The sequence below is a fragment of the Pseudomonas sp. PAMC 29040 genome, from assembly GCF_003994535.1.
Taxonomy (GTDB): Bacteria; Pseudomonadota; Gammaproteobacteria; order Pseudomonadales; family Pseudomonadaceae; genus Aquipseudomonas; species Aquipseudomonas paraversuta.
Window position 1 is genome coordinate 57,173 of the sequence record NZ_RZAA01000015.1, and the last position, 41,260, is coordinate 98,432.

Sequence of the window (41,260 nt, forward strand, 5' to 3'; positions counted from 1 at the left end):
CGCCAGTCACGTCGCCAGTGGGCAACAGCGGCAGTGCTGTTAATCGCCGTGAGCATCGGCGGCGTCGGCGGCTGGCAAGCCCGGCAAATCACTCAGGGCTCCGCTGGCTTGCCCATGACCGATGCACTGGCAGCCCATCGCATGTTTGCGCTGCAGGGCTTTCTGCCGGCCGACTACAAGGTGCAGCAAAGCAATGACATGCAGGGCTGGATAGATGGTTATTTCAATCAGGCCGAACGCTTGCCGGACCTGAGCGGTGCGGGCTTCCGGCCGGTCAGCGGGCGATTGCTGACCACCGATCAGGGCGGTGCGGCGATGGTGTTGTACGAGAATGGCCAGGGCCAGCACATCAGCTTCTACATCCGCCCGCCCGGCCCGCAAAACAACCTGTTACCACGGGGCAGCCGGCGCGATGGCGATTTGCAGGCGGACTACTGGTCCGGGCCCGGCTACAACTACGCCATGGTCGGCCCGGCAGACGGCCCAACCACAGAATTGCTCGAGACAGGACACAACCTGTAGCCGCGAATAAAAGCTCAATATTTATTGAGCCCCTGCAGGAGCGAGCTTGCCTCGCGAGCTCTTCCCGGCAAAGCTGAAAAGCTCGCGAGGCAAGCTCGCTCCTACAAGGGGGAGCAGCTCATTTCAGGCTACAACTACGCCATGGTCGGCCCGGCAGACGGCCCAACCACAGAATTGCTCGAAACAGGACACAACCTGTAGCCGCGAATAAAAGCTCAATATTTATTGAGCCCTGCAGGAGCGAGCTCTTCCCGGCAAAGCTGAAAAGCTCGCGAGGCAAGCTCGCTCCTACAAGGGGGGGCAGGTCTTTTCAGGATTGGGTTTTATGGTCCAGGGCGGCGTAGAAGTTAGCGCTTTGCTGCAGGTACTTCTGGGTATAGCTGGGGGATTTTTTGTCGCTCATGAGCACGCTGGCACTGGCAGGCAGGGCCACGGTGGCAGAGATGGCGGAAGCAGCAATCACGGAGAAAAGATTGAAATTCATGGCGGTAACCCTCGACGATTCAGTTGGCTTGCTTGCCTTTTCAGGCCGTGGAACCAACTTAACGCCAAGGGTCATCCCGCAGAAATTCATTGCAGCACTAGCCTCTATCAGCAGGATTAATAGAGGGCTGCAAGCCCCTGATTACGGGCGTTTGATGAATTTCAGATCTGAAGGCGCATCCATGGCCAGGGTTTGCAGGGTTTTACCCAGCTTGCCGGTCTGCGGGTCGCGCTCCAGCACCACGATGGCATTGCTCATCTGATTGGCGATCAACAGGAACTTGCCGTTGGGGCTCAGGGCAAACTCCCGGGGATGGTCTCCCTCCACCGAACGGCGTTGAATCTCGCTCAGCTCACCGTTCGCCGGATTGATTGCAAATACCAGAATTTCATTGGCCTTGCCGCGGTTGCTCACGTAAAGAAACTTGCCATCCGGCGACGCATGCACCGCACCTGCGGCACGATTTTGCGCTGGCTGGCCGTGGGCCAGTTCCAGTGCCTGGCGCTGCTTGAGCTGACCGTCGGCATAGTCGAACACAAACACCTGGGCACTCATTTCAGTGGTCAGGTACGCGTGCTTGCCGTCCTTGGAGAATAACAAGTGACGCGGACCGCTACCCGCCGGCAACTCGACATAGGCCGGGTCGGCAGCCACCAAAGGATGCTCTGGGTTGGCCGCCGGATCGTACTTGTAGACAAAAACCTTGTCGGCCCCCAGGTCACTGGCGAATACAAACTTGCCGTCCGGTGAAGACACCACCGAATGCACGTGTGCCGACATCTGGCGCTCAGGGTTTACCCGGCTGGCCGGATGGCTGCTCATCTGGGTCACAGACTGCAACTCGCCCCGGGCGTTTATCGGCACCACCGCCAGGCTGCCGCCCGGATCGGCGTGCACACCGTAGTTGGCAACAAACAGGTAGCGCTCGTCGCCGCTAAGGCTGGAATGGGTCGGCTCTTCGCCCAGGGTCTTGACCTGGTTGATCAGGTTCAGCTCATTGGTTTTCGGATCGATCGACAAACTGCTGACACGCCCCACCACATCGGCCTGGCCCTGCCCGTTTTCATTGACCACAAACAGGCGGCTTTGATCCCGAGATAAAGTCAGCCACGAAGGGTTGGTGGCCTTGAACACTTGCAGCGGCTCGGGGGTGAGCCGCCCGCTCTGACTGTCGAACTGTAAACGGTAAATCCCCTGGCTCTTGCCCTGGGTATAGGACCCTACCAGCAGCTCGACCTCAGACCCGAAGGCCGCCTGCGCCGACATGGCGCCAATGCTTGAAGCCATCAACAAGGGTAACCATTTAAACTTCATCAACCACCTCAGTGTCATCGTCGTCATTGCTCGCGCTAAATGCGCTGAGGCAAACCAGGCGGTGCTCACCCGAGTCGCCGGTCAGGGTCCAGCTTTTCAATGCTTCGTCAAACACGGCTGCATCCAGCTGTGCGAGAGTGAAGCTCCAACGCTTTTCGGCACGACCATCCATGCACTTGATGAGCAACTGCACATCGTCCAGAGAAAAATCCCAGGCATGCAGCCCGTCAATTTCCAGCATGTCACTGGTTTCAAGGGCTGCACGCAAGGTCTGGTTTGAATCGCTCATTAATCTATCACCTGTTGGAAAGGCGTAATGATAGGTCAAACCTGCGTACTAACCCATGGATGAATAGCTCTGGCGGCTGATTAATGATCGCTAGCCGGACGGGCACTGGCGGCAAACTCATCGGGCTTGAGCGCATGTTTGCGCTCCAGGGTGCGATACACCACCACCGTCAGCAACAGCCCGAACACCATCACCCCCGAAAGGAAGTACAGGCCCGACGCCAGGTTGCCGGTGTGTTCCTTGAGCGCACCTATCACGAACGGTCCTATATAGCCGCCCAGGTTGCCCACCGAGTTGATCAGGGCTATCCCGGCGGCAGCACTGGCACCGGCAAAAAAGCGCCCGGGCAAGGTCCAGAAAATCGCCGTGCAGGAGAACAACGAGAAAGCCACCAGGCACAGAGCCCCCAGTTGCAGTGCCGGAACCGTCAGCCATGCACTCAGGAACAGACCGATCGCCCCCAGCACATACAGGCCGCCCAGGTGACCGTAACGGTCATTCAGGCGATCCGAACTGCGGGGAATGATCAGCAAGCCGATGATGCCGAAGATGTAGGGCACCGAGGACACGAAGCCGGTTGTCAGATCGCTGCCACCAAACTGCTTGATCAGCGTCGGCAGCCACAGGCCCAGGCCGTAGATGCTCAGGGTGACGGGTAGATAGAACAGCGCCAGCAGCAACACCCGCTTGTCTTTCAAAGCATGCAGCGGATTACCGTGGCGGGTCTGGCCGTATTGCTGCAGGTCTTTTTCCAGCTCCCCCAGCAGCCAGCTCTTCTCGTCCCGGGTCATCCAGTTGACCTGTTGCGGGCCGTCCGGCAGGTAGCGCAGTACCGGCCAGGTCAACAGGATGGCCGGCATGCCGATGACAATGAACAACCATTGCCAGCCATGCAGCCCCAGCACCCCGTCCATGCCCAGCAGGCCGCCGGACACCGGGCCGGTGATCATCATGGCGATGGGTTGCGAGAGGATGAACAGGCCCAGGATCTTGCCGCGATGGCGCACCGGGAACCACTGGGTGATGTAGTACAGCACGCCAGGAAAGAAGCCTGCCTCGGCGACACCGAGCAAAAAGCGCATCACGTAGAAACTCTGCGGCCCCTGGACAAAGGCCATGCCGATGGTGATCGCGCCCCAGGTCAGCATGATCCGGGCGAACCAGCGCCGGGCGCCAAAGCGCTCCAGCATCAGGTTGCTGGGGATCTCCATCAAGAAGTAACCGATAAAGAACAACCCGGCACCCAGGCCGTAGGCCGCATCGCCTATGCCGATGTCTGCGCCCATATGCAGCTTGGCGAAGCCCACGGCAGAGCGGTCCACATAGGCAATCAGGTACAGCAGGATCAGAAACGGAATGAGTTTTAGCGTGATGCGGCGGATAAGCCCGGATTCCTGGCTCATGTGACGGTCTCCCATTGTTTTTGTTATGGCACCTCTGGAGTGGCCTCAGGCGGGAAAATGCCAGGATCAGCTCTCAGTTGAATCGGACTATATAGTAATACTATTTACCCAACAACACTTCCAAACAGAGCCATTTAGCGCTAAGTTCTGCCACAGAAAATAAATTAGTCATACAATAAGAGAGGCCGCAATGTCTGACAAAACCCCTCCACTGCGTTCCGCCCAATGGTTTGGCAGCGCAGATAAAAACGGTTTCATGTACCGCAGCTGGATGAAGAACCAGGGCATTGCCGACCATCAGTTCCAGGGCAAGCCGATCATCGGCATCTGTAACACCTGGTCAGAGCTGACCCCGTGCAACGCCCACTTCCGCACCATTGCCGAACACGTAAAACGCGGTGTGATCGAGGCCGGAGGGTTTCCGGTGGAGTTTCCGGTGTTTTCCAACGGTGAGTCGAACCTGCGCCCTACTGCCATGCTCACCCGCAACCTGGCCAGCATGGACGTGGAAGAAGCGATTCGCGGCAATCCGATTGATGGCGTAGTGCTGCTGACCGGCTGCGACAAAACCACCCCGGCCCTGTTGATGGGCGCAGCCAGTTGCGATGTGCCGGCCATCGTGGTCACCGGCGGGCCGATGCTCAATGGCAAGCACAAGGGCAAAGATATCGGCGCCGGCACCATCGTCTGGCAAATGCACGAGTCCTATAAGGCCGGCAATATCAGCCTTGACGAGTTCCTGTCCGCTGAAGCCGGCATGTCACGCTCGGCAGGCACCTGCAACACCATGGGCACCGCCTCCACCATGGCCTGCATGGCCGAAGCCCTGGGCACTTCGTTACCGCACAACGCGGCGATCCCTGCGGTGGATTCACGGCGCTATGTCCTGGCGCACATGTCCGGCATGCGCGCCGTGGCAATGGTTCGCGAGGACTTGCGCCTGTCCAAGGTGCTGACCAGAGAAGCCTTTGAGAATGCGATTCGGGTCAACGCCGCCATTGGCGGCTCGACTAACGCGGTGATCCACCTTAAAGCCATCGCCGGACGCATCGGCGTCGATCTGGAGCTGGACGACTGGACCCGCATCGGCCGCGGCACCCCGACCCTGGTTGATCTGCAGCCTTCCGGGCGCTTCTTGATGGAAGAGTTCTACTATGCCGGCGGCCTGCCTGCGGTACTGCGCCGACTGGGGGAAAACAACCTGATCCCGCACCCGGACGCCCTGACCGTCAATGGCAAGAGTCTGTGGGAAAACGTCAAGAACTCGCCGATTTATGGTGACGACGAAGTCATCCGTGCCATCGAAAACCCGCTGGTGGCCGATGGCGGTATCTGCGTGCTGCGCGGCAATCTGGCACCACTGGGGGCCGTGCTCAAACCATCGGCGGCGACCCCGGCGCTGATGAAGCATCGTGGTCAGGCCGTGGTGTTCGAGAACTTCGACATGTACAAGCAGCGCATCAACGATCCGGATCTGCAAGTCACTGCCGACTCGATCCTGGTGATGAAAAACTGCGGGCCCAAGGGTTATCCGGGCATGGCCGAAGTCGGCAACATGGGCTTGCCTGCCAAGCTGCTGGCCCAGGGAGTGACCGATATGGTGCGCATCTCCGATGCCCGCATGAGCGGCACCGCCTACGGCACCGTGGTCTTGCATGTGGCACCGGAAGCGGCAGCCGGAGGGCCTCTGGCGGCGGTTCAGGAAGGTGACTGGATCGAACTGGACTGCGCCGGCGGGCGCCTGCATCTGGATATCCCGGATGCAGAACTGGCGGCCCGTCTGGCCGATATTCCACTGCCACAGAAACTGCTGATCGGTGGTTACCGCCAGCTCTATATCGACCACGTGATGCAAGCCGATCAAGGTTGTGATTTTGACTTCCTGGTGGGTTGCCGCGGCTCCGAAGTGCCGCGCCACTCCCACTAACCCCGGCCCTGCAGGAGCGAGCTTTTCTCCAGCCAGCTGAAGAGCTCGCTCCTGCAGCTTGTTCGACCTTTGCCCATCAGGTTTTGTGCCACCTGTAAAACCTGCGCCTGCTATGATCGGCGCTTTTCAGCCACAGGACCGACCCGCGCCCAATGGATTATCGTCAGCCCTCCGAACGCAAAAGCATGCACGCGCGCATCGTTCAGGAACTCGGCATGCAGATTGTTTCCGGCCGATTGAAACCCGATGACAAGCTGCCCGCCGAAGCCTTGCTGTGCGAAGAATATGCCGTCAGCCGCCCGGTATTGCGTGAAGCCACGCGGGTGCTGGTGGCCAAGGGCCTGGTGTATTCCAGGCCGCGGGTGGGCACCGTGGTCAAGCCGCGCCGTGAATGGCATATGCTCGACCCCGATGTGCTGCACTGGCTGATGCAAAGCTCACCGCAAAACGAGTTTTTTGCCTTGCTGACCAGTGTGCGCAGCATTATCGAGCCCGCTGTTGCCGCCCTCGCCGCCCAGCATGCCACCGAAGATGAGATAGCCTCGATCCGCGAGGCTTATGAGCGCATGGAGCATGCTCAAACCCCCGAAGCCTTGCTGCAACCTGATCTGGATTTTCACAGCCGGATCGCCGACGCGACCCATAACGACCTGTTGTCCAACCTGTGCAACATGCTGTCGCTGGCCTTGCGTGAAGCGTTGAAGCACTCCAATCGCCGGCCTAACCTGCACGAACTGGCGTTGCCCAGGCACAAGGCGATTCTGACCGCGATAGAAAACCACGACGCCCTCGGCGCCCGGCATGCCACCCTGGTGCAGCTGGACGATGCGCGCACCGCGCTGGATGTGGTGTTGGGACAGACGCACTGACGCATCTTTGAACCTGTAGGAGCGAGCTGTTTAAAAAGCTCGCTCCTACAACCGAAGGCCGGATCAGGCCAGGCTTTTGCTGACCACTTCAAACACGTCGCTGGAAAGCTCGCCCGAGCTGCGGATGCGCTCCAGTTCGGCTTTCATCAACGCCTGACGGGCGCTGTCGTATTTGCGCCAGCGGGTCAGTGGCGCCAGTTGCCGCGAAGCAATCTGCGGATTGAAGCCATTGAGCTCAATCACCAGGTCCGCCAGGAAGCGATACCCCGAACCATCCGCCGCATGGAAGTTGATCAGGTTCTGCCCGGCAAAGGCACCGACCAGAGCCCGTACCTTGTTCGGGTTCTTGATGTTGAAGGCCGGGTGCTCCATCAACTGTTTAACCCGCTGCAGACCACCTGGCAAACCGCTGCCCGCCTGCACACTGAACCATTGGTCCATGACCAGCGGATTGTCCTTGAACTGATCGGCAAAGCTGGCCAGCGCCGCGGCCTTTTCAGCCTCGAACGGCGAATTGACCAGTACTGCCAGAGCCGTCAGGCGCTCGGTCATGTTGTCGCTGTGTTCGAACTGCTCCTGTGCCGCGGCCAGCACCTGGGGTTTACCGCTGAGCATCAGGTACGACAGCGCGATGTTTTGCAACGCGCGACGGGCAAAATGTTCGGCTTCGGCCACATACGGCGTGACTTTCGACACTTCACGGTTGCTCTGATAGCGCGCCCACAGGCCGTCAAACAGGCTATCGGCCAGTTGCTTGCGGGCAAACTCACGGGCCACGTGGATGGCTTCTACATCGGCCACTTCGCTGATTTCGGTGAGATAGGCTTCGCCCGGCAGCGACAGCATTTCGCCAATCATCGCCTGATCCAGTTGCTGGTTGCCCAGCACGGTGCGCAAGGCTTCAACCAGACGCTGATCCATGACCAGCGCTGCGCCACGCTGATGCTGGCCAATCAATTCCTGGAGTACCAGCACGGCCAGTTGCTGACCGGCATCCCAACGGTTAAAACCATCGCTGTCATGCTGCATCAGGAACATCAACTGGTCACGGCTGTATGGAAATTGCAGTTTGACCGGCGCCGAAAACTCGCGCAGCAGCGAAGGCAATGGCTGCTCATTGATGCCAACGAAGGTGAAGCTTTGCTCAGCCTCGGTTACGCATAGCACGCGGCTGGTGCCGCAAGCCGCCGGTTCACCCTTGAGTTGCAGCGCGATTTCTGCGCCCCGGGCATCCAGCAGGCCCAACTGCACCGGAATCACAAACGGCAGTTTCTCAACCTTGTCCGGAGTCGCCGGGCAGCTTTGGGCGAACGTCAGGCTGTAGGTTTTCTGTGCTGCGTCATAGTGCTCGCTGACCGCCAGGCGCGGGGTGCCTGCCTGGCTGTACCAGCGCTTGAACTGGCTCAGGTCGGCGCCGTTGGCGTCTTCCATGGCCTTGATAAAGTCATCGCAGGTCACGGCCTGGCCATCATGGCGTTCGAAGTACAGGTCGCTGCCTTTGCGAAAGCCTGCTTCGCCGAGCAGGGTATGGATCATGCGCACCACTTCAGAACCCTTCTCATACACGGTCAAGGTGTAGAAGTTGGAGATTTCGATAAAGCTCTCGGGGCGCACGGCGTGGGCCATGGGGCCGGCGTCTTCGGCAAACTGGTGTGTGCGCAGATACGCCACGTCCTGAATGCGTTTGACCACCCGCGAGTTCATGTCGGCCGAGAACTCGGAGTCACGGAATACCGTGAAGCCTTCCTTGAGCGACAGCTGGAACCAGTCACGGCAGGTCACGCGGTTGCCCGACCAGTTGTGGAAGTATTCGTGGGCAACAATCGCCTCGACCCGCTGATGCGCGGCGTCAGTGGCGGTTTCGGCACGGGCCAGCACGGCGCTGGAGTTAAAGATGTTGAGGCCCTTGTTCTCCATCGCGCCCATGTTGAAATCATTGACGGCCACGATCATGAAAATATCCAGATCGTATTCGCGGCCGTAGGTTTTTTCGTCCCACAGCATGGACTTCTTCAGGCTGGTCATGGCGTGCTGGCATTTGTCGATGTTTTCCGGCTCGACATAGATACGCAGCGCCACAGTGCGGTCGGTCATGGTGATGAAGTTGTCTTCAACGCACCACAGATCTCCGGCCACCAGAGCAAACAGGTAGGCCGGTTTCATGAACGGGTCTTCCCAGGTTGCCCAGTGCCGGCCGTCTTCGTCGGGACCGCTGGCAATCGGGTTGCCGTTGGACAGCAGAACCGGGTAGCTGTGCTGGTCGGCCACCACGGTGGTGGTGAACTTGCTCATCACATCCGGGCGGTCGAGGTAGTAGGTGATTTTGCGAAAGCCTTCGGCCTCGCACTGGGTGCAGAACATCGTGCCGGACTTGTACAGGCCTTCCAGCGCGGTATTGGATTCGGGGTGGATCTTGACGCTGGTATCGACTACGAAATGTTCGGTGCTCGGGTGCAAAATCAGGTGGCTGTCGGTGAGCTGGTAATCAGCCGCCGTCAGCTCGGCGTCGTCGAGCTTGACCGACAACAGCTGCAGTTGCTGACCGTCCAGTTCCAGTGCCGGGAAACCCGCACCACGTGCAGGGTTGCGGCGCATCACCAGTTGCGCATGGACCAGGCTGTGGTCCTCGAACAACTCGAAGGTCAGGTGCGTCTCGTCGATCAGATACTCGGGCGCCTGATAGTCCTTCAGGTAGATCATCTGCGGTTGTTCGGTGCGCATGCTGGAGTCCTTTTACTGATGCACGGCCAGCTGATAGGCCGTGTATTTGCGAATATTGATAACGCCGGTGTCGAAGATCAGGTACTGACCCTTGATCCCCATCAGCGTGCCTTCAACGATCGGATCTTTGTCCAGGTTGAAACTGACGATCTTGCTCGGATACTGCTCCACCGGGTAACGGATCTCAACGGGTTCTGCAGTCGCCAGGGGTTGGACCGCCTGTAACCCGAAACGCTCCTGCAAGGCCTGTATGCCTTCGGCGCAACTCTCGAATAACTGTTCGCGCACCGCCACCAGGTCCACCGGCTCGGCATCGCCCTTGAGCAGTGCGCGCCAGTTGGTACGGTCGCCCACTTGCGAGCGAAACAGGTCCTCGACAAAACCCGATTGCTGACGGGTGGCCACTCGCACAATCGGCAGCGCCTGGCTGGCGCCCTGATCGAGCCAGCGGGTCGGCAACTGGGTGGCACGGGTGATGCCGACCTTGATCCCCGAAGAATTGGCCAGATACACCACGTGGTCGGTCATGCAGAACTGCTCGCCCCACGACGGATCACGGCAGGTGCCTGCATCGTAATGGCAACGCTCCGGGCTCATGATGCACATGTCGCACTGCGCCAGCTTGGTCATGCACGGGTAGCAATAGCCCTGGCTGAAGCTCTTCTTGGTTTTGCGCCCGCAGTGAGTGCAGTTGATCTCACCCAGGTATTCCAGACGCAACCGGGTGCCGATCAAAGGATTGACCGGCAGCTCGGTATCGCCCAGACGAAACGCATATTGAACGGTCGGCGTCTCTAAACTTGCCGACATCTTGCTGATTGCACCGCGACCAATTTCAATCAATGGATAGCATCCGACTTGAACAGGATGTTGGGTACGGGTGCCGATTTCGAGCTGCACTCTTGCGGGCCCATGTAGCCGGTGCGCTGCTCTTCGGGCAGGTTGTTGACTTCCCAGGCGATCATCGCCTGCAGCGACAGCTCGCGCTGCTCGGCAGTGAGCTTGTTGCCGTCGGCCCATTTACCGATTTCAACGGCCAGTTTCAGGCTCTGATAGATCTCGGGAGTGATGTTTTGAATCATTTCGTTGAAAGAGGACATGGTTCTGTTTCCGCTCTTTGAAAATTAACTTTTAGCCGCAGGGCCAGCTTGCTCGCGAGCAAGCTTGCTCCTACAGGGTTTGAACAGCTTTGCGCCGGGCCCAAAGGCCGCCCAGCAGGCCGGTCAGGCAACCGATCAACAGGCCGCCGACATGGGCCGCGTTGGCGATCTGGCCAAAACCTATCATCGACACCAGCCCCGACATGCACAGCGCCAGCCACACCAGCATCATTACCAGCACTCCGCGAGGCAGGTGATACATCGGGTTGGGCGCCATCAACTGGTAAATCCAGACATGCCCCAGCAGGCCGTACAACACCCCCGACAACCCGCCAAACAGGCTCGGGCCGCCAAACAGGTATTGGGCGAAGTTGGAGACCAGGCTGAACAGCAGGCTCAGGCCGATCAGGTTGATGCTGCCCTGGCGCATTTCAATCCGTCGCCCCAGCTCCCAGTACCACATGCCGTTCATGGCAATGTGCAGAAAACCGAAGTGGATCAGCATCGGCGTGAACAATCTCCACCACTGCCCCGCTGCCAGGCTATCGGACAAAGGTGTGAACTGGATGTACTGCCCGTGAATGCTGAAATCGACAAACGTCAGCGCGCTCAGGGTCGACAGGTTGTCCCCCAGTTGCGTCACGGCAGCCACTATCACGCACAGCAAGAGAACGATGGCCGTTGCCGGGCTGTCGCGCACCTGCTGGACGAACCCCGGGCGGGCCATGGCCGGCGGACGCTCGACTATGGGCAGTTCATGCTCGGGGTCACCTGCCGGAAAACGCTGATACAGGCTGCGCACATCATCGGCAATGGTTTCGGGGGCCCACAACACCAGTTCCCCCGCCTCCTCACTGACCCTATGCGGCACTTGCATGCGCTTGAGCAAATGCACAAAACCGCTGAGATCGGTAGACAGCGGCAAACGTAAAACAGCAACAGCACTCATTGAATCGCCTCCGGGCGTTCCACATCTACCCACACGAACTTGTTCGGATCGAGCCGGGTTTCCTGATCAAGGCGATAAGCCACCAGCTTGCCGTATAGCACCGCGCTGTAATCCAGGCAGGCCAGGTTGGGGCGGATCGGTGCCGGATTACCACTGCGCCAGTAATGACCGACAAACAACAGCGGTTCATCGCTGCCGTAACGCAACAACGTATCCTTCTCAAGGCTGGACAGCGGCTTTTGCGCCACGCGCTCGGGCAGTGCATCAGGCTGGAACACAATGTCTCCGTAGGTTTTAGGGTCGTCTTCCCAGAACTTGGTGCGAAAGAACGCCCGCGTCAGACCATCGCCGCCAGTCAGCGTCATGCCGTCCGGCAAGCGCATGTCGGTACCGCGCAACAGCCGGTTGAAACTCAGGTTGGCGAAACTTTCAGGCATGGCTGCGGCCTGCAGAAACGGCTGGTCAATGCAGCCATCGGGAAATTCCCCGCGCAGGGTTGCAATCACCCGGGCATCCCAACAGGCATGCACTACCCGGAAACGACCGGCGTCGACAAACAGCGGCATGTCGTAAAACCACTGCACGAACTCGCGCCACTCGTCTGGATACGGGGCGAATTGTTCGAGGGTTTCGTGAATTAACCGGGCATGGCGCGGGGTATGTTCGCGCACATACAGCTTGCCACTGCCCGCAGGTGCCGGGGTACACCAGCCCAGCGCGTTGAATTCATGGTTGCCCATCAGGCACAGCGCCTGACCGGTCCTGACCATGTCATGCACAATATGCAGCGACTCGCGAATGCGCGGGCCGCGGTCAATGATGTCACCGAGAAACACCGCCATCCGTTGCGGGTGTCGCCAGATACCGGCGAGTTTGCGATAGCCCAGACGCTCCAGCAGGTGCTCAAGGGTATGAGCACAGCCATGCACGTCACCGATCAAATCGTAACTGCGCGCTGGATCTAGCATCAGTCAGCCCTGCCGCCCAAACGGCTGCCCCAGCCGAGTTTGGTCCTGCACACTTCGTAGTAGTTGTGGTCCAGCGGATGAATCAGGCGCAGTTTCTGCGCTTTTTTACTGACGGTGATGGTGTCACCCGGCGCGCAGGTGAAATGGTTCTGGCCGTCGCAGGACACTTGCGGGTAGATCTGCATGTCCTTGGCCACCACGATTTTCAACTCGCTGTTGCCGTCCACCACAATCGGACGGCTGCTGAGGGTGTGCGGGTACATCGGAACTATGACGATGGCATCCAGCTTGGGATGCATGATCGGGCCACCGGCCGACATGGCGTAGGCGGTTGAACCGGTGGGAGTGGCCACAATCAGGCCGTCGGCCTTCTGGCTGCAGACGAACTGGCCGTCGATATGCAGTTCGAATTCGATCATGCGCGTTGATTTGCCGGGGTGCAGTACCACGTCGTTCAGGGCATCGCCCTGGCCAATGGCTTCGCCGTGGCGGCGGACTTCAGCTTGCAGCAGAAAACGGTTTTCAACCAGATAGTGGCCATCGAGCACTTCGGCGACCTTGATTTCCAGCTCGTCGGGACGGATGTCGGTCAGGAAGCCCAGGCTGCCACGGTTGATCCCCAGTACCGGGACATTGTGCCGGGCCAGCGCCCGGGCCGCGCCCAGCAAACTGCCATCACCACCGACCACTATCACCATGTCGCACACTTCACCGAGCATTTTGCGCGATGAGGTTTGCAGGCCATGGCCGGGTAAAACCTCACCAATGGTGTCTTCGAGGATCACGTGCATGTGCCGCTCAAGCAGGAATTTTTTCAGTCGGCGAACCGTATCGAGCACCTGTGAACTGCCCAAACGACCAATGATGCCGATATTACGAAATTGCTCCATGAGGCTCCTGCAAGGTTCTAGGCGTGCGAAAACAGCGATTATGGGCGAAACGGGACGATAGACAAAACCCTTTCAGTCAGTGTGCAAACAGCTATGCTCGCACAATGATCCTCTTCCCCGACTTGCTCAACCTGCCCCGCCAATTGCGTCACCCCGAGGTGCGTGATCTGGCGTGGGTGATTCTCGCTCCGCCCATGCTTGAACAGACCCCCTGGCCACAGCGCCACCCCCTGGCCGGCAGCGCCTGGGTCCAGGCCCCCGAGCAGCTGGAACGCTGGCTGCGGGCTCTGGACAGCAACAGCGAGCCCTTGCAGCAATGGCTGGCACTGGCCACCACCCGCCGACTGGGCCGTTATTATGAGCGGCTGTGGCAGTTTGCCGTACAGCACGCGCCGGGAGTCGAACTGATCGCCGCCAACCTGCCGATCCGCCTGGGTGGGCATACCCTGGGCGAGCTGGACATGGTGCTGCGTGATCGCGACGGCGTACATCACCTGGAACTGGCGATCAAGCTCTACCTCGGTCCACAGCAAGGTGATGGCAGTGATCCTGCCCAGTGGCTGGGCCCCGGCAGCAATGACCGGCTGGACCGCAAGCTCAGGCATTTCAGCCAGCATCAATTACCCATGTCACAGCGCCCTGAAAGCCGCGAAATTCTCGCCGGGCTGGATGTACAGACCTTCAGCGCCCACATGTGGCTGGGGGGCTACCTGCTGTACCCGTGGCCGGGCCAGTCTCGGCCACCACTGGGCGCCAACCCGCAGCACTTGCGTGGCAGGTGGCTGCATCAAAGTGACTGGCCTGCGTTTATCGGGCAAAGCGCTGCCGGTTGCTGGCAGCCCTTGCCCCGGCATGCCTGGCTCGCCCCGGCGCACTATGGCCCGGAGGGCATCTGGAGCGGGCAACAGCTGCAGGTCTGGCTCGACGAACTGCACCCCCAGGCCCCGGCCCAGCTGCTGGTACGCCTCACAGAAAGCCCCCAAGGTGACTGGGAAGAAGCTGAGCGGCTGTTTCTGGTGGCCGATCTATGGCCAAATTTGCCCGGAACCCCTGAAAACTGACACATCTCAGGTGCAACCTGACACAACCCGTTTAAAGTGAAGCTACTCCGTCGAACAAGAGCGGAGGTTTTAGACCTGAATCGAGAGGAAACAGCATGTCCTGGAAAAGCACCGCCGATCAATACAGTCGAATGTCCATCGCCCTGCACTGGCTCATGGTGCTGTTGTTTGTACTGATTTATGCGGCCATCGAGTTTCGCGGGATATTCCCGAAGGACAGCGATGGGCGCAATCTGATGAAAGACGCGCACTTCATGCTCGGCCTGACGGTGTTTGTGCTGGTCTGGCTGCGGTTGCTGGCGCGAACCCTGGGCGCGGCACCAAAAATCACCCCGACCCCGCCGGCCTGGCAAACAGCCCTCGCCACCTTGATGCACTGGGCGCTGTACCTGTTCATGATCGCCATGCCGGTGCTGGGCTACCTGATCCTCAGCAACAATGACAAATCGGTGTTTTTCTATGGTTTCGACCTGCCGCCGCTCACCGCCAAGGACGTGGACTTCGCCAAGCAGATCAAAGGCTGGCACGAACTGGGGGGCACCATCGGTTACTGGCTGATAGGTTTGCACGCCGTGGCGGGCCTGGCGCATCACTACCTGATCAAGGACAACACCCTGTTGCGCATGCTGCCCCGCCGCCGATAAACCAGCGGTGAAATGTAGGAGCGAGCTTGCCTCGCGATCTATTCTCGCGATCCATTAATGACGAAGAGCTCGCGAGACAAGCTCGCTCCTACAGCAGGGCCTCAAACCCCCGGCGGCCCTGCAAACCGCCGGTGTGCACAAACACCAGGCGCTGACCGGCGGTAAACCGCCCCGCCTCGACCGCCTGTTTGAGCGCCATTAACGCCTTGCCGGTGTACAAGGGCTCCAGCGGCAAGTCGCTGGCCGCTTCACTGTCGCGAATAAAGTCCAGCAACGCCCCGTCGACTTTGGCAAAACCACCGCGACTGGCATCAATCAGTTCATGATTGCCCGGCCCCCACCCTGCCTCCAGCAAAATCTGCTCCACCTGGGCCGCCACGCCATGGTCATCCGGCACCGCCAGCGCGCCATAAACCCTTCGCTGCGGGTCTTCGCCCAGTATCAGCCCGGCCAGCGTAGTCCCGGTGCCGGCTGCCAGCCACCAGCCGTGGTAATCGTCCCAGCCCAGGGTGCTCAACTGCTCACGTACCTGAACCACCAGCGGCATGCAGCCTGCAGCGCCCACCAGCCCGCCGCCGCCTTCAGGTACGTTATGCAACAGTGGATAGCGCTCCTGCCAGGGCTCCCAGAAACCCGGAGCATGGCGCGCCCGATACCCGGCAAAACCCAGCCAGTGCAACTGCATGCCGAACCGCTCCAGATCGAGGGTGGTCGGGGTTTGCTGTGGGTGCCCGCGCAGCAGGCCCACTGTCGCAAAGCCAAAGCGCTTGCCGGCCGCCGCCAGGGCATGCAAATGGTTGGAGTGGGCGCCGCCCAGACTGATCAGCCCATGGGCCCCGGCAGCGTGCGCCGCCTGCAAATGCCCGGTGAGCTTGAACCACTTGTTGCCGCTGATCAGCGGGTCAATCCGGTCCAGGCGCAGCACCGCCACTTCAACCCCGGCCCGCTGCAGCCAGGCAAAGTGCAGCGGCTGCAACGTGGCTCGGGGATGCCAGTCAATCAAGGGCAACATCATGGCGGCTTCCATTTAAAAGGAAGCCAGTTTAGCGCACCCGACAACAGGCGCAGCCTGTCGGTTTTCACACGCCAGTCGACCAATAAACCGACTCGATCACCGGCTTCTTGGTAAGGTGTGCGCCGACTTTCGTAGCCAGCTAACGACCTGCTGGCCGCTGCTTTGTGTTTACTGACGTGAGACGCCCCAGAAATGCCCGAGCCGATCCCTCTTAAAGATCACGAAACCGAGAAGCGTCTGGTCAATAAACGCCTGATTGCCTGCGCCCTGCTGGTGCTGACGGTCAGTTGCACCCTGATCGGCCGAATGTACTTTTTGCAAGTCACCGAATTTGACTACAACTCGACGGTGTCCGAGAACAACCGGGTGCATGTGTTGCCGATCCCGCCGGAACGCGGCTTCATTTACGACCGCAACGGCGTGCTGCTGGCCGACAACCAGCCCAGCTTCAACATGACCATCACCCGCGAACGTGCCGGTGATACCGCCAAAGTGCTGGATTCGGTCATGAGCATCCTGCACTTGCCGGAAGAAGACCGCGCCGTCTTCGCCAAATCAATGAAGCAGGCCCGCCACCCGTTTGACCCCTCGACCCTGCTGTATGAGCTGAGCGAAGAGCAGATCGCGCTGCTGGCGGTCAATCAGTTCCGTCTGCCGGGAATCGATGTAGAAGCCCAGTTTGTACGCCACTATCCCCAGGGCGATCATTTCGCCCACTCGGTGGGATACGTTGGCCGCATCAACGAGAAAGAAGCCAAACAGCTGGACCCCACTCAGTACCGGGGCACGCAATCGATCGGTAAAACCGGTATCGAACGCTTCTACGAGCCCGAACTGCACGGCAAGGTCGGCTTTGAAGAGGTCGAGACCAACGCCCAGGGCCGGGTGATGCGGGTGCTGCGCCACACCGACGCGGTGGCAGGCAAAAACATTGTGTTGAGCCTCGATATCAAACTCCAGGAAGCCGCTGAAGAAGCCCTGGGTGACCGTCGTGGCTCAATCATTGCCCTGGACCCGAAAACCGGCGAAGTGCTGGCGATGGTCAGCAAACCCAGCTTCGATCCGAACCTGTTCGTGACCGGTATCAGCTCCAGAGACTACTCGGCCCTGCGCGATTCCATCGACAAGCCGCTGTTCAACCGGGCCTTGCGTGGCCTGTATGCGCCGGGCTCGACCATCAAGCCTGAAGTGGCGATTGCCGGGCTCGACAGCGGCGTCATCTCGGCTTCGACCCGGGTGTTCGACCCCGGCTATTTCCAGTTGCCCAACGTCGACCACAAGTACCGCAACTGGAACCACAGCGGTGATGGCTGGGTGGACTTGAACGCGGCAATCATGCGCTCCAACGACACCTATTTTTATGACCTGGCATCCAAGCTGGGCATCGACCGCATGCACGACTACATGGCGATGTTCGGGCTGGGACAGAAGGTCTCGCTGGACATGTTTGAAGAGTCCTCGGGCCTGATGCCCTCCCGCGAATGGAAGCGCAGCACCCGTCGCCAGGCATGGTTCCCCGGCGAAACGGTGATTTTGGGGATTGGCCAGGGCTACATGCAGGTCACGCCGTTGCAACTGGCGCAAGCCACTGCACTGATTGCCAACAAGGGCGTGTGGAACCGTCCGCACCTGGCCAAAACCATCGACGGCACGCCGCCGGCTGACGACAACCCGATCGCCAATATCGTGCTGCGCGACCCCAGGGACTGGGAGCAGGTCAACCATGCGATGCAGCTGGTCATGCACGACCCTCGCGGCATTGCCCGGGCAGCTGCCCAGGGTGCGCAGTACCGGATTGCCGGCAAAAGCGGTACTGCACAGGTGGTGGCGATCAAGCAGGGCGAGCGCTACAACCGCTTGAAGACAGCCGAGCGCAACCGCGACAACGCCTTGTTTGTCGGATTCGCCCCGGCCGAAGACCCGCAGATCGTCATCTCGGTAATGATCGAAAACGGCGAAGCCGGCGGCCGCGTGGCAGGGCCGGTGGTGCGCAAGGTGATGGACGCCTGGTTGCTTGATAATCAGGGCGTGCTGAAACCCCAGTATGCCAGCCCGCAGGTCAAGGCCCATCCAAACCCGCATGTGTAATTGATTCATCTGCAGGAGCGAGCTTTTAAACAGCTTGCTCCTGCAGATAATCATTGGCTTCAGTAGCGGGCGTCCGCCGGTTTGCCGCCCTTTGGCCAGTCCCCGGCCTTGTCGGCAAAGTCCGGACGAGGCTGGTGCGAGAAGTACTCGGCCACGTCCACTGCATCCTGATCCGACAACCCGCCCTGCCCCAACGGGAATTTCTGGTGAAAGCCAATCGGCATATTGCGTTTGACGAATGCCGCCGCGGTATAGGTGCGTGCCATGCCCGCCCCGATATTGAACGACTCATCGCCCCACAACGGCGGGAACACAAAGCTGCCATCGGCATGCTTCAAGCCTTGCCCGTTATCACCGTGGCACACCGCACATTGCTGCACATACACCACCTTGCCGTTCTGTGAATCGGGCTTGATGCCCGGGTCCACCTTGCCCACACCACGACCCGCCACTTTATCGCCCGGGGCCGTGTTCATTTTCATCCAGTCGAAATACGCCACCATCGCCTGCATGTCAGCTGATGCCACAGGCAACGGCTGGCCATTCATCGAGCGCCGGAAACAGCCGTTGATCCGTTCCTCCAGCGTCACTTCCTTGCCCGCCCGGGGTGCATAGCCAGGGAAAAACGCCGACACCCCCACAAACGGCGAACCGTCGGCCACGGTGCCCGCGTTCAGGTGGCAACTGGTGCAATTAAGCGCATTCCCGACGTTGTCCGGCAGCAAAGCCTTGGTTTGCAGGTGCAACCGCATGCCGCGCAGCACCTGGTCAGCATTGGATGCGGACAACAGACCGGCCAGGCGCGGCGTCTCAAACGCCGTAGCGTCGATGGTTTGCGGGTTGAGCTGTTTACGCATTGCCGCCACTTGCGCAGGACTGATCGCTGACGCCTGGTTGCCCCAGCTGCTACGGACAAAACTGAGGATCTCGGCAATTTCCCCGTCACTCAACCGGGCAAAGCCGGGCATTCTGTAGACCCGCGGATGAGCCTCGGTCTGCGGGGTTGCCCAGCCCGTAAGGGTGATATGCAGCAAAGAGGCCGGGTTGGCAGCAATGATGCCCGGGTTGCCATTCAATGGCGGGAACATACCTTTGACTCCGCCACCGTCCGGGCGATGGCAATCGGCACAGAACTGGGTGTAGCCCAGACCGCCACGACTGCTGAACAGGGAGTCCGGGGCAATGGCTGGCTCACTGGCAACCATCGGCATTGGCAAGTCGTCCTTGCCCGCCGGCAACGACTTCAGATAGCTGGCGATCGCCGTCAGGTCCCCATCGGTGAAATGCTGGGTACTGTGATGAATCACTTCGGCCATGTTGCCCGAGACCGTGGCAAAGCGGTTTTGCCCGGTTTTAAGCAACTGCACCGTGTCTTCGACGGTCCACAGGTTGCGCAGGCCAATTGCCCGCCAGTCTTCCACGGTTTCCCCGGCCAGATAGTATTTACCGCTACTGCCCGCATCGCTCATGGCCTTTTCCTGAAAGGCTATCCCGCGGGGTGTGTGACACGACCCGCAATGCCCCAGGCCCTGTACCAGATAAGCACCGCGGTTCAGCTGCTCGCTGCGGCCCGGCTCGGGAACGAACCGCTGGTCATCGACAAACAGCAGATTCCACAGCGCCAGTCCCCAGCGCTGGTTAAACGGAAATCCCATGTCGGCTTCCAGGTTTGCCTGCCTGACCGGAGTCACACCCTGCATCAGATAAACGTACAGGGCGCGCATGTCCTCTTCACTCATCTTCGCGTAGGAAGGATACGGCATGGCCGGGTATAGATTCTGGCCGGTACGCGTAATGCCTTTACGCATCACCAGGTCAAACTCATCCAGGCTGTACTGACCAATCCCGGTATCGCGCTCAGGGGTGATGTTGCTGGAGTAAATCGTACCCATGGGTGTTTTCAGTTCCAGCCCGCCCGCCATCACCGCCCCGCCTTTGGCGGTATGACAGGCAATGCAGTCGCCGAGCCGGGCCACATACAGGCCGCGTTCGATCAAGGCATTCTGATGCAGCGGATCGGCGTCAGCGGCCGTTATCGACTCGCTGGCCTGGGCCTGAACCGTGCAAAACAGCGTCAGGCCCGCGAGCACCAGACGTGGAAGGGTAAAAAGCATGGGCTATTCCTTTAAAGCAACGGCCTGGGGTGATCCCCTCGGCCATGCTGTTTTTGTTATTGACTCCTCACAATCTGTTGTAGCCGGTTTTAAACAGACAGTGCTTGACCCGGGTCAGGCATGGGCCACGTTGCCCCTTGCAGCAACGCTCTAAGCTAGTTCCAAAACGGTATTTTCCCCTTTTATTTAAAGCACTTAGATTCAGCCCACCGGACCACCGGCCCTTTGCTTGAACCTCTCTTTCAGTCCATTACAACAAGGTCCGGTCCATGTCCCTGCGCACCCTTCTCGTTGCCCTTTCACTGGCAGGCCTGAGCCTTGGCGCCCAGGCCGCCGACCTGACCATCGGCTACATCACCGGTATCGATCCGACCAAACTGGCCCAGGCGGAAGGCAGCTACGACAAAGCCATTGGCCAGAAAATCGACTGGCGACGCTTCGACTCGGGCCCTTCGGTGGTCGCCGCGCTGGCCTCGGGCGACCTGCAGATCGGTAATCTGGGCTCAAGCCCGCTGGCAGCCGCCGCCTCGCGCAACGTACCGCTGGTGACCTTTATCGTCACCGCCCGGATCAAAGGCTCAGAAGCCCTGGTGGTACGTGATGGCAGCGGGATCAAGGAGCCCAGGGACCTGATCGGCAAAACCATTGCCACCCCCTTTGTCTCCACCTCCCACTACAGCCTGCTGGGGGCGCTGAAACACTGGGGGCTCACGCCGCAACAGGTGAAAGTGGTCAACCTCAGTCCGGCACAAATTACCGCAGCCTGGAAACGTGGCGATATCGACGGCGCCTTCACCTGGTCACCTGCACTGGGGGAAATCCGCAAAACCGGAACCATACTGACCGACGCGGGCCAGGTCAGCGAATGGGGCGCGCCAACCTTTGAAGTATGGGTAGCACGCAAGGACTTTGCCGAAAAACACCCGGAAATCGTCGCTGAATTCGCCAAAGTCAGCCTGGATGCCATTGCCGATTACAACGCCCATCAGGCCGCCTGGACGGCAGATTCGCAGCAGGTGCAGAAAATTGCCAAACTCACCGGGGCCAATGCAGCCGATATTCCGCAACTGCTGCAGGGCGCGCACTTCCCTTCGACTGCCGAGCAGAAATCCCCGCAACTGCTGGGCGGCGGCACCGCCAAAGACATCGCCCGGACGGCCCTGTTCCTCAAGGAGCAAGGCAAGATTGAAAGCGTTCTGCCGGACTATTCAGGCTATGTCAGCGATAAATATCTGCCTCAATAGCAAGCAGTGACTCACTGGCATAACAAATGCTTCCTTAGCCTCCAAGAGTACGGGTCATTGCAGGGGCTCAATGCGCTTGCCCTGAGCTAGACACGTCCCGGATCATAAGGAGGAATCTGAAGATGGCAACACCAGTAACAGCGTCACCGAGCAATCAGCCCACAGTGAAAACCGTGGGCTTTTTGGTGATACCAAACTTCACCACCATCGGTTTTGCCTCGGCCATCGAGACCCTGCGCATGGCCAATATGGCAGCCCGGCGCGAGCTGTTTCGCAGCGTGATCATTGCCCCCAACATGGACCCGGTCATTGCCAGCAACGGTATGCGCATCCTCCCCGACCATGCCGTTGGCGATGCACCAAAGCTGGATATTCTGCTGGTGGTGGGCTCCAACCCCATCGTCTCCCACCTCAGCAGCCGGCCCGTACTCAACTGGCTGCGCAAACTGGCCCATGAACAGGTGGCACTGGGGGGCATTTGCACCGGCAGTTACTGGCTGGCCCGTGCGGGTCTGCTCAAGGGGTATCGCTGCACCATCCACTGGGAAGACATCGAAACCCTCAAGGACCACTTTCCGGGGATCATCATTTCCAACCAGCTGTTCGAACTGGATCGTGATCGCTACACCTGCTCCGGCGGCGTGGCGTCCATGGACATGACCCTGCAGCTGATTGCCCGCGAACCGGGTGGCCGGGAGATTGCGGCCCATGCCGCCGAACTGCTGCTGTGTGATCGCGCCCGCGGAGCCCAGGAGCAGCAGCGTGTACCGCTGCGGCAAAAGCTCGGCACCTCGCAGCCCAAGCTCAGCCAGGTGGTGGCCATCATGGAAGCCAATCTCGAAGAGCCGGTGAGCCTTGAAGACCTGGCGCGCTTGAACGAAGTCTCGGTGCGCCAGCTGGAGCGCCTGTTTCACAAGCATCTGCAGCGCACCCCGAGCCAGTACTACCTCGAACTGCGTCTGGCCCGCGCCCGCAGCCTGTTGCTGCGCAGTGAATCCCAGGTCAGGGATATTGCCCTGGCTTGCGGCTTTGTCTCGGCGGCGCATTTTTCCAAGTGCTACAGCCGCCTGTTCGGGGTATCACCCATTGGCGAACGCAAGCAGGTGGCGGTGCATTAAAACGAAAACGAGCTTGCGGGCCATGGCCGCAAGCTCGCTGTTACAGCGCGCAGATGTCAGTCCGGCAGCGCCTTGTGCGCAGTCTCCCGGCTGGCCAGCATCGCCACCAGCGCCACCCCGGCCGCCGCCAGCAAGTACCAGGCCGGTGCCATCTTGTTGCCGGTCAGCTGAATCAGCCAGGTGGCAATGAACGGGGCAGTACCGCCGAACAAGGCATTGGCCAGGTTAAAACTGAAAGCAAAACCGCTGAACCGTACCCGGGTCGGGAAGATCTCGGCCAGGAAGCACGGCAAGGTACCGTCGTTCATTGCCAGGATGGCGCCAAAGGCAATCTGGATCATCAGAATTACCACCAGCGACGGGTTACCGAGCATACCGAACAGCGGAAAGGTCAGCAGCAAAAACAGCACCGATGCGCTCACCAGCATGGTCTTGCGGCCAAAGCGGTCAGACAGCTTGCCCATCAAAAAAATCAGACCGATATAGGTCGCCAGTGACACAGTGGACGCGATAAATGAATCGCTCTCATCCATGCCCATTTCCGTCGACAAGTAGGTGGGCATGTAACTGAGCAACAGATAAAAGGCCACGGCATTGAGACAGGTCACGCCGATTCCGATCATCACTGCCCGGCGGTGCACCGTCAGCAATTCACGAATCGGTGCATGGGTCGCGCACTCCTTGGCCTCCAGGCGTTGTTCCATCTCCAGGAATTTGGGCGAATCCTGCAAGCTCATGCGGATATAGCGCCCCACCAGACCAAAGGGTGCCGCCAGTAAAAACGGCAGGCGCCAGCCCCAGTCATGCAGGTTCTCGACGCTCATCAGGCTGTGCATGGCGGCAACGAACACTGCGCCAAACAGCAACCCGGCAGCCGTGCTCGCCGGTACGATGCTGGTATAAAACCCGCGCTTGCCGTCGGGGGCATATTCCGCCAGAAACGCCGAAGCCCCGGCATATTCACCGGAGGCCGAAAAACCCTGGACCAGACGAATCAACAGCAACAACGCCGGGGCCCACAGACCGATATGGTTGTAGCCCGGCAGCAGGCCGATGCAAAAGGTCGAGACGGTCATGATCAGGATCGACCACGACAAAGCGCTGCGACGCCCGTATTTGTCGCCGAAATGCCCCCAGACCAGGCCACCGACCGGCCGCACCAGAAACGACAGGGCGAACACCGCGAAAGTTGCCAGCAGGCCGGTTGCCGAATCGGTCTGGGGGAAGAACGTCAGCGCGATCACGGTCGCAAGATAGCCATAGGCGGCGTAGTCAAACCACTCCACAAAGTTGCCCATGAAGCTGGCTACGGCGGCGCGGCGCAGGGCCTTGCGCTCGCTCAGACGCTCAGTGTGTTGTGCTGCCGTCAGGGTAAGAGTTGCGCTCGGAGTACTCACAGGACACCTCCGAAGGCACAGGTGCAGGGATGAAAAACAGACAGCAAAGCCGGGACATGGGACATGACAAATACCCTCATTGTGTAGTTCTTGGCAGGGGTAATGGGTCAGAAAACGCTGCGTGTCTGGGTACGCATGCGTGGGTTCGTAGCAAAGGAGTCAGCGACTACACGTGGGGCAATCTGTAGTCGCTGGCGAAGGCTGCGAGCGGCTATTTCTTGATGATGTTGTGCTCCGGGCCATAGGGGAAACGGGTGATGTTTTCCCCGCCGTGTTCATTGACGATCAAGATATCGTGCTCACGATATCCACCCGCCCCCGGCCGGCCCTGGGGGATCATGATCATCGGTTCGATGGAAATCACCATGCCCGGTTCCAGCACGGTGTCGATGTCTTCACGCAACTCCAGCCCGGCTTCGCGGCCATAGTAGTGACTCAAGGTGCCAAATGAATGGCCATAACCAAAGGTCCGGTACTGCAGCAAGTCGTGCTCCAGGAAAATCTCGTTGAGTTGCAGGGCAATCTCGGAGCAGCGCATTCCCGGCTTGATCAGCTTTAACCCGGCCTCGTGCACCTTGACGTTGACCTCCCACAAGCGCAGGTGCTCGTCGGAGCAGTGATCCAGAAACAGCGTACGTTCAAGCGCCGTGTAATAACCGGCAATCATCGGGAAGCAATTGAGGCTCAGAATGTCGCCCTTGTTCACTTTGCGCGTGGTCACCGGGTTGTGTGCGCCGTCGGTATTGATCCCCGACTGGAACCAGGTCCAGGTGTCCATCAGCTCGGAGTCCGGAAAGGTGCGGGCAATTTCGCGCACCATCGCCCGGGTTGCATGCAGGGCCACTTCGTATTCCGGCACCTGGTCGCCCAAGGCTTCAATGACAGCAGCGCCGCCGATGTCTGCAATTCGCGCACCATGACGAATAATCGCGTGTTCCTCTGCTGACTTGATCATGCGCATACGCATGCACGGCGCGGCAATATCCACCAGTTCGGCCTGGGGGTAACGGCTGGCGAGCTTGTCGCGGTTGAGCAGGTTCAGATGGTCGAACTCGATGCCGATGCGCCCTGCTTTTGGTAGCGCTTGCTGGATCGCAACAAAGTAGTTATCGCGCTGCCAGTCGGTATACACAATATTGTCGGTACCCATGGTCCGGCGCCATGGCTGGCCACCGTCGATATTGGCACTGATGGTGACTGCACTGTCCTGGGTCACGACCAGCGCGTAATGCCTGCCGAACGAGCAGTACAGGAAATCACTGTAATAGTTGATGTTGTGATAAGAGGTAAACACCGCCGCATCAATATTGTTCTGTGCCATGTAGGCGCGCAGCCTGGACTGGCGATTGGCATATTCCCGGGCCGAGAAGGTTGGAGTGACTTTCTCACCGTTCTTGATCTCGATGGTTTTCGGCATTTGCATGTCAGTTACCCTGTTCTGTGATCGATCTTCGGAAGCCGCCGGCAGGCGGGTCGTTGAGGATCATTCGAACAGATAAAAAGCTGACTTTTTTGTGTGAATCCGACCTGTAGTTGGTCATACCCGCTGCCGGATCAGCGCTCCCTGCCTGTTGCCTATGGAAGGGATGTAGTCGCTGACCAGGGACGAGGCTGCGATGGGCTGCGCAGCAGGCTCTGATGGCTCTTATGCGTTAGCCCGGCAGTTGCCATTCGATATTTTCCTCGTTGACGGCAATTCTGTCGGCAAGCAAAAAGCGCGGCTCGCGGTGCTGCACCTTCAGGGTGGGCATGGTCTGGCTCTGCTCGAAACGGTGGATAACGCCTTTGCTCAAACTCGTGCCAGCATGGCGACTCAGGCGGACGGCAGCAGGTAAGACCCCTCCTGAAACAGCGGCATAATCCGCCTCTATGTGCTGCAAAATATTGCCAGCCCGCAACAAACTCCGGCATCCCTCCCAAGGATGATGTTAAAAAGCCAACCGGCGCAGCAGCCTCGCAAAGATTGCTGCAGTAAGTGCGTGCAGCTCCCCTCACCCCTGGACCCCACAGTGTTTGAAATCACCAGCTATCTCGGGCTGTTTCTGGCCGCCTTCGGTGCCGCGTCATTGCTGCCGATGCAATCTGAAGCCGTACTGGTGGCCATGCTGCTTTCCGGAAAATACCTGGCAAGCACCCTGCTGCTCGTTGCTACTTTGGGCAATGTACTGGGCTCGGTCCTGAACTGGCTGCTGGGGCGTTCGGTCGAGCGCTTGCGGCATAAACCCTGGTTCCCGGTCAGTGAGCAAAAGCTCGACAAGGCCCGGCAGTTCTATCTGCGCTACGGCCGCTGGTCATTGCTGCTGAGCTGGGTGCCGATCATCGGCGATCCACTGACCATGATCGCTGGCGTGATGGGCGAACCGCTGTGGCGCTTTGTGCTGATTGTCACATTGGCCAAAGGCGCACGTTATCTGGCACTGGCTGCGCTGACTCTGGGGTGGACCTAAACATCCCATAGGTAAAAATCCAATTGCCTACACAAGCTTCACGCAATTCCTAAAATCTCAGAGACACGCCCTACAGCCAACTTGAACACCGCCTTGCACACTTGCGTGACCAAAAATCCCTGACGTTCAATTGCGTCAGAACGACCGCAGCGCAAGGAAACGCGGATGTCACGTTCACTGCCCCGACATCGCTTCAACCTGTTATCCGCAGGCATCGGCGATGATCTTCAAGCCCCTCCTTTCAACAGTGCGCCCTGCGCGTTCGACCGGGAGCCGGCCGGTTGGCCCTCGGTATCGATGGCTACCGGCGAAGTCCTGCTGCGGCTCAGCGATGGTGTGCTCGACGGCCCGCTGGCCTTTGAGTGGACACGCCGGTATTGCAGTGGCGCCGTGGAAACCGCCAGTGAACTGGGATTTGGCTGGACCCACGCCCTGTGCCATCGCCTGCACTGCGACGGGCAAAGCCTGCTATGGACCGATCCTGAAAACCGTGAGACGCGTTTTCCCCGGCCTGTCGGGCAACGCCCGGACATCAGCGCCTGTGTGACCGGCCCGGCCATTTACCGCGGCGACAGCGACGGCGAACTGATCCTCGCCCCGGCCGCCAGGCCCCGGCATTTCTATCACTTTCAAGACCTCGAACTGTCAGGCATCAGCGATGCCTACGGCAATCGTCTGAGCATTACCTGGCACACCGCAAACCTTCGGCGCATCGACAACGGCGCAGGACGCGCCTTGTTGCTGCGCCATGCACATGGCCGGCTCTGCGCGGTGGACTATCAGCAATATGATGACAGTGGTGAACCCGGCGACACCCTGACCGGACACAATGCCGGCTGCCGCCCCGAGCGCTGGAGCACCCTGTTCACCCTCATGACTTATCAGTACAACGACAGCGGTCAACTGATCAGCGCCAGTAATGCCCTGCAAGAAACCGAGCACTATCGCTACGACGCCCGGCACGTGATCCAGGAGCGGCAACTGGCCGGCGGCGCAGTGTTGTTCTGGGAGTGGCAACACTGTGGCAAACACTCGCGCTGCATCCGCCACAGCACCAATTTCGGGCAGATGCAGATCCACTACGAACGGGATGGCCAGGGCGCTGTGACGGCCAAAAGCCAGGACGGCAGCCAACAAACCTGGGTGTACGACAACAACGGACGCCTCGTCAGTCAAACCGGCCCGGACGGTGCCCAACATCAGAAATCCTACGATGAGCAAGGCCGTTTGATTGCCGAAATTGACCCTCTGGGCGCCGTCATCCAATACCGTTACAACCCGGCCGGGCAGCTCTCGGCACTGATCCCGCCCCACGACGAACCTACGTTTTACAGTTACTGCAACGGCTACCTGCACTCAGTCCGGCAGGGACCGGCCTGCTGGAGATACGAGCGCAACGCCCAGGGTGATATAACCCGCCAAACCGACCCCGACGGCTGCGTCACCACCTGCAGCTACACCCCCAAGGGGCAAATCAGCAGCATTGTGCAAGCGGACGGCAGCGCTCACCGGCTCATCTGGAACGCCCTCGGCCAGTTGCTGGAGCACTCCCTGCCCGATGGCTCGCAACAGCGTTACAGCTATGATCTGCGGGGTCGAAAAACAGCCCGCCAGAATGCTCGCGGCGTCATCACCCGCTACCACTGGGACGCCGTGGGGCGCATGAGTCAGATCATCCAGCCCGACGGCAAAACCCGCGCCTGGAGCTATAACGCCTACGGCAAAGTGACCGCCGTGCGCGACGAGCGAGGGCACATTACCCGCTACGAATACCTCGACAACCTGCCCCTGCCCCGCCGCCGTATCAACCCCGACGCCAGCCAGGTCAATTACCGCTATGACAATGGCCGCCTGTTGCTCACCGGCATCGAAAACCAGCGCAACGAACACTACCAGCTCGACTATTACCCCAACGGCCTGCTCCGTCTGGAAATCGGCTTTGACGGCGGTACGACTGGCTATAAATACGATCTCAACGGCCAGTTGCTGGAAATAACCCAGTACCCGACACCCGATTACCCTGACCAGCCACGGCTGATCACTGCTTATCAGCGTGACAGCGCCGGGCGCCTGCTTCTGAAAACCCTGCCCGACGGCAGCCAGATCCGCTACAGCTACGACAGCCTGGGCCGCCTCACCCGGGTCCATGACGGCGACCGGCCCCTGATTTTCCAGTACGACCTGCAGGACCGCCTGATCACCGAACATCAGGGCCAGGCCACCCTGCGCTATCAATATGACGCTCAGGGCCGGCTCAGGGCCTGCCAGCTACCGGACGGCAACCGGCTGACCTACTACTATCGGCAAGGGGCCGGCCTGACAGCCATCGACCTCAACGGTGAATGCCTTACCAGCCACTGCTTCGACGACGGCCGCGAAACTGACCGTCAGCAGGGCGACTTGCTCAGCCACTACCAATACGACCGACAAGGACGAATGCAAGAGCATGTCGTCACCCCGATCAGCCACCACCATGGCTTCGCCGCCCAGGCGCTTTACCGGCGCACTTACCAGTACGACCCCGGCGGCAATCTGCGGCTGCTCAGCGACAGCCGCAAAGGCCAGCACAGTTTTGCCTACGACCCGCTGAACCGGCTGATCGCAATAAGGGGTCATGCTGAAGAGTATTTCGATCACGACCCGGCGGGTAACCTGCTACGCCAGAGCGCCAGTGGCAGAGGGCGCAGCAGCCTGGCCAACGTCAAGGCAAACCGCCTTCTGATACAGGGCGACTGCCATTTCGTGTACGACGCCTACGGCAACCTGATCCAGGAACGACGCGGCGCGGGCCAGCGCCTGGTGCGCCAATACCGCTACGACTGCCAGCACCGCCTGAGCGCCCTCACCCTGCCTGACGGCAATGAAATCAAATACCGTTATGATCCCTTCGGCCGCCGCATCGCCAAGCAGCTCAAGCACCAGAGCACAGAATTTATCTGGCAAGGGCAGCGCCTGATCGCCGAATGCACCCGGGTCTCAGACACCGCAGAAAGCTCCCGCTACCGCAGCTACCTCTACGAGCCAGGCACCGGCAAACCGCTGGCCATGCTCCAGGGCAAAGGCCTCCGCGGCGAAATTTTTTACTACCAGCTCGACCCGCTGGGTATGCCCCTGGAGCTCACCGGCCGCAAGGCTGATATCGTCTGGTCGGCGCACTACCGTGCCTACGGCAAGGTGCAGCAACTCGACATCGCCGACATCAGCAATCCCCTGCGTGTTCAGGGCCAGTATCACGACGAGGAAAGCGGCCTGCATTACCACCGCCATCGCTACTACAACCCCCATACGGGGCGCTACCTGACCCCCGACCCGGACAAACTGGCCGGGGGGCTCAACAGTTACCGCTATAAGCCCGACCCGAGACAAGACTGCAGCAGGGCAGATTCCCCGTGGGAACCGGGCCGCGCCAAGGCATCAACCGCGAGCATCAGCGACCCTGCGCTGCCTGTGCCGGGCACCGGGCCCGGGCAAAACCCCTAGCCGATGCCATCAAGGCCGCTGCGCCCCCGCCACCGCGACATGAATCATGTACAGCGAGGTATTGGCGGTGATGAACAACTGGTTACGCCGTGGCCCGCCGAAGGTCAGGTTGGCCACGGTTTCCGGCAGCAGGATTTTGCCCAGCATCACCCCGTTGGCATCAAAGCATTGCACGCCATCCCCGGCGCTGGTCCAGATGTTGCCCTGCACATCAACCCGCAAGCCGTCCGGGATGCCCGGTTCAATATGGGTCAGCACCCTTGATTCACCCAGGCGGCAGTTGTCGATGACGGTCATGGCGCGGATGTGGTGGGCCGCATCCGGGTCGTGGGAGCGGGCGGAGTCGGCGATGTAAAGGGTCTTGCCGTCCGGGGAAAAGGCCAGGCCGTTGGGTTGTTCAAAATCATCGGCAACACAGGTGATATGCAGCGTATCGGGGTCGATGCGAAACACGTTGCGCCCGCTCTGCTCGGGCTCGGCCTGGTAGCCCTCATAATCGCTGAGGATGCCGTAGGTGGGATCGGTGAACCAGATACTGCCATCGCGGTGCACCACTACGTCGTTGGGCGAGTTCAGGCGTTTGCCTTCAAACTGATCGGCCAGGGTGGTGATGCTGCCATCTGCTTCGGTGCGGGTGACGCTGCGCGTGCCGTGTTGGCAAGTGACAAGTCGCCCCTGCAGGTCGCGGGTGTTGCCATTGGCGAAATTGGACGCCGGACGAAATACCGAAACCCCCTGCTCCGGAGTCCAGCGCAGGATGCGCTGGTTGGGAATATCACTCCACAACAGGTAGCCGCCGTCGTTGAACCACACCGGGCCTTCTGCCCAGCGGCACTTGTCGTACAGACGTTCCAGCTGGGTATTGGGCAGGGTCAGGCGACGAAAACGCTGGTCGTGAAACTGGTAAATATCATCGTTCATGGTTCTGTCCTTTAAAGGCTGCGCAGCGTCTTGCGCCCGCTGACGGCGGCAATCACCGCGATTATGATGACGCCGGTGAGAATCAGCCGCACACCGGCGCTGGCGCCAAAGGTGTTGAGCATGCTCACCAGCAAGTAAAGAAACAGTGCCGCCCCCCACAGCCCCGGCACATTGGAAAACCCGCCCGCCACCGAAGTGCCGCCAATCACCACCACCGCAATCGATGCCAGCAGGTATTCCTCGCCCATGCTCAGGGACGCGCCGCCGGAAAACCCGGCCAGCAGTACCCCGCAGACACTGGCAAACACCGCACTCAACACATAGGTGGCCCAGCGCACCCGCTCCACCCGCACTCCGGCAAGCTCGGCAGCACGCATATTCTGGCCGATGGCCAGGGTCCAGCGCCCATAGCGGGTGCGCGTCAACAGGTAGCCGGCCAGAACCGTAAACAAGGCAACGGCCAGCGCCAGGTAAGGAATGCCCAGCCACCTGCCGGTAGAGAACTGATAGAACAGCTCCGGCGGCGCGATTCGCACGCTGCGGCCGTAGGCAATGGCCATGGACTGCAACAGAAAGCTCGCCGACAAGGTGGCGATAATCGGCGGGATGCGCAGCAGACGGATCAGCCCATAGTTGGCACACCCCACCAGCACGCCAATCCCCAGCACCCCGGCCAGCCCCAAAGCGATCAGGCTGTTCTGGCTGTCCATCAACTTCATGCCGACCGCTGCGCTGAGGGCGATATTGGCCGGAATCGACAGATCGATATTGCCGGGGCCGGTGGTGATGACGAACATCTGCCCCACGCCGACGATGACAAAAAATGCCGAGAACGACAGCGCACTGGACGTCAGTGCAGCGGCACCCTCACCGCCGGTAAACCCCAGGGTCGCCAGCCACACCAGCAACGCCGCCAGAAACGACCACAACCAGGGTTTGCTGCGAATACGGTTCAGAGCAATGGGCAGATTCATACCGGACGTACCTCCAGACGATTGACGGCAGTGCGCAGGGCCAGCACCAGGATCAAGATCGCGCCCTGGGCACCGATCTGCCAGTCGGGGGAAATGCGGATAAACGACAGTAGCGAGCCGGCCAGCACCAGGGTCAAAGCCCCCAGCACCGCACCGATGGGGGACACCCGGCCGCCGGTAAACTCACCACCGCCCAGAATCACTCCGGCGATCGACAGCAAGGTGTAACGCAGCGCCATATTGGCGTCGGCCGAGGTGGTCAGGCCCACCAGAAACAATCCGGACAGCACTCCGAAGCCACCCGCCAGGGCATACAGCGTGACCTTGATCCGCAACAGCGACCAGCCGGCCTTGGCCATCGCCAGCGGGTTCCCGCCAGCGCCACGCAAGACCACACCAAACCTGGAGCGCATCAAAAACAGATGCACCGCCACGGCCAGTACCACGCACACCACAATGGCAAACGGCAGCACCGGGGTCTTGATTTTGACCAGCGCCTGCAACCATTGCGGCGCACTGCCGCCGGGGGCGGGCAGCAACAGCACTGCGCCGCCGACCCAGATGAACGACATGCCCAGGGTCACCACAATCGCCGGTAACCGGCGACTGTGAATCAGCGCCCCGAGCAACGCGTAAACACCGATGCAGCCCAACAGCACCAGGCATCCCAGCAGCGGGTGATCGTTGAGCAAGGTAGCTGCCACACAGGCCACAAAGCTGATAAAGCTGCCCAGCGATAGATCAAGGTCGTTGACCGTGATGATCAGCATCTGCGCAATGGTGGCCAGGGCGATCGGCACCGCCAGGTTGAGCATCAGATTCATGCCCATGTAGCTCATGGCTCGCGGCTGCATGATAAAAATCGTCGCCAGCAGCACCACCAGGGAAATCCCAGGCAAGGCGTTACGCAACCAGCGGGCGCGGTTCACCCCCCCGGCTGCGCGGTCCACGGTGTTGGCCGCGGGCGGTTTTTTTAATGTCATGGGTTGAGGCGCGTTCATGCCACCTCCTCCTGAAAGGAACTGCGCAGGATTTGCGCTTCACTCAGTTCATTGCGCGGCAGATCCGCCACTGCCTGGCCGTTGCGGAACACGTAGATGTGATCGCAGTGATTGAGCTCTTCAAGCTCGGTGGAGTACCAGATAAAAGTCCGGCCGCGGGCCGCCTCTTCCTTGATGATGGCGTAGACCTCGCGCTTGGTGCCGACATCGACCCCGCGCATGGGGTCATCCATCAGAATCAGCTCGCTGTCACTGGCCAGGGCCCGGGCAAACAGGGCCTTTTGCTGGTTACCGCCGGAGAGCGACAGAATCGGATTATTCATGTCCGGGGTGCGGATGTTCATCCGCTGCTGCCACTTGGCCGCCATGGCCTGCTCTGCCTGCGGATCAATCAACAGGCCGTGCCTGAGTGCCGCCAGGGAGCTGATGCTGATGTTCTCGGCAATCGACCACAGGCTGAACACCCCGTCGGTCTGCCGGTCGCCGGCGACCATGGCTACTCGCTTCCCGCTGGCAATCCGTTCGCGCAGCAACTGCACCAGCAACTGGCTCTGGCCCTGCCCGGCCAGCCCCGCCAGACCGACGATTTCACCCGGCCAGGCGGCCACTGCCTGCCCGTTCTGCTGGCGTGCCGGCAACTGTTCGACTACCGGTGGCTGCCCGTCGCGTCTGGACACAAACACCCGGTCCTGATCCTGTGGCTTGCTCACCGTGCCCATGCACTCCACCAGCGAAGCATGGGTAAAAGCACTGGCACCCCGTACCTCCACCACACAGCCATCGCTCATCACCGCAATCCGGTCACAGGTGGCGAGCATCTCCCCCAGAATGTGGCTGATCAGCACCACGCAGCCGCCGCTTTCGACATAGCGCCGCACATGGTGCAGCAATTGCCCGGCGACCCGGGCGTCCAGCGACGAGGTGGGCTCATCGAGAATCACCAGCGCCAGATGCTCATCCACACAGGTAAAAGCACGGGCGATTTCCACCATCTGCCGCTGGGCGATCGGCAAGTCCGCCACCACCTCCCCGGGGCTGATCCTGTGGTCCGGGAAGATGCTGTCCAGGGTTGCCACAATCAATGCGCCGGCCTTGCGCCGCCAGCCAAAACCGCGCAGGCCGGGGCATGTCAGCCGGGTATTCTCGGCAACGGTCAGGTTGGGGCACAGCGACAGTTCCTGAAACACGCAGCGAATCCCGTGTTGCCGGGCCACCTGTACCGAGTAGCCGTTGCGCACATCGGCACCGCCCATCAGCACCGTGCCGCTGTCGGCACTCAGGGTCCCCGCCAGAATATGCATCAGGGTCGACTTGCCCGCGCCGTTGTGACCGATCAGCCCCAGACACTCACCGGGACGAAACGTCAGATCTACGTCATTAAGTGCGCGCACGGCGCCAAAACGCTTGCCGACCCCCTTGAGGTCAACCAGCGCTGCTTGAGTAACTGTCATTGCGCTCTCCTTCCCCGGCCAGGCTTATTGAGGTGCAGGGCTCTTCAGTTGGGCAACGTCGTCGACGCTGTACACCTGACTCACGATCCCGCCCTTCTCCAGGCCTTTGAGCGAGCTTTCGAGGGTGTCCTGGGTGACGCTGATCGCGGGCGACAGCAGGTCATGGGGCAACTGTTTGCCATCGAGCAACTGCTGGGCAACCCAGAACGACAGGCTGGAGATGCTCGGCGCGCTGGAGATCGAGAACGACTGGTAGCCGTTGGCGTCTTTCTGTTTTTTCCACCACGTCAGTTCTTCTTCGCGGTTACCGAAAATGATCACCGGCAATGGCCGGCCCGCTGCGGTAAAGGCCTGGGCCACCCCGAAGCCGTCATCGCCCTGGGTCACCACCGCATCGATTTTCGGCAAGCTGGGCAAGATCCCCGCCACGGCTTTTTGCGCCGCGGTCTGCGACCAGTTGCCATTGACCGAGCCTACGACCTTTAACTGCGGATGCTTGCTCGCGCCGGCGACGACCCCGGAGTGGATCATCCCGTCCACCGAGACCCCGGCCAGGCCGCGCACTTCCAGCACATTAGCCCCGTCCGGGAAGCGCTTGGCCAGATAGTCCATGCCATCCAGACCGCTTTGCTTGAAGTCCATGGAAATTCTGTAGGCACAGGGTTCAGTGACGATGCCGTCGAAAGACACCACGACAATTCCCGCATCGCAGGCCTGCTTGACTGCGCCGTTCAGTGCGGTGGGCGAAGCCGCATTGATCACGATGGCGTTGTAGCCCTGCAGGATCAGGTTCTGGATCTGCGCCGCCTGTTCAGTGGCCTGGTTCTCCGCTGTGGTGAACGAGTCCGCCCCGGCAATGATCCCGTCCTTGACCGCCTGCTCAGTGGTCTGTTGCCAACTGTTGAGCATGCTCTGGCGCCAGGAGTTGCCGGCATAGTTATTGGACAGCGCGATGGTTTTGTCGGCCGTGTCGGCCTGGGCGTGCATGAAGGGGGTAATCAGCAATGCAGTGGACAGCAAGGCGCAACGCAGCGTGTGACGTTCCATGACATGACCCTTATTATTTTTGTGGGCTAATTGACACCCTCAGTCTGATCGGGCCACGGGGCTCTGTCTGGGGCGTTGATGCACACTTGATACCCTTTGCGCGCAAATAACCTGCGGGATCCCGCAAAAGAAACGCGCAAATATGCAGGGTTTTTGCCCCTGACCGCTGAGCGCTTTGGGTCATACTCGGATATCGGGCCGCCAGCGGGTGCGCCTCTGACGGATTGCAGGCCATGACCCAAAGAGTCCCCATCGCGGCAGAAAACGTGTTGCATCATTTTCTCGGGATTTCCCGCGCACTGGCCGGGCGCCTGGACTTTCAGTCGATGATCGAGGCGGTATCCGAAGAGATCCGTTTTATCCTGCCCCACGATCATCTTGACGTCAGCCTGCTGCTGGATGACGACAGTCACCTGTCGGCCTACGAAACGGGTCTGCACACTTCCTGGAGCGATTTTGCCTTTCATCCGCTGGCCATTACCCGAAGTCCGATTCGCGCGCTGTTGCTGGGGATGGAGCCCTATATCCTCAGCGACGATGCGATGAACGACCAGCGCTTCCAGTTCCCCGGCGCCCTCAACCACCCGATTTTCGATGCCAATTTACGCAGTCGCCTGCACGTCCCGCTGCGCGCCCGGGGTGAAGTGATCGGCGCCCTGAGTTGCTCCACCCACGCCGCCAACTTCTATACCCTGGATGATGTACGCCACACCCAGCATGTGGCTGATCTGCTGGCGTCCTATCTGTATGCCCTGCGCCAGACCGAACAGGCCAAACATATGGCAATCGCCGAGGCGCAGATCCGTGCCCGCGAAGAAGGCCTGCGCCTGGGGGCACTGCGCCTGACCGAAGAGCTGGAAAACGAGCGCCAGCGCATCGGCATGGACCTGCACGACCAGACACTGGCCGATATGACCCGTCTGCACCGGCGTATCGCCCGCCTGCAACTGCTGGAGCAGATCCCGGCAGCAGAACTGGCCCCGGTCGGCCAGGCCCTGCAAGAAAGCATGCAGGAATTGAGACTGATCATTGATGCGGTCAAACCCACCGTGTTGCAGCTGTTCGGGTTTGTCGAGGGGCTGGAGGACCTGCTGCTGCGCAGCGTGCGCAACAGTGGTCTGGAGATTGTCACCCGCCTGCGGGACAACACCGGCGGGCGGGCCAACGACCTGGCCGAACCCCAGCAGATCGCGCTGTTCCGCATCATTCAGGAAGCGGTCAATAATGCGATAAAGCACGCGGCACCCAATGTGATAATTGTCGAGATCACCGTCTCTGGCAGCCACTTGCAACTGACCATTGTCGACGACGGCCCCGGGCTGGACAGCCTCAATCGACTGGAAACCGGCGGTATCAAAAACATGCGCATACGCGCACAGCTGCTTGGCGCGCAGGTGCAGATCGAGAAAGGTCCCGACAACAAAGGCACCTGCGTCCAGGTCAGCCTGCCATTGCCGGACCGGGCCCAATAGGTAGAGAGAACACCATGCAAATCCTGTTGATCGAAGACGACCCGGTGCACCGTGCCTTTTTCAGGGAGGTGATCGAGGGGGCGCTGCCAGAATGCGAGCGCCTGCATGAAGCCGAGGATGGCCTGGTGGGCGAGCGGCTGGCCCATGAATTTGCCATCACCTCGGTGGTCATGGATCTGCAGATGCCAAAACGCACCGGGGTCGAAGCTGCACGGGCGATCTGGCGCGAGCGTCCCCACACCTCAATCATGTTCTGGTCCAACTACGCCGACGAAGCCTATGTGCGGGGTATCTCACGCATCGTTCCCGAGGGTGCGGCGTATGGTTATATCCTCAAGACAGCCTCCGAGGATCGCCTGCGGCTGGCACTGCGCAGCCTGTTTATCGAGCAGCAGTGCGTGATCGATCGTGAAGTGCGCGGAGTGCAGCAAAAGAGCCAGAATCACCTGCTTGGTCTGACCGATACCGAATACGAAGTATTGCAGGATATCGCCCTGGGCCTGACAGACCGGATCATCGCCCAACGTCGCAACCTGTCGTTGCGCAGCGTGCAAAACCGCCTGCAACAACTGTATGAAAAGCTCGGCGTGCGCCAGCCCGGCACCGACAGTGACAGCAGCCCGGCCTTTAACCTGCGTTCGAGGGCGGTCAACGTGGCACTGTTGCGCAAACTGCTGAACCGCACAGCCCTGGAACAGGCCGAACTTGAATTGCAGGAATGGCTCAAAGACCCGCGCTTCAACCCCCTGCGGCATTGAAACAGGCCTGGATCAAGCCACAGTAATGCCTCCAGCGAACCGCAACCTGTAGGGGCGAGCTTTTGATCTTGAAAAGCTCGCGAGACAAGCTCGCTCCTACAGAGGTAATCAGCCTGACGCGGCCACACAAAATCCTGCACCGCACGGTCCTGAAACAGGTCTGCATCAAATTACAGAAATGCCTCCTGCGACCCCCAACCTGTAGGAGCGAGCTTGCCTCGCGAGCTTTTGATCTTGAAAAATCTCGCGAGGCAAGCTCGCTCCTACAGGGGTAATCAGCCTGACGCGGCCACACAAAATCCTGCACCGCACGGCATTGAAACAGGTCTGCATCAAATTACAAAAATACTGCCTGCAAACCCCAACCTGTAGGAGCGAGCTTGTCTCGCGAGCTTTTGATCTTGAAAAAGCTCGCGAGGCAAGCTCGCTCCTACAGAGGTAATCAGCCTGGCGCGGCCACACAAAATCCTGCACCGCACGGTCCTGAAACAGGTCTGCATCAAATTACAGAAATGCCTCCTGCGAACCTCAACCTGTAGGAGCGAGCTTGTCTCGCGAGCTTTTGATCTTGAAAAAGCTCGCGAGGCAAGCTCGCTCCTACAGAGGCAATCAGCCTGGCGCGGCCGCGCAAAATCCTGCACCGCACGGCATTGAAACAGGTCTGCATCAAATTACAGAAATGCCTCCTGCGCCCCCCAACCTCGCTCCTGCAGAAGGCAAGGGCAATCAAGGATTTCACCTTTTTTTCACATGCAGCTGCTATCCTGCGCGCCTCTTTGGGGAGTAGCTGGCCGTCACGCTTGTGGCGGCGCTCTGGTCAACATTCTCGGCAACCTGCCGTGGCCATGGCATCCGTCTGGATTTGCGAGACCAACGACATACCTGTGCTGAAGTCGGGCGCACAGTGTTATGCCGTTGTCTTGAGCCCGACTGGATAACAAACATGAACCCGATTGCCCTGATTCTCCTCGCTTTCGCCATGTCGACAGATGCCTTCGCGGCAGCCATCGGCAAAGGCTCCAGTCTGCACAAACCGCGTTTCACAGAAGCCCTGCGCACCGGCCTTATCTTCGGCGTGATTGAAGCCATCACCCCCGTAATCGGCTGGGCCATCGGCAACGCCGCCAGCAGCTATGTCACCCAATGGGATCACTGGATCGCCTTCACCCTGTTGCTGGGTCTGGGTCTGTACATGATCTACAACGGGGTCAAGCCCGATGAGGAAGAAGCCGAAGAGAAACCGTCGCAGCACTCATTCTGGATTCTGGTGATCACCGCCATCGCCACCAGCATTGACGCGCTGGCGGTCGGGGTTGGCCTGGCATTTGTCGACGTGAATATCTGGATGGCCGCCGCGGCCATTGGTCTGGCCACCATGACCATGGTGATCATCGGCACCATGTTGGGGCGAGCACTCGGCAGTCTGGTGGGCAAGCGTGCGGAAATCGTCGGTGGCGTGGTGCTGATTATCGTGGGTGCAACGATCCTCTATGAACACCTGAGCGCCGTTTAAACCCTCACCGGTATCTGACGCAGGGGCTGCGTCAGATACCGGCATTGCTCAGCCCGGCGTGACCGAGCGGCTGATCCGATACAGTGACCAGCTGTACAACGCCAGCGCCAGGCCTGCCAGCGCACCGCCCACCAGGCCGATCCAGGCAAAGCCCAGATGGCCACCGACATAACTGCCCAGCAGCGCACCGCCACCGATACCGATGTTGTAAATTCCCGAAAACATCGCCATCGCCACGTCTGTCGCATCTGGCGCCAGGGTCAGCACCTTGGACTGCAACGCCAGACCGAAGCCCATGATCGCCATGCCCCAGAAAATGCTCAGCACTCCCAGGGACTCAATCCAGCCGCTGGCAGGCAGCAGCAGCAACAGGCAAAGCGTCAGTAAAGCCACAGCACCGAGCAAGAATCGCTGCGGGTTGTGCTTGTGGAACCAGCTGAAACACAGGGAGCCAATGATCCCTGCGCCACCGAACAGCAACAGGACCAACGTCACCATGCTGCCACTCATGCCCGCTACGCCCTGAACAAAGGGTTCGATGTAGCTATAGGCCGTGAACTGCGCAGTCACCACCACTGCCGTCAGCACATAGATCGCCACCAGCGCCGGACGCTTGAACAGAATCGGCAGGCTTCTGAGCGAGCCCGAGTTCTGGCTTGGCAGCAGGGGCAATGTGCGGGTCAACCACAACACCAGCAACCCGGCCAGCCCGGCAATCACGATAAACGTGGTGCGCCAGCCCATGGCCTCACCCAGCAAACGACCGAGGGGCACACCCAGCACCATTGCCAGCGAGGTACCGGTGGCCAGCAAACCCAGGGCCTGAACCTGCTTGCCCTCGGGTGCCAGACGAACGGCCAGGGAGGCGGTAATTGACCAGAACAGGGCGTGAGACAACGCTACCCCTATTCGGCTGAGTAATAAAATGCCGAAGTTGGTGGCCAGGCTCGACAGCACATGACTGAGGATAAACAGCCCGAACAGCACCAGCAGCAACTTGCGGCGTTCCACGTTGCGGGTCAGCAGCATGATCGGCAGCGAAGCCAGGGACACCACCCAGGCATAAATGGTAAGCATCAGCCCGACGCTGGCGGTGGTCATGTCGAAGCTGGCGCCAATTGCGCTCAGCAGCCCGACCGGGACAAATTCGGTGGTATTGAACACGAACGCGGCCAGAGCCAGTGCGATGACCGGTTGCCAGTTTGCGCGGGATGCAGAAGTGGGGTTGCTCATTTAAGGGGTGAACTACTCGCTAGCGATGGTATGACAGGTTCAGGATCCGGTCTTGCTGATGCTCCATGTTGTATGCACAACAGGTGCCATCTGAAAGCGTCGGGGCTGAACCAACAGGGCGGCATTCTATAGACTTCTGTGATGCCGGTTGGAGCACATTGAAATACCCCCCCGGGACATTTGGCCGCACCCCTAGGGGTGCGGCCACGTTCAAGATCAAGGTTAGGTGCTGGGGCCAGTTTTTGCTTTTTGCTTTTTGCTTTTTGCTTTTTGCTTTTAAAGCAGATGCCTCTGCCGCCACTCGATAGTCGGTGCAACGCAGACGCCCATCACAGAAGGCCGAACGCAGGTGCTGTTTTGGGGGTGGCGAGGCAGGACGCCGAGCCAGCCGTGCCGGGCCATGGATGGCCCGTCACGGCGTGCCCCCACAACAGCGCCGGAGTGAGGGCACCGGGCGAGCCTGGGCGAGCTCGGCCGTATGGTAGGGCGCAGACTTTTTGGGTATTTTTGGGATGGTCCGACACTCGGCGTTTGCCAAAAGTGCCTCGCCGTAAGGGCGAAACCGGTAAATCGCCGTTGCGCATTGAACGGATATGTACCTGGTTCAAGCAACTGGAGTACCGCGTACATATCCGTTTGATGTATCACGGCTCTCTACGGGTTCCGCCCTTACGGCGGCTCACTTTTGTCAAACAGCCACAAAAGTAAGCAAAAAGGCCTTGCCCCAGCGTACGGCCTTCGCTGCGCTCAGGTTCCCTCGCTCCGGTCCCGCTCCGTGGCCACGCCGTGACGGGCCATCCATGGCCCAACACGGCTCTCCCGGCATCCATGCCGGGAGGACCACTA

The 41,260-nt window shown here is 60.1% G+C and carries 34 protein-coding genes (1 of these 34 only partly in view); 13 read left to right on the forward strand and 21 right to left on the reverse strand.

Annotated elements, in window-relative coordinates:
• On the forward strand, window positions 1-522 hold the 3' portion of the coding sequence (locus WG29040_RS22560; protein WP_127196907.1) for an anti-sigma factor. The gene continues 231 nt to the left of window position 1, outside the view; only the last 522 of its 753 coding nucleotides appear in the window; its start codon lies beyond the left edge, outside the window; it ends in the stop codon at window positions 520-522.
• Window positions 523-832: 310 nt separating this feature from the next.
• Here WG29040_RS22560 and WG29040_RS24390 read toward each other — a convergent pair whose 3' ends face one another.
• The 4 genes from WG29040_RS24390 to WG29040_RS22575 all read right to left on the reverse strand — a co-directional run bounded on the left by WG29040_RS24390 (window position 833) and on the right by WG29040_RS22575 (window position 4,012).
• The gene (locus WG29040_RS24390) at window positions 833-1,006 is read right to left on the reverse strand and encodes a hypothetical protein (protein WP_165878381.1); all 174 of its coding nucleotides are present in this window, start codon (window positions 1,004-1,006) and stop codon (window positions 833-835) included.
• A gap of 141 nt (window positions 1,007-1,147) precedes the next feature.
• A complete protein-coding gene (locus WG29040_RS22565; RefSeq protein WP_127196908.1) occupies window positions 1,148-2,320 on the reverse strand; it encodes a lactonase family protein in 1,173 nt (390 codons plus the stop codon).
• Window positions 2,310-2,609 carry a DUF5629 family protein gene (locus tag WG29040_RS22570; protein WP_003444766.1) on the reverse strand — a complete coding sequence of 100 codons (300 nt, stop codon included), beginning with the start codon at window positions 2,607-2,609 and terminating at the stop codon, window positions 2,310-2,312. The genes WG29040_RS22565 and WG29040_RS22570 overlap by 11 nt, the downstream gene beginning before the upstream one ends.
• An 80-nt stretch (window positions 2,610-2,689) precedes the next feature.
• The gene (locus WG29040_RS22575; protein WP_003444769.1) at window positions 2,690-4,012 is read right to left on the reverse strand and encodes an MFS transporter; all 1,323 of its coding nucleotides are present in this window, start codon (window positions 4,010-4,012) and stop codon (window positions 2,690-2,692) included.
• A gap of 190 nt (window positions 4,013-4,202) precedes the next feature.
• On the opposite strand from WG29040_RS22575, the gene WG29040_RS22580 reads away from it, so the two are divergent.
• Both WG29040_RS22580 and WG29040_RS22585 read left to right on the forward strand, forming a co-directional pair.
• Entirely contained in the window at window positions 4,203-5,939 is a 1,737-nt protein-coding gene (locus WG29040_RS22580) for an IlvD/Edd family dehydratase (protein WP_127196909.1), read from the forward strand.
• 152 nt (window positions 5,940-6,091) lie between these two features.
• Window positions 6,092-6,808 carry a FadR/GntR family transcriptional regulator gene (locus tag WG29040_RS22585; protein ID WP_003444772.1) on the forward strand — a complete coding sequence of 239 codons (717 nt, stop codon included), beginning with the start codon at window positions 6,092-6,094 and terminating at the stop codon, window positions 6,806-6,808.
• A gap of 63 nt (window positions 6,809-6,871) precedes the next feature.
• Here the strand turns inward: WG29040_RS22585 and pepN are convergent, their stop codons facing one another.
• The 6 genes from pepN to WG29040_RS22615 all read right to left on the reverse strand — a co-directional run bounded on the left by pepN (window position 6,872) and on the right by WG29040_RS22615 (window position 13,436).
• The gene (gene pepN / locus WG29040_RS22590; RefSeq protein WP_127196910.1) at window positions 6,872-9,529 is read right to left on the reverse strand and encodes an aminopeptidase N; all 2,658 of its coding nucleotides are present in this window, start codon (window positions 9,527-9,529) and stop codon (window positions 6,872-6,874) included.
• 12 nt (window positions 9,530-9,541) lie between these two features.
• Window positions 9,542-10,372 carry a DUF2797 domain-containing protein gene (locus WG29040_RS22595; RefSeq protein ID WP_010657258.1) on the reverse strand — a complete coding sequence of 277 codons (831 nt, stop codon included), beginning with the start codon at window positions 10,370-10,372 and terminating at the stop codon, window positions 9,542-9,544.
• Window positions 10,369-10,629, reverse strand: a complete 261-nt coding sequence (locus WG29040_RS22600; RefSeq protein ID WP_003444780.1) for a YeaC family protein — start codon at window positions 10,627-10,629, stop codon at window positions 10,369-10,371. The genes WG29040_RS22595 and WG29040_RS22600 overlap by 4 nt, the downstream gene beginning before the upstream one ends.
• Window positions 10,630-10,699: 70 nt before the next feature.
• Entirely contained in the window at window positions 10,700-11,578 is an 879-nt protein-coding gene (locus WG29040_RS22605) for a rhomboid family intramembrane serine protease (RefSeq protein ID WP_003444782.1), read from the reverse strand.
• A complete protein-coding gene (locus tag WG29040_RS22610) occupies window positions 11,575-12,546 on the reverse strand; it encodes a metallophosphoesterase (protein WP_127196911.1) in 972 nt (323 codons plus the stop codon). Before WG29040_RS22610 ends, WG29040_RS22605 begins: the two co-directional genes overlap by 4 nt.
• On the reverse strand, window positions 12,546-13,436 hold the full coding sequence (locus WG29040_RS22615) for an NAD(+) kinase (protein ID WP_003444785.1): 891 nt from the start codon (window positions 13,434-13,436) through the stop codon (window positions 12,546-12,548). The genes WG29040_RS22610 and WG29040_RS22615 overlap by 1 nt, the downstream gene beginning before the upstream one ends.
• A 104-nt stretch (window positions 13,437-13,540) precedes the next feature.
• On the opposite strand from WG29040_RS22615, the gene WG29040_RS22620 reads away from it, so the two are divergent.
• Together WG29040_RS22620 and WG29040_RS22625 are read left to right on the forward strand one after the other, a co-directional pair.
• The gene (locus WG29040_RS22620) at window positions 13,541-14,497 is read left to right on the forward strand and encodes a DUF1853 family protein (protein WP_010657256.1); all 957 of its coding nucleotides are present in this window, start codon (window positions 13,541-13,543) and stop codon (window positions 14,495-14,497) included.
• Window positions 14,498-14,592: 95 nt separating this feature from the next.
• Window positions 14,593-15,141 (forward strand): cytochrome b, encoded by a 549-nt coding sequence (locus tag WG29040_RS22625; protein ID WP_003444790.1) that lies wholly within the window; start codon window positions 14,593-14,595, stop codon window positions 15,139-15,141.
• Between the two features lie 88 nt (window positions 15,142-15,229).
• On the opposite strand, the gene WG29040_RS22630 is transcribed toward WG29040_RS22625, so the two are convergent.
• Window positions 15,230-16,156, reverse strand: coding sequence for a 1-aminocyclopropane-1-carboxylate deaminase/D-cysteine desulfhydrase (locus tag WG29040_RS22630; RefSeq protein ID WP_127196912.1), 927 nt, complete (start codon window positions 16,154-16,156; stop codon window positions 15,230-15,232).
• A 192-nt stretch (window positions 16,157-16,348) separates the two neighbouring features.
• On the opposite strand from WG29040_RS22630, the gene mrdA reads away from it, so the two are divergent.
• Complete coding sequence (gene mrdA, locus WG29040_RS22635; protein ID WP_003444793.1) at window positions 16,349-18,244, forward strand: penicillin-binding protein 2; 1,896 nt, start codon at window positions 16,349-16,351, stop codon at window positions 18,242-18,244.
• Between the two features lie 59 nt (window positions 18,245-18,303).
• Here the strand turns inward: mrdA and WG29040_RS22640 are convergent, their stop codons facing one another.
• A complete protein-coding gene (locus tag WG29040_RS22640; RefSeq protein WP_127196913.1) occupies window positions 18,304-20,358 on the reverse strand; it encodes a c-type cytochrome in 2,055 nt (684 codons plus the stop codon).
• A 269-nt stretch (window positions 20,359-20,627) separates the two neighbouring features.
• On the opposite strand from WG29040_RS22640, the gene tauA reads away from it, so the two are divergent.
• Together tauA and WG29040_RS22650 are read left to right on the forward strand one after the other, a co-directional pair.
• The gene (gene tauA / locus WG29040_RS22645) at window positions 20,628-21,602 is read left to right on the forward strand and encodes a taurine ABC transporter substrate-binding protein (RefSeq protein ID WP_003444795.1); all 975 of its coding nucleotides are present in this window, start codon (window positions 20,628-20,630) and stop codon (window positions 21,600-21,602) included.
• Between the two features lie 122 nt (window positions 21,603-21,724).
• The gene (locus WG29040_RS22650; RefSeq protein WP_003444796.1) at window positions 21,725-22,720 is read left to right on the forward strand and encodes a GlxA family transcriptional regulator; all 996 of its coding nucleotides are present in this window, start codon (window positions 21,725-21,727) and stop codon (window positions 22,718-22,720) included.
• Between the two features lie 56 nt (window positions 22,721-22,776).
• On the opposite strand, the gene WG29040_RS22655 is transcribed toward WG29040_RS22650, so the two are convergent.
• The 3 genes from WG29040_RS22655 to WG29040_RS22665 all read right to left on the reverse strand — a co-directional run bounded on the left by WG29040_RS22655 (window position 22,777) and on the right by WG29040_RS22665 (window position 26,018).
• Complete coding sequence (locus tag WG29040_RS22655) at window positions 22,777-24,117, reverse strand: MFS transporter (protein WP_127196914.1); 1,341 nt, start codon at window positions 24,115-24,117, stop codon at window positions 22,777-22,779.
• A gap of 211 nt (window positions 24,118-24,328) precedes the next feature.
• Complete coding sequence (locus WG29040_RS22660; RefSeq protein ID WP_010657253.1) at window positions 24,329-25,540, reverse strand: M24 family metallopeptidase; 1,212 nt, start codon at window positions 25,538-25,540, stop codon at window positions 24,329-24,331.
• A 229-nt stretch (window positions 25,541-25,769) separates the two neighbouring features.
• Complete coding sequence (locus tag WG29040_RS22665) at window positions 25,770-26,018, reverse strand: hypothetical protein (protein ID WP_127196915.1); 249 nt, start codon at window positions 26,016-26,018, stop codon at window positions 25,770-25,772.
• Between the two features lie 108 nt (window positions 26,019-26,126).
• Between WG29040_RS22665 and WG29040_RS22670 the strand changes: the two genes are divergently transcribed.
• On the forward strand, window positions 26,127-26,564 hold the full coding sequence (locus WG29040_RS22670; protein WP_010657252.1) for a YqaA family protein: 438 nt from the start codon (window positions 26,127-26,129) through the stop codon (window positions 26,562-26,564).
• A 165-nt stretch (window positions 26,565-26,729) separates the two neighbouring features.
• Window positions 26,730-30,044: an RHS repeat-associated core domain-containing protein gene (locus tag WG29040_RS22675; protein WP_127196916.1), complete on the forward strand. Its 3,315-nt coding sequence runs from the start codon at window positions 26,730-26,732 to the stop codon at window positions 30,042-30,044.
• 9 nt (window positions 30,045-30,053) lie between these two features.
• On the opposite strand, the gene WG29040_RS22680 is transcribed toward WG29040_RS22675, so the two are convergent.
• The 5 genes from WG29040_RS22680 to WG29040_RS22700 are packed head-to-tail and all read right to left on the reverse strand — an operon-like array spanning window position 30,054 to window position 35,438.
• Entirely contained in the window at window positions 30,054-30,965 is a 912-nt protein-coding gene (locus WG29040_RS22680; protein ID WP_010657250.1) for an SMP-30/gluconolactonase/LRE family protein, read from the reverse strand.
• A gap of 11 nt (window positions 30,966-30,976) precedes the next feature.
• Window positions 30,977-31,939: an ABC transporter permease gene (locus tag WG29040_RS22685; RefSeq protein WP_003444822.1), complete on the reverse strand. Its 963-nt coding sequence runs from the start codon at window positions 31,937-31,939 to the stop codon at window positions 30,977-30,979.
• Window positions 31,936-32,940, reverse strand: a complete 1,005-nt coding sequence (locus WG29040_RS22690) for an ABC transporter permease (protein ID WP_003444823.1) — start codon at window positions 32,938-32,940, stop codon at window positions 31,936-31,938. The genes WG29040_RS22685 and WG29040_RS22690 overlap by 4 nt, the downstream gene beginning before the upstream one ends.
• Window positions 32,937-34,391 carry a sugar ABC transporter ATP-binding protein gene (locus WG29040_RS22695; RefSeq protein WP_003444825.1) on the reverse strand — a complete coding sequence of 485 codons (1,455 nt, stop codon included), beginning with the start codon at window positions 34,389-34,391 and terminating at the stop codon, window positions 32,937-32,939. Before WG29040_RS22695 ends, WG29040_RS22690 begins: the two co-directional genes overlap by 4 nt.
• A gap of 24 nt (window positions 34,392-34,415) precedes the next feature.
• Window positions 34,416-35,438 carry an ABC transporter substrate-binding protein gene (locus tag WG29040_RS22700; RefSeq protein WP_127196917.1) on the reverse strand — a complete coding sequence of 341 codons (1,023 nt, stop codon included), beginning with the start codon at window positions 35,436-35,438 and terminating at the stop codon, window positions 34,416-34,418.
• A gap of 233 nt (window positions 35,439-35,671) precedes the next feature.
• Between WG29040_RS22700 and WG29040_RS22705 the strand changes: the two genes are divergently transcribed.
• The 3 genes from WG29040_RS22705 (at window position 35,672) to mntP (ending at window position 39,181) form a co-directional block, all read left to right on the forward strand.
• Complete coding sequence (locus tag WG29040_RS22705; protein ID WP_127196918.1) at window positions 35,672-36,910, forward strand: GAF domain-containing sensor histidine kinase; 1,239 nt, start codon at window positions 35,672-35,674, stop codon at window positions 36,908-36,910.
• Between the two features lie 14 nt (window positions 36,911-36,924).
• A complete protein-coding gene (locus tag WG29040_RS22710; protein ID WP_003444841.1) occupies window positions 36,925-37,668 on the forward strand; it encodes a response regulator transcription factor in 744 nt (247 codons plus the stop codon).
• Window positions 37,669-38,611: 943 nt separating this feature from the next.
• A complete protein-coding gene (gene mntP, locus WG29040_RS22715) occupies window positions 38,612-39,181 on the forward strand; it encodes a manganese efflux pump MntP (protein WP_003444846.1) in 570 nt (189 codons plus the stop codon).
• A gap of 48 nt (window positions 39,182-39,229) precedes the next feature.
• Here mntP and WG29040_RS22720 read toward each other — a convergent pair whose 3' ends face one another.
• Complete coding sequence (locus WG29040_RS22720; RefSeq protein WP_003444849.1) at window positions 39,230-40,414, reverse strand: sugar transporter; 1,185 nt, start codon at window positions 40,412-40,414, stop codon at window positions 39,230-39,232.
• Between the last annotated feature and the right edge of the window lie 846 nt (window positions 40,415-41,260).

Coding starts and splice junctions, on each gene's coding strand:
- WG29040_RS22685 (WP_003444822.1), bottom strand. CDS start 31,939: ATGAATCTGCCCATTGCTCTGAACCGTATTCGCAGCAAACCCTGGTTG.
- WG29040_RS22690 (WP_003444823.1), bottom strand. CDS start 32,940: ATGAACGCGCCTCAACCCATGACATTAAAAAAACCGCCCGCGGCCAAC.
- WG29040_RS22675 (WP_127196916.1), top strand. CDS start 26,730: ATGTCACGTTCACTGCCCCGACATCGCTTCAACCTGTTATCCGCAGGC.
- tauA (WP_003444795.1), top strand. CDS start 20,628: ATGTCCCTGCGCACCCTTCTCGTTGCCCTTTCACTGGCAGGCCTGAGC.
- WG29040_RS22700 (WP_127196917.1), bottom strand. CDS start 35,438: ATGGAACGTCACACGCTGCGTTGCGCCTTGCTGTCCACTGCATTGCTG.
- mntP (WP_003444846.1), top strand. CDS start 38,612: ATGAACCCGATTGCCCTGATTCTCCTCGCTTTCGCCATGTCGACAGAT.
- pepN (WP_127196910.1), bottom strand. CDS start 9,529: ATGCGCACCGAACAACCGCAGATGATCTACCTGAAGGACTATCAGGCG.
- WG29040_RS22575 (WP_003444769.1), bottom strand. CDS start 4,012: ATGAGCCAGGAATCCGGGCTTATCCGCCGCATCACGCTAAAACTCATT.
- WG29040_RS22660 (WP_010657253.1), bottom strand. CDS start 25,540: ATGCAAATGCCGAAAACCATCGAGATCAAGAACGGTGAGAAAGTCACT.
- WG29040_RS22650 (WP_003444796.1), top strand. CDS start 21,725: ATGGCAACACCAGTAACAGCGTCACCGAGCAATCAGCCCACAGTGAAA.
- WG29040_RS22585 (WP_003444772.1), top strand. CDS start 6,092: ATGGATTATCGTCAGCCCTCCGAACGCAAAAGCATGCACGCGCGCATC.
- WG29040_RS22630 (WP_127196912.1), bottom strand. CDS start 16,156: ATGATGTTGCCCTTGATTGACTGGCATCCCCGAGCCACGTTGCAGCCG.
- WG29040_RS24390 (WP_165878381.1), bottom strand. CDS start 1,006: ATGAATTTCAATCTTTTCTCCGTGATTGCTGCTTCCGCCATCTCTGCC.
- WG29040_RS22605 (WP_003444782.1), bottom strand. CDS start 11,578: ATGAGTGCTGTTGCTGTTTTACGTTTGCCGCTGTCTACCGATCTCAGC.
- WG29040_RS22565 (WP_127196908.1), bottom strand. CDS start 2,320: ATGAAGTTTAAATGGTTACCCTTGTTGATGGCTTCAAGCATTGGCGCC.
- WG29040_RS22610 (WP_127196911.1), bottom strand. CDS start 12,546: ATGCTAGATCCAGCGCGCAGTTACGATTTGATCGGTGACGTGCATGGC.
- WG29040_RS22680 (WP_010657250.1), bottom strand. CDS start 30,965: ATGAACGATGATATTTACCAGTTTCACGACCAGCGTTTTCGTCGCCTG.
- WG29040_RS22580 (WP_127196909.1), top strand. CDS start 4,203: ATGTCTGACAAAACCCCTCCACTGCGTTCCGCCCAATGGTTTGGCAGC.
- mrdA (WP_003444793.1), top strand. CDS start 16,349: ATGCCCGAGCCGATCCCTCTTAAAGATCACGAAACCGAGAAGCGTCTG.
- WG29040_RS22710 (WP_003444841.1), top strand. CDS start 36,925: ATGCAAATCCTGTTGATCGAAGACGACCCGGTGCACCGTGCCTTTTTC.
- WG29040_RS22705 (WP_127196918.1), top strand. CDS start 35,672: ATGACCCAAAGAGTCCCCATCGCGGCAGAAAACGTGTTGCATCATTTT.
- WG29040_RS22625 (WP_003444790.1), top strand. CDS start 14,593: ATGTCCTGGAAAAGCACCGCCGATCAATACAGTCGAATGTCCATCGCC.
- WG29040_RS22620 (WP_010657256.1), top strand. CDS start 13,541: ATGATCCTCTTCCCCGACTTGCTCAACCTGCCCCGCCAATTGCGTCAC.
- WG29040_RS22615 (WP_003444785.1), bottom strand. CDS start 13,436: ATGGAGCAATTTCGTAATATCGGCATCATTGGTCGTTTGGGCAGTTCA.
- WG29040_RS22640 (WP_127196913.1), bottom strand. CDS start 20,358: ATGCTTTTTACCCTTCCACGTCTGGTGCTCGCGGGCCTGACGCTGTTT.
- WG29040_RS22720 (WP_003444849.1), bottom strand. CDS start 40,414: ATGAGCAACCCCACTTCTGCATCCCGCGCAAACTGGCAACCGGTCATC.
- WG29040_RS22600 (WP_003444780.1), bottom strand. CDS start 10,629: ATGTCCTCTTTCAACGAAATGATTCAAAACATCACTCCCGAGATCTAT.
- WG29040_RS22695 (WP_003444825.1), bottom strand. CDS start 34,391: ATGACAGTTACTCAAGCAGCGCTGGTTGACCTCAAGGGGGTCGGCAAG.
- WG29040_RS22570 (WP_003444766.1), bottom strand. CDS start 2,609: ATGAGCGATTCAAACCAGACCTTGCGTGCAGCCCTTGAAACCAGTGAC.